We start from the raw sequence: 57,671 nt of genomic DNA, 5'->3' as shown, positions 1-57,671 counted from the left end.
TACTTCGCATTGCAGCAGCCGCCCAGCCCCGACCACTGGTTCGGCACCAACGCGCTGGGGCAGGATCTGTTCGCGCAGACGCTGCGGGGCATGCAGAAGTCGATGCTGATCGGCGTGTGCGTCGCGTTCATCTCGACCATCATCGCCGCGACGGTGGGCACGATCGCCGGCTACTTCGCCGACTGGCGGGACCCGGCCCTGATGTGGCTGGTCGACCTGATGCTGGTGGTGCCCAGTTTCCTGCTGATCTCGATCGTCGTGCAACGCACCAAGGGTGACATCGTCTGGATGATCCTGCTGCTGGCGGTGTTCAGCTGGATGATCAGCTCGCGGATCGTGCGCGGTATGACGATGAGCCTGCGTGACCGCGAATTCGTCGCGGCCGCACGCTATATGGGCGTCAGCGACTGGCGCATCATCGTCCGTCACATCCTCCCGAACGTCGCGTCGATCATCATCATCGACACGGCGCTCAACGTCGGCGTGGCGGTGCTGGCCGAAACCGGGCTGAGCTTCCTCGGCTTCGGCATTCAGCCGCCCGACGTATCGCTGGGCACGTTGATCGCCGACGGCACGAAATCCGCGACAACGTTCCCGTGGTTATTCCTGTTCCCGGGTGGCGTTCTGGTGCTGATCATCCTGTGCGCCAACCTGGTTGGTGACGGCTTGCGCGACGCGTTGGACCCGGGTGCACGTCAGCTCCGGAGACGCAAGCGATGAGCCTGCTCGAGGTCCGCGATCTCACAGTCGCGTTCCCGACGGATGCGGCGCCGGTGAAAGCGGTGCGCGGCATGAACTTCGACGTCGGCAAGGGTGAAGTCGTCGCGCTCGTCGGGGAATCCGGTGCGGGCAAATCGGCCAGCGCGATGGCCGTGGTCGGCCTGCTTCCCGACTACGCCGACGTCTCCGGTTCTATCCGGCTGAACGGCAACGAGCTGATCGGGCTGTCCGATCAGCGGATGTCGGCGATCCGCGGCAGGACCATCGGCACGGTGTTTCAGGACCCGATGTCGGCGCTCACCCCCGTCTACAGCGTCGGCGACCAGATCGCCGAGGCCATCGAGATCCATCAGCGCGGCATCGGTCGGCGGGCGGCCCGCAAGCGGGCGGTGGAACTGCTGGACTTGGTCGGCATCAACCAGCCCGACCGTCGCGCCAAGTCGTTCCCGCACGAACTGTCCGGAGGCGAGCGCCAGCGGGTTGTGATCGCGATCGCGATCGCCAACGATCCCGACCTGATCATCTGCGACGAGCCGACGACCGCCCTCGACGTCACCGTGCAGGCGCAGATCCTCGAGGTGCTCAAGACCGCGCGCGACGTGACCGGCGCGGGCGTCCTGATCATCACCCACGACCTCGGGGTGGTCGCGGAGTTCGCCGACCGCGCGCTGGTGATGTACGCGGGCCGGGCGGTCGAAGTGGCCGGCGTCGAGGAGCTGTACCGCGACCGGCGCATGCCCTACACCGTCGGGCTGCTGGGCTCGGTACCCCGCCTCGACGCGGCGCAGGGTTCGCGCCTGGTGCCGATACCGGGTGCCCCACCGTCGATGGCCGCGCTGCCGCCGGGCTGCCCGTTCGCGCCGCGGTGCCCGCTGGCCATCGACGACTGCCGCGCCGCCGAGCCCGAGCTGCTGCCCATGGACTCGTCGGCCGGCCATCGCGCCGCCTGCATCCGCACCGAGCACGTCGTCGGTCGCAGCGCCGCCGACATCTACGGCGTGTCGACAGCCCCGCCTGACACGCCGTCCGAGGCCGACGCGCTCGTGGTGGTACGCGTGAAGGATCTGGTGAAAACCTACAAGCTCACCAAGGGTGTGGTGTTTCGCCGCCAGGTCGGTGAGGTGCGTGCGGTCGACGGCGTCAGCTTCGAACTGCAACAGGGCCGCACGCTGGGCATCGTCGGGGAGTCCGGCTCGGGCAAGTCGACGACGCTGCACCAGATTCTGCAGTTGACCGCGCCCGAAGGCGGCTCCATCGAGGTGCTCGGTAAGGATGTGGCTTCGCTGGACCGGCAGGGGCGGCGGGCGTTGCGGGGCGATCTGCAGGTCGTGTTCCAGGACCCGGTGGCTTCGCTCGACCCGCGACTGCCAGTGTTTGATGTGCTGGCCGAACCGTTGCAGGCCAACGGTTTTGACAAGCGTCGCCGAGAGGAACGGGTCGGCGAGCTGCTCGGCATCGTCGGACTGCAGCGCGAAGACGCCGCCCGCTATCCGGCCGAGTTCTCGGGCGGGCAGAAGCAGCGCATCGGCATCGCGCGGGCGTTGGCGCTGCGGCCGAAGATCCTGGCCCTGGATGAGCCGGTGTCGGCGCTGGACGTCTCGATCCAGGCCGGCATCATCAACCTGCTGCTCGATCTTCAGCAGCGGTTCGGGCTGTCCTACCTGTTCGTCTCGCACGATCTCTCGGTGGTCCGCCACCTCGCCCACCGGGTGGTCGTGATGTACAAGGGCACAGTGGTCGAACAGGGCGACGGCGACCAGGTGTTCACCGACCCCGCGCACGACTACACCCGCCGGTTGCTCGCCGCGGTGCCGCAACCGCATGTGAATCGCAGCTAAAGTCGGTGCGCATGAGCACCCGAAGGCGAGCGCGAGTGAGGATCGCTGCGAAGCGACGACCGGCGGGAGCGGGAGCCGAGGCAAGAATCTTTCGACGCCTCGCTGCGGCAACCGCCATCACCGCACTGACCTTGACCGCATGCTCCGGCGGTTCCGAACAGCCCCCCTCGGCGGGCGGCGAGGCGACGGTCGGGACCACCAATGACATCAACCCGCAGGACGTGGCCAACCTCCAGCAGGGCGGCACCCTCCGACTCGCGCTCAACGACTTCTCGCCGAACTTCAACCCGTTGCACATCGACGGCAACACCGGCGACACCAACTCGGTGCTGAAGCCGACGATGCCGCGCGCGTTTCAGATCGGGCCCGACGGCTCGGCCACCGTCAACACCGACTACTTCACCAGCGTGGAACTGACGAGCACCGATCCGCAGGTCGTGACGTACACGATCAACCCGAAAGCAGTGTGGAGCGACGGCACACCGATCACCTGGGAGGACATCCAGTCCCAGATCAACGCCACCAGCGGCAAGGACGACCGGTACGCGATCGCCGCCACGAACGGCAGTGACCGGGTCGAGAAGGTCGAGCGCGGCGTCGACGACCGCCAAGCCGTCATCACCTTCGCCAAGCCCTGGTCCGACTGGCGCGGCATGTTCGCCGGCAGCACCGTGCTGCTGCCGAAGAGTTCGACGGAGAATCCCGAGGTCTTCAACAAGGGCCAACTGAACGGCCCCGGAGCGTCGGCCGGTCCGTTCATCGTCTCCAACCTGGATCGCGGCGCGAAGCGAATCACGTTGACCCGCAACCCCAAATGGTGGGGTGAAAAGCCGCTGCTGGACAGCATCACGTTTCTCGTCCTCGACGACGCCGCGCGCATCCCCGCGCTGCAGAACAACACCATCGACGCCACCGGACTGGCGACCCTCGATGAGATGCAGATCGCGCGGCGCACTCAGGGCGTGAGCGTCCGCCGCGCGCCCGGCCTGGCCTGGTACCACTTCACGTTCAACGGCTCCCCCGGTTCGATCCTGGCCGACCCTGCGCTGCGCCGCGCGATCGCCAGGGGCATCGACCGCAAGACCATCGCCGAGGTCACACAGCGCGGGCTCGCCGACAATCCGGTACCGCTGAACAACCACGTCTTCGTCGCGGGCCAGGAGGGCTACCAGGACAACAGCGGCGAGGTCGCCTTCGATCCGGAGAAGGCCAAGCAGGAACTCGATGCGCTGGGCTGGCGTCAGAACGGCCAGTTCCGCGAGAAGGACGGGCGCCAGCTGGTGATCCGTGACGTGCTGTTCGACTCGCTCAGCACCCGGCAGTACGGGCAGATCGCGCAGAACAACCTCGCCCAGATCGGGGTCAACCTCGAGCTGGACGTCCGGCCCGCGGCCGGCTTCTTCACCGATTACGTCACCGTGGGCAACTTCGACATCGCCCAATTCTCATGGAGCGGCGACGCTTTCCCGCTCGCCAGCCTGACCCAGATCTATCGGACCGGAGCCGAGAGTAACTTCGGCAAGATCAGCAGCCCGCAGATCGATGAGAAGATCGAGCAGACCGTCGGCGAGCTGGATCCCGGCAAGGCCCGGCAGCTGGCCAACGAGCTGGACAAGATGCTGTTCGACGAGGTGTTCAGCCTGCCGCTGACCCAATCGCCCGGAAACATCGCGGTGCGAAGCAATCTTGCGAACTACGGGGCGTTCGGCCTGGCCGACGCGGACTACACGAAGATCGGCTTCATGAAGCCGTAACGCCTCTGCGTCCCAGGACCTTCGTCGACACCTTCGGGGGCTTAGGTCCTTTCGTGAAAGCAGGGGCTTCATCCGGCTGATGTGCAGCCGTAGCGTCGATGCGGGAGCCGACGATGACTGCATTCATGCGCAATACCGACGCCTTCACCTGGGCGATGGAAACGGACCCGCGGTTGAGGTCGACCGTGGTGACGGTGATTCTGCTCGACGCAGTTCCGGACTGGACCCAGTTGCGCGGCCGGTTCGACCGGATGAGCCGCATGCTGCCGATGCTGCGGCAACGAGTCGTACCCTCGCCGCCGCCGGCGCCGCCGCGATGGGAGCCGGCCCCCGACTTCGACCTCGACTTTCACATGCGGCGGGTGACCGCTCCGGATCCCGGGACCGTGGACACCGTGCTGGAGATGGCCCGACTGGCGGAGATGGCCGACTTCGACAGGGCCCGTCCACTCTGGGAAGTCACGCTGATCGACGGTTTGACGAACGGTGCGGCGGCGGTGGTGTGCCGGTTCCACCACGCGTTGACCGACGGCGTCGGTGGCATCCAGATCGGCATGATCTTGTTCGACCTCGAACCGCACCCGGAAGACGACCCACCCTCGCCCGAAGTCCCGCCTCCGCCTCCCACCGACTCGTGGCTCGGCGCGTACCGTGATGCGCTGCGCTACAACGCAGGGATGGCCGGCTCGGCCGTGAGTACCGCGGTCAAGTCGGCTCCTAAGTGGCTCCAACGAGGGATTCGAAACCCCCTCGCGACGCTGGGTGCGGCAACGGCGACGGCCGTGTCGGTCTACCGCACGGTGCGCCCGGTGAACAGCACGGGGTCACCCTTGATCACCGAGCGGAGCCTCGTCCGCCGGCTCGGCGTGCACGAGGTCTCACTGCATCGCCTCCGCGAGGCGGCGCACCGGTGTGACTGCGCGCTCAACGATGCCTTCGTCACCGGAGTCACCGGCGGTTTGCGTCGCTACCACGAAGAGCACGGTGTCGTCATCGACGAGCTTCACCTGACCATGCCGATCAACCTGCGGACCGCGGGAGAGGAGATGGGCGGCAACCGGATAACGTTGATGCGGTTCGACGTCCCCGCCGGGCTTGCCGATCCCGCACAGCGGATGCGCGAAATCCACTCCCGGACAAGCGGAGTTCGTCACGAGCGTTCGATTCCTCACACTCAGACGATCGCCGCAGTGCTCAACATCATGCCTCGCTGGTACATCGGCTCGATCCTGCGCCACGTGGACTTCGTCGCGAGCGACGTCCCAGGCATCCCCGTGACGGTGTACCTCGGCGGTGCACGGGTCACCGCTCAGTACGCATTCGGCCCGACTATCGGCACGGCCGTCAACGTGACGTTGTTGACCTATGCCGACACCTGTCATCTCGGCCTGAACGTCGACACCGGCGCGATACCCGATTACGACCTCTTTCATCGGTGCTTGGTCAAAGGGTTCGACGAAGTCCTGGCGCTGGCGGTCTGAGCCCGTAGCGCCTTAGGCTCTCGGTGAGCCAAAGCAGTGTTCGCGGTGCGGGCCGTCGGTAGAACAAACGCCATGACAACGGCCGATCTCCCCACACGTGCACTTCCGGGAACACCGGAGTGGACGCAGCTGCTCGCCCGCATCGCCGAAGGCGCCAGCGACCGAGACCTCAACGACGAAAACCCCTTCGACGCGGTCGCCGCGTTGAAGAATGCCGGCTTCGGAACTCTGCGGCTGCCGGCCGACGCCGGTGGTGCGGGTTTCACCGTGCCACAGCTGTTTTCCGCCGTGATCGACGTCGCGCACGCCGACCCGATCGTCGCGCACATCTTCCGCACCCACTTCTGGTTCGTCGAGGAACGGCTGCGCACGGCCGATCTGCCGACATCGCAGGCGTGGCTGGAGAAGGTCGCCGCGGGCAAGGTCTTCGGCAATGCGTTCAGCGAGAAGGGCTCGCTGGCCGTCGGCAGCCTGGTGTTCAAGACCCGGCTACTGCCAGACCCCGCCAATCCGGGCGCGTATCGACTCGACGGCGAGAAGTTCTACAGCACAGGGACGTTGTTCTCCGACTACCTCACCGTGACGGCGACGACCGACCACGACTCCGTCGCCAACGTGGTGGTGCCCGCCGACCGCGAGGGTGTCCGCATCATCGACGACTGGGACGGCTTCGGCCAACGCCGCACCGGCACGGGTACGACCGTCTTCACCGATGTCGCGGTCGCGGCGGACGAGGTGCTCAGCGACACGCCCTACGACGCCGAGCCGGTGCCGACGGTCCAGTACGCCTCGCTGCAATTGTTCATCCACGCGGTGGTGGCCGGCATCCTCGAGTCCGTCGTGGACGACGGTGTCGCACTGCTGCGTTCCCGCGACCGCAGCTTCAGCCACGCGCTGACCGAGCGGCCCAGCGACGATCCGCTGTACCAGAAGCTGCTCGGCGAGTTGGCCAGTACAGCCTACATCGCCAGGGCAGCGGTGCTCGACGCGGCCACCGCGATCTGGGCCGCGACGGCGTCCGAGGTCGACGGCGTCCCGGATGCCGACCTCGCCGCCGAGGCGCAGTTGAAGGTCGCGAAGGTGAAGGTGCACCTGGACCAGGTGGCGCCCGAGGCCGCGACGCGCTTGCTCGAACTCGGCGGGGCCAGCGCCGCCAGCCGCAAGCGCAACCTGGACCGGCACTGGCGCAACATCCGCACGATCACGTTGCACAACCCGGTCGTCTACAAGGCCAGGGTGATCGGGCAGAACCTGCTGCACGACACCCCGATTCCGTCGAACGCGTACTTCTGACCCCCACCCACCCAAGCGATTTGTGCGTGATTTCGATCGCTCAGCGATCGTTTTCACGCACAAATCGGTTTTCGAGGAGTGCTCAATGTCGCGTCAACTACACCTGGGCGGTTTCCAGATCGCCTCACAGGTCACCCATTCGCATGCGGCGTGGCGTCATCCCGGAAGCGACACCGGGTTCACCACGCCGGAGTACTACCACCGCATCGGGCGCATTCTCGAGCGCGGCAAGTTCGACTTTGTGTTCTTCGCCGACCTGCTCGCCGCACCGATCCGCTTCGGTGACGACATCACCGAACCGTTGCGCCGCGGCACCCAGGCGACGGCGACGTTGGACCCGTCGATCGTCGCGGCCAGCATTGGTGCGGTGACGTCCAAGCTGGGTGTCGCGATCACCAAGTCCGCCACGTATTTTCACCCTTACGAGCTGGCGCGCATCTTCGCCAGCCTCGACCACATCACCCGCGGCCGGGTGGCGTGGAACATCGTCACGTCGCTGACACAGAGCGAGGCACAGAACTTCGGCCACGACGACCATCTCGACCACGAGTTCCGCTATGAGCGCGCCGACGAGTTCGTCCGCACCGCCCTCGAGTTGTGGTCGAGTTGGGAGTCCGACGCGCTGGTCCTCGACAAGAAGGACGGCATCTTCGCCGACCCGTCGCGGGTCCGCGCCGTCGAGCACGACGGCCGGTTCTTCAAGACGCGCGGCCCGCTGAACGTCCCACGCTCACCGCAGGGCCGGCCCGTGCTGATTCAGGCCGGCTCGTCGAACACCGGCAAGGATTTCGCCGCGCGGTGGGCGGAGGCCATCTTCGAGATCGACCCCACACCCGAGGGCAGGCGGGCTTACTACGACGACATCAAGTCGCGCGCTACCGATTTCGGCCGCGATCCGGACAAGGTGCTGATTTTCCCGGCGTTCATTCCGTTCATCGGCGAGACCGAGTCGATCGCCCGCGAGAAGCAGGCGTTCCACAACGAGTTGGCCGATCCGATCTCCGGGCTCATCACGCTGTCCGTGCACACCGACCACGACTTCTCGGTCTACGACCTAGACGCTCCGGTCGAGGACGTCCAGGTGACCGGGACACAGGGCCTGTTCGACACGGCGCGGCGGGTCGCCAATCGGGACAACCTGACCCTGCGCGACATCGGCAAGTGGTACGCCCAGGGTGTGCTCCTGCCCCAATTCGTCGGTACCGCAGAGCAAGTCGCCGACCAGATCGAGGAGTCGTTCACCGCCGGTGAGGCCGACGGATTCATGGTGTCGGCGGCGCAGACGCCGGGCACCTTCAACGACTTCGCCGACGCGGTCGTCCCCGAACTGCAGCGGCGTGGGCTGTTCCGCACCGAGTACACGGGTGACACGCTGCGCGAGCACCTCGGGCTCGGCGACGTCACGTTCGCACCGGCGCAGCGGTTGCAGTCGGTGAGCTAGTCGGCAGTCAGGCGCGGCCGCAGCCGCTCCGGCGCGATCGCCACCCCGGTCTCGAGGTCGTCGATCAATGTTTCGGCGTAGTCGGCGAGCCCTGTGACGTCGACGCCGTGCGTGGCCGGGCCGTAGTCGGCGAGGCCGGCGCGCGCCCGGCTCAGCACGCCGAGCGCCCCCTTCGCGTTTCCGCGTTGCACATGGGTGATGCCGACGGCCAGTTGGGCCAGGCTCTGCCAGAGCAGGCGTTCGTCCGGGGCGCCGTTCTTCCACGCAGCCTCGAACACTTCGTGCGCGTGAAACGCCATCCCCTTGTCGAGAAGCTCCTGCGCGTAGGCGACGGTCTCGGCCGGTGGTAGGTCGAGGTCGTCGGGGATCCGCGCGACACCCTCGCTGCCGTGGGGCAGCGGCCGCCCCAACCCGTCGCGGGGGCGGGTGTTGCGGGGACGCCCGGCTTCGTCGCGGTCGCGCTCGGCCATGGCCTCCATCTTGGCACCGCTCACGCGCGGAGCAGTTCGGCGGCCTTCTCCCCGATCAGCACGCTGGGTGCATGGGTATGCCCGCGGATGATCGTCGGCATCACCGAGGCGTCGGCGACGCGCAAGCCCTCGACGCCGCGCACGCGCAGTTGCGGGTCGACCACGCTGGCGTCGTCGCGCCCCATTCGGCACGTCCCCACCGGGTGATACAGCGTGTGCGAGAACGTGGCCAGCGCCCGTTCGAGCGTCTCGTCGTCGAGGGTCGCCGAGTCGAGCGGTCTCGCGATCTTGCCGATGACACCCTCGAGCGCGGGCGCCTGCGAGATCGTCGCGCAGATGCGCAGACCGGCCATTACGGCTGCCCGGTCGATGCCGCCGGGGTCGGTGAGATACCGCGGGTCGATGATCGGTTTGTCCCTCGGGTCGGCCGAACGCAGTTCGATGGTGCCGCTGCTCTCGGGTTTGAGCAGGATCGTTCCGAGCACGACGGCGTGGTTGTCGTAGGGGTCGCCGATGCCCTCCTCGAAGAACGGGGCAGGGGCGAAGATCAGCTCGAGATCGGGCAGTGCGAGATCCGGACGGCTCCGAACGAAACCGTAGGCCTCCCCCACGTTCGAGGTGAGCATTCCACGGCGCCGCAGCAGGTAGTTCAGCAGCTGAAGCGGCTTCTCGGCGGCGAAGAGGCTGTCGTTCGGAACATCGAAGCCGAGCGCCGCGATGAAGTGGTCGGCCAGGTTGGCGCCGACATCCGGGGCGTGGACCAGCGTCGAAATGCCGTGCTCGGCCAGCCGTTCGCCATCGCCGATGCCCGACAGCATCAGCAGCTGCGGGCTGTTGATGGCACCGCCGCACAACACCACCTCGCGCCGGGCCTTGACGACGCGACGGGTGCCGTTCTGCTCGATCTCGACGCCGACCGCGCGGCGGCCGTCGAACACCACCCTGGTCGCCAGCGCGTCCGTTTCGAGTGTCAGGTTTGCGCGCTTGAGGGCCGGTTTGAGATAGGCGTCGGCCGCGCTCCATCGCGCACCGCGGCGCTGGGTGACCAGTGTCTCGCAAAAGCCTTCGGGCGCAGCCTGGTTCGGCTTCTCGATACGGTAGCCACACTGCTCGGCAGCGGCCAGCCATTTGGCGGTGGAACTGCGCGGGCTGCGCTGCTTGCTGATGGACAGCGGCCCCGCTTCGATCTTGCGCAGGTATGGCTCGAGATGCGCATAGTCCCACTGGTCGCCGGCCGCCTCGCCCCACTCGTCGTAGTCCGCGGCGAATCCGCGCACCCACATCATCGCGTTCATCGACGACGAACCGCCGACCATTTTGCCCCGCGGCCAATAGATTTCGCGGCCGTCGAGCTCCTTCTGCGGTTCGGTCAGATAGTCCCAGTCCACCGGGCTGCGGAACAGCTTGACGAAGCCCGCGGGGATGCGGATGAACTTGTCCTTGTCGTGGGGACCCGCTTCCAGCGCGACGACCCGGACGGACGGATTCTCGCTCAGGCGGGCCGCCACCACCGACCCGGCGGAGCCCGTTCCCACGACGACGTAGTCGGCTTCCATCCGCCGGAGTCTAGGTTTTTCGGGGCGGACAAACGGGCGGTGTCGGAAATCCGTCCGAAACTCGTCAGCGTTCCCTAGGGCCGGCGCCGCCGCCACAGCCGGTTACGCCGTCAGCGCGATGTGTTCGGCGCCGTCGACGGCCGCGTACCTCTGGGGGCTGCACGTCAGCACGATCACCTGCCCGTCGCCGCCAACCGCGTTGAACACCGCACCCATCTTGACCAGGCGGTCGGGGTCGGTGAAGCCGAGCGCGTCGTCGATGACGACCGGCACGGTGTCCTCCTTGGCCACCAGCGCCGCCCCTGCCAGCCGTGCCACGATGCCCAGCTGCTCCTTGGCCCCACCCGAGAGTGAGTCGTATGGCACCGTGCGGCCGGACAGCGTGCGGGTGCAGATCCGCAGAGCACTGTCGACCTCCACCTCGAAGCTGTCGCCGAACACCATGCGTCCCAACCGCTCCACCTCACCGCGGAACGGGTCGACGTAGCGCGAGCGGGTGGATTCGCGGTGCCGTGCGATCACGGACCGCAACAGCTCGGCGGCCTTCGCGCGGCGCTGCACCCTCGAGTACTCGTCGAGCGCGTGCTCACGCTCGGTCGCGGCCTCGTCGAGCTTGCCCTTGCGGCCTTCGGTGCCGGACACCTTCAACCGCGCACCGACCTCGCGCAGCTCCTCGACCACGTCGTCGCGGCTGGCCGACAAGGCCTCGGCGCGGCGCGTGGCCTCCTGGAGCGTCGCGGCCACGGCGTCGGGTGCGGCGCGGCTCAGCTCCTCGCTCAGGTCGGCGACCAGTGCGGCGGCCCGCTGTGCCTCCTCGGCGTGGGCCTGCGCCCGCAGCGCCAACTCGTCGTCGCCGACGCTGGCCCGCTGACCCTCCAATCGTTCGCGGGCCAGCGCGAGCTCGGACCGGGCGCCGGCCAGCTTCTCGCGCAGCACTGTCGTACGAGTGTCGCTCTCTCCCAGGCGCTTAGCCGCCTCCTCGGCGACCTTGCGATGCTTCTCGCACTCGGCGATCGCCTGCTTCTGGGCGGCGGTCGCGGCGTCGAGCTCGGCGCGGGCCGCGTCGGAGTCGACCTCGAACAGCTCCGTGACCTGCGGCTGACGCGCGGTGAGGTCGGCAAGACGTTCCCTGAGCCGGTCCGCCGATCGGTCACCCGTCAGCGCCTCGACGGTCGCGCACAGCCGATCCCTGGTCGTCACCAGCTGTTGACGCCGCTGATCGAGGGCACGTGCCTCGGCGACGTCGGCGACGCCGCAGGACGTCAGCGCCGACGCCAGAACCTCCTGTGCGGCATCGAGTTTGGCTTGTGTCTCGGAGGCCGGTGCGCCGGGCAGCAGCCGAGCGGTCAGCAGGTCCGGCACTTCGAAAGCGGTTTCGGCGGTGACGCTGGCGGTCCACGTCTCCCCCGCACCGAGCGTGACCGTCTCGCCGGCTACGCGCACCTCGACGTCGGCGCTCGCGACCAACTCGATGTGCGCCGACGCCAACTCGACCTGTGCCGTCACGGCGTCGACGGTCGCCTTGGCCGACTCGATGGCGCGCATACCCTCGCCGGTCAACCGGATCTGCGCGAGGTCGCCCTGCACGCGCTCGAGTTCCCGTTCAGCGGTCTCGATCTTCGACAGTTGCGCGGCGATCCGGTCCGCCTCGTCGCGGTCGGCGAGCCGTTGCACGGTTCCTCGCGCCGCTTCGACGCGAGCCTGCGTGGCCTCCAATGCATTTCGCGCCTTTTCGGCGGCGGTCTCGGCGAGCTCAGCCACCTCGACCGCGGTCGTGTGATCGTCGCTGGCCTGGGTGGCGGCGGTCTCGAGCTCGGCCATCGCGGCGGCCCGCTGCTCGATGTCGGCACGCAACCGCCTGCGCTCGTCGACCGCGGTGCGCGACGTGTCGTGGTTGGCGTGAGCGGCCGCGGCGACCAGCTCCGCTTCCTTGAGCTGCCCCTTCAGCCCAGCGACCTCTTCGGCGGCCTTCTGCGCGTCGGCGACCTGTTCGGCCGCGGCCGCGCGTTGGGCCGTCAACCTGGCCAGCTCGTCGGTGAGGTTGGTGTGCCTGCGCACCGCCTCGTCGACCTCCGCGACGGACGCCGCCGCCTCGGCCAACGCGTCCTCGGCCGCTCGCAACCGGTTGGTGGCGGCCGCCCACTCCCCGGTGGGCCTTCCGGTGCGGGTGAAGTAGCGCAGGTATTCCTCTTCGACGCGGTCGACCAACAGCGGTTCGGCACCCGAGAGCGCCACCGCCTCACCGGCGGCCACGTCGAGTGCGCGGGACAGCGCGTCACATCCGGACAAATCCACGGCCGCGGTGGACCCCGACTGCAGCACCCGCTGCGCCTGCCACAGGCAGGTGTCGACGGTCTCGTCGAGCATGGCCCGCACCCGGTCGTGCGCCTCGTCACCGGTGAACTGCTGGCGCCGCGGCTCGAGGATCGTCAGCTCGGTCGAGAAGCGCTTGTGGAACCGCTTGCGGTACACGAATCGGTATGGGCCCGTGGAGATCTCGGCCTCCACCTCGGCGCCGACGTCGGCGTGTGTCGGCTTGACCTCTTTGACCTCTTTCTTCCCCGACCGGTCCTTGGCCTCGATCAACAGGTCGAGCGCCTCGATCATCGAGGACTTGCCGATCTCGTTGGCGCCGCTGACGATCACCACGCCGCGATCGGGAAACTCGATCTCGCGGTGCGTGATTCCGCGGTAGTTGGTCAGGACCAGGCGGTGCAGTTTCACGCCACACCCCGATCCGACAGCCGCAGAAGCAGCGCCAGGGCGGCACGCGCGTCCTCGGCCGCCTCACCGTCCGACCGTGCGGTGGCGACCAGTTCGTCGACGGCCGATGCGGCGAAGCCGCCGATACCGAGGTCGTCGAACTCGCCGTCGGCGGGGATGACCGCGATCTCGCTCTGTTTCTCGTCCACCCGCAGCGCGGCGAAGAGCCGGGCGTACTTGTCCAGGCACGCGTCGAGCGCGGCCTTGTCGGTGACCGTCAGTGATCCGGTCAACGCGAGACGCACGACGATACGTTCCTTGTCCGGCAACAGATCGAGATTGATGTCCAGGTCGGCGACGTCCCGGTCGTTGTCCACGCCGCGGCGCAGCGTGACGAACCGCCAGCGGCCCACCTTGCGCGGTTCGACGTTCACCGGATGCGCCGGATCGGTCTCGTCGATGTCGACGACCAGTACGTGTCCGGAGTCGACCTCGATGTCGTCGTAGTTCGTGACCTCCGGCGACCCGGAATACCAGATCCGTCCCGTGGCACCGACCTGCATCCGAGAGTGCTTGTCGCCCAGCGCCACATAGTGCACGGCGCCCCTGTTGACGGCCGCCTCCAGCGCCGCCAGGCGGATCAGGAAAGCGCGGTCCTTGTCGGGCACGAAGATGTCCACGCCGCCGTGGCCGACGACGATGCGTGTCGCCCCGTCGGCGGGCAGATCCTCGAGCACGCCGGCCACGGGGTCCGACGACGGTACCTTCGAGGTCCACGGCGCCGCCACCAGTTCCAGTCCGGGCCGTACCTCGTGCACACCGGCGCGGTCGAGGACGGACACGTTGTCGGGGCGCTCAGCGAGAAACAGCGGGCTGGTGTAGACCGAGGACGCGTCGAGCGGGTCGTGGTTGCCGGGCAGGAGGTACACGGGAACGCCGATGACGCGCATGACTTCCAGCGACTGGCTGACAACTCTGGGCGCGAGTTGGTTGTGCTCGAAAACGTCGCCGGCGACGACGACGAACTCCGCGCCGGCGTCGGCCGCCACCCGCCCCAACTCGACCACCGCATCGCGGCGCGCGGCCGAATAACGGGGCTGCGCCTCGCCATTGAGGAAGTACCGCGTCATGCCGAGTTGCCAGTCGGCGGTATGCACGAATCGCATCTCAGCGCGCTCCTTCCCCTCGTGTCTTTGCCGGGCATCGCGAGTGTAGGGCGGCACCCCGACAAGTCCCGGGAGGTGCGGCGGCATGCCTTACCGTTAGTCCGGTGACCGACCGGTTCCGCACGCTGCTGTTGCTCCGGCACGCCAAGTCGGATTATCCGGCGGGTGTCGGCGACCACGACCGTCCGCTGGCGCCGCGGGGTGTGCGTGAGGCGGGGCTGGCCGGCGACTGGTTACGTGCTCACGCCCCCGCCGTCGACGCCGTGCTGTGTTCGACCGCCACCCGCACCCGCGAGACGCTGGCACGCACCCGGATCGCCGCGCCCGTCCGCTACCTCGACCGCCTCTACGACGCGACGCCGGGCACCGTGATCGACGAGATCAACCGGGTGCCGTCGCACTTCGACTTCGAGGTCCAGACGCTGCTGGTCATCGGCCACGAGCCGGCGATGTCGGGGGTCGCACTCGGGCTGTCCACGGTGGACGGTAGCAACATCACTGCGGCCGAACAGATCTCGATGAAATTCCCGACGTCGTCGATCGCGGTGTTGCGCAGCGGCGATCCGTGGGAGGGGCTCGCGCTCGACGGCGCCTCGCTGGTCACCTTCCACGTACCGCGCTAGGCGGCGTCACGCACGGGTGGCGAGCGTCAGCTCCATCAGCTTCAGCGCCATCTTGCAGGCGTCGATCCCCGGCGACTGCGGATTGATCCACCATCCGACGACACCCGCGGCGTCACTGGCGACGCCGCAGGCACCGTTCGGGTCGTTCGGACGCATCACGATCGATTCGATGCCGGCCACCGAGCGGTTCTCGATCTGATAGTTGAGCTTTTGGGCCACCTCGCGCTCGTTGTCCAGGCTGCCCTGCTCGAACCAGAACCGGGTGATGTCGATCAGACCCTGTGGATTGGCCGCCTGCCAGCGACACACCGCCCCGACGAACGTGCTCTGGATGTCGAGGGGGTCGGCGCCCACGGTCTCGGCGAGGATGTCCTCGGTCAGCACCTCGCACTCTTTGAGCAGGTTCGGGTACTGCCGCTCGGAGTCCTGATTGCGCGGGCCGCCACCTCCCGAACCCGACTTGGCCGCGGTGCCCTCGACGGTCTGCGTGCAACCGGTGAGCAGCGACAGCACGGCCAGCACAGCGATGAGGCCGGCACCGAGCCGACGAGCGAAGGCGGTTGTCATTCGGAATTCACAATCGATTGACGGGTCAGTTCCTTGGCGACGTCACACGGTTCCGGAAACGGCTTGCTGGCGAAGCTGACCGACCACTCGATGAAGTCGTCGTCGAACTGAATGCCGATCTCGCACAGGTTCGTGCCCAGGAGCGGGTCGTCGCCGACGGCGATGAAGCCGTCGTGACCCTCGATGTTGATGTCCTCGACGCTCGTGCGCGACAGTTCCTCGGTCTTGCGCTCCCGGCCGATGGGGCTTCCGCGGAACCAGCTGAACGAGAAGTGCGGGCCGAGGATGCTGCCGCCGGCCAGCCACTGGCATCCGACCGAGTTCTTCGCGGTGGCCACCAGCCCCGGCACGCGGGTCAGCTTCATGACCTCCGCGTCGCCGATGCCCCCGCATTCGGGGAAGAACGGACCGTGCGACGCGTCCGCCGCGGGCGTCGGATTGTCGTCGGGCACCTGTGGGCCGGTGGGCTCGGAATCCGAGCATGCGGCGGACAGCGGGATGACCACGGCGGCCGCGACGGCCAGGCAGCGGGTCATGCGCGTGCTGTGAGTCACGCCATGCACTGTAGCGGCCGCTCTTGGGGTCAACCACCGACATGCCGGTTGACCAGCCCATATATCGGATGTGCGACAGTAGCGGGATGTTATGGGCGCTGCTGCGACAGTACGCGCGGCCATACCGGGCGCTGCTCGCCACCGTCGCCACGCTCCAGTTGGTCAGCACGCTCGCCTCGCTGTACCTGCCGACGGTCAACGCCGCGATCATCGACGACGGCGTCGCGTCCGGGAACCTGCGCAGGATCGTCGAATTGGGCGGCGTGATGCTCGCCGTCACCGCGCTGCAGGTGGTGTGCGCGGTCGGCGCGGTGTACTTCGGGTCTCGAGCGGGCATGGGGGTCGGCCGCGACCTGCGGGCGGCGGTGTTCAACCACGTGACCGGGTTCTCAGCCGAGGACACCGCGCGGTTCGGTGCGCCGTCGCTGCTCACCCGCACCACCAACGATGTGCAGCAGATCCAGTTGCTGGTGCAGCTGACGTGCACGATGCTGGTCACCGCGCCAATCATGTCGATAGGCGGCATCTTCATGGCTGTGCACCAGGACGCGGGGCTGTCCTGGCTGCTGTTGGTCAGCGTGCCGATCCTGGCCTTGTCCAACTACTGGATCACGCGCCACCTGCTGCCGATCTTCCGCCGCATGCAGCGCCTCGTCGACGGCTTCAACCGTGTGATGCGCGACCAACTCTCCGGCCTACGGGTGATCCGCGCATTCGCCAGGGAACCGTTCGAACGCCGCCGGTTCGCCGACGCCAATTACGCGCTGGCCGACACCGCACTGGAGGCTGGCCGGTGGCAGGCGCTGATGCTGCCCACCACGACGTTGGTCATCAATATGTCGAGCGTGGCGCTGATCTGGTTCGGGGGGCTGCGCATCGATGCCGGCCAGATGCAAGTCGGTTCGCTGATCGCGTTCCTGGCCTACTTCATGCAGATCCTGATGGCAGTCCTGCTGGCGACGTTCATCCTCGTCATCATCCCGCGAGCGTCGGTATGCGCCGAGCGCATCTCGGAGGTGCTGTCGACCACACCGCAGATCGTCAGCCCCGAACGGCCGGTGCGACCGTCGAAGATTCGCGGTGAGATCCAGCTGGACGCCGCGACATTCTGCTATCCGGGCGCTGAACGCCCCGTCCTGCAGGATGTTTCGCTGACCGCACTTCCCGGTACGACGACCGCGGTGGTCGGCTCCACGGGGTCGGGCAAGTCGACTCTGGTATCGCTGATCTGCCGGATGTATGACACGACGAGCGGTTCGGTGCGAGTCGACGGCGTCGACGTGCGCGACTACGACCCCGAGCAGCTGTGGTCCGTGCTCGGGTTGGTGCCGCAGCGCGGATACCTGTTCTCCGGCACGGTCGCCGACAACCTCCAGTTCGGTATGGCCCCTGGACAGGTGGCCACCGAGGAACAGATGTGGGAGGCCCTGCGGGTGGCCGCCGCCGACGATTTCGTGCGCGCGCATGCCGACGGCCTGGGCATGCGGGTTGCGCAGGGCGGCGCGAACTTCTCGGGCGGACAGCGACAGCGGTTGGCGATCGCCCGTGCGGTGATCCGCAGGCCCGCGGTCTATCTGTTCGACGACGCGTTCTCGGCACTCGACGTCCACACCGACGCGCGCGTTCGTGCCGCGCTGCGGGAAGTGTCAGCGGAGGCGACGGTTATCGTTGTCGCGCAGCGCATCTCGACCGTCATCCAGGCGGATCAGATCGTCGTCATCGATGACGGCCGCATCGTCGGGATCGGCACCCACGAAACCCTGTTGGCGGACTGCCCGGAGTACGCCGAGTTCGCGGACTCGCAGTCGCTCTCGAGGGTGGGTGACACGCGGTGAGTGCCCCGATGGCCCGGCCGATCCGCGGCGTGGTGCAGGCGCCCACCCAGCGCTCGCGCGACTTCACCGGATCGGCGATCCGCTTGGTCAAGCGGTTGACACCCCAGCGCGGTCTGACCGCTGCGGTGATCCTCCTGGGCGTCGGCGGTATCGCGATCAGCGTGATCGGCCCGCGAATCCTGGGGCACGCCACCGATCTTCTGTTCAACGGTGTAGTCGGCCGCCAGCTGCCCGCGGGGCTGACCAAGGAGCAGGCCATCGACGCCGCCCGCGCCCGTGGCGACAGCACGTTCGCCGATCTGTTGTCGGGAATGAACGTGGTGCCCGGCCGCGGCGTCGACTTCGGCGCCGTCGGTCGCACCCTGCTCCTCGCGCTGGGCCTGTATCTCGTTGCCGCGCTGCTGGTGTGGTTGCAAGCCAGGCTGCTCAACGTCGCGGTGCAACGCACCATGGCGACGCTGCGCTCCGACGTCGAGGACAAAGTTCACCGAATGCCGCTGTCGTACTTCGACTCCCGACAACGCGGCGAGGTGCTCAGCCGGGTGACCAACGACGTCGACAACGTCCAGCAGTCGCTGTCGATGACGATCAGCCAGCTGTTGACGTCGGTGCTGACGGTCCTTTCGGTGCTCGTGATGATGCTGACCATCTCACCGCTTCTGACGCTGCTGACCGTGGTGACCGTGCCTCTATCGTTGTGGGCGACGCGCTGGATCGCGCGTCGGTCGCAGCGCCTGTTCGTCGCGCAGTGGGCGAACACCGGCCGGCTCAACGCGCACATCGAGGAGACCTACAGCGGTTTCACCGTCGTCAAGACATTCGGTCACCGCGCTGCGGCCCAGGAGCGGTTCCGCGAATGCAACGACGCCGTCTACAACTCCGCCTTTGGCGCGCAGTTCTTCTCCGGCCTCGTCGGGCCCGCCACCACGTTCATCGGCAACCTCGGCTATGTCGCCGTGGCCGTCGTGGGCGGTTTGCAGGTGGCGACCGGTCAGATCACGCTCGGCAGCATCCAGGCGTTCATCCAGTACGTCCGCCAGTTCAACCAGCCGCTCACGCAGGTGGCGGGCATGTACAACACGTTGCAGTCCGGCGTGGCCAGCGCGGAGCGGGTTTTCGACCTGCTCGACGCGGACGAGGAGACACCCGATCCCCCGGCGCAGCTGCCGCTTCCCGTCGGGCAGGCGGGCCGGGTCGAGTTCGAGAACATCACGTTCGGCTACCACCCGGAGACCCCGGTGATCCGCGACCTCTCACTGGTCGCCGAACCCGGCAGCACGGTCGCGATCGTCGGGCCGACCGGAGCGGGCAAGACCACGCTGGTGAATCTTCTGATGCGGTTCTACGAGGTCGACTCCGGCCGAATTCTGGTTGACGGCGTGGACATCTCGACGGTCAGCCGCGATTCGCTGCGGTCCCGGATCGGGATGGTGCTGCAGGACACCTGGCTTTTCGGCGGCACCATCTTCGAGAACATCGCCTACGGCAGGCCCGACGCCTCCGAGGACGAGGTGATCGCGGCGGCCAAGGCCGCGTACGTCGACCGGTTCGTGCACATGCTGCCCGACGGCTACCAGACTCGCGTCAGCGACGACGGCGGCACCATCAGCGCCGGCGAGAAGCAGCTCATCACGATCGCGCGCGCGGTACTGGCCAAACCCGGCCTGCTGGTCCTCGACGAGGCGACCAGCTCGGTGGACACCCGAACCGAGTTGCTGATCCAGCAGGCGATGGCCGAGTTGCGCCGGGATCGAACGAGTTTCATCATCGCCCACCGGCTGTCAACCATCCGCGACGCCGACCTCATCGTGGTGATGGACCAAGGCCGGATCGTCGAACGCGGCACCCACAGCGAGCTTCTCGCTAAGCGTGGCGCTTATTGGTCCATGACGCAGGCCTGATCGCCGTACGCTCGAGACGATGAGCGAGACGGTCTATACGTTCTGCCGGATCTGCCTGGCCTCGTGCGGTCTGGAGGTGACGGTCGAGGACAACCACGTCACGAAGATCGCCGCCGACAAGCAGAATCCGCACAGCTGGCGGGACTTCTGCGCCAAGGGCCGCACCGCACATCACCTCGTCGAACACCCGCGCCGGATCCTCAACCCCATGCGCCGCATCGACGACACCTATGTCGAGGCCACCTGGGACGAGGCCATCGCCGACATCGCGACCAGGATGAACGCCGCGATTGAGGCGGGTGGGCCCGACGCCGTCGGTGTCTATTACGGCAATCCGGCGGGCTTCTCCTCCTCCAACGTCATCTTCATGAATGGCTGGCTGGACGCGATCGGAACCCAGAACCGCTATGCCGTGGGTTCGGTTGACCAGAATGCGATGCACGTCGTCGCGGACGCGATGTACGGCTCGATCCTGATGGCGCCGGTTTCGGACATCGACAACTGCGACTATTTCCTGCTCGTCGGCACCAATCCCGCCGTGAGCGCGTGGAATTGGCTCGAGACGGTGCCCGGCGGCTGGCGCCGCGCCCTGGCGCGCCAACAACAGGGCGCGACGATCGTGGTGGTCGACCCGCTGCGCACCGAATCCGCGGAGAAGGCCGACGTGCACCTCGCGGTGCGCCCCGGCCAGGACTGGGCGCTGCTGCTGGCGATGGTCAAGGTCATCCTCGACGAGGGCCTGGAACACCACGGGGACTGCACCGAACTGGCCAGCGGCGTGGACGACCTGCGTGCCCTGGTTGGGGCGGCCGATCTGGACGACCTCGCCGCCCGCTGCGACATCAGACGTGACCGGATCGAGCGGGTGGCCCGCGATTTCGCCGCGGCGCGCGGGGCCATGGTGGTGACCCGCACCGGCGTGTCGCTGCATCTGGCGGGCACGGTCGCCGAATGGCTGGGCCATGTGCTCAACGTGATCACCGGCCGCATGGACCGCCCCGGCGGCCGCCGTTTCGAGCCGGGCTACGTCGACGCCATCCGGATGTCGGCGATGGTCAAGGCCAAACCGCACTACAGCCGACTGCTGGGCCGTGAAATGGTCGCCGGCGCACACGCGCTCAGCGAATTGCCCGACGAGATCACGACGCCGGGCTGGGGCCAGATCCGCGCGATGCTGATCAACTGCGGTAACCCCGTCGTCTCCGGACCCGACGGTGACAAGCTGGACCGCGCGCTCGCCGACCTGGATCTGCTCGTTGCGATCGACTTCGTCCAGCGGGAGAGCCACCGTCATGCGCACTGGTTGCTGCCCGCCGCCCACTGGCTGGAGCGCAACGACCTGCTGGCGTTCACCAGCAACATGCACGACGAGCCGTACCTGCAGTACGGCGCCAAGGTCGTCGAGCCGCCACCGGGTGTGCGCGAGGAATGGCGGATCTTCACCGACCTCGCGCTCGCGATGCGTCGGCCGTTGTTCGGCGCCAAAGGCCTCAACGGATTCATCAAGGCGACGCGGACGGCGGCGCGCGCGACTCGCAGGCAGGGCCTCGAGTTCGGTCCCCACTGGATCGACCGTCTGGTCGTGGCGACATCGCGAAAGGTGAGTGGCCGCAAGATAAAATGGCGCGACGTCATATCGCATCCGCATGGCTGGGTGTTGGGTCCGCGGGAGTTCGGCCATTTCCGCGACGCGCTGAGAACCGACGACAAGAAGGTGCACGTTTCACCACCGGAGTTCGTCGCGCGCGCCCGCCAACTGCTCGCCGAATCGCGTCCCGCGGCGCCGGTCGGCTATCCGTACCAGCTGGCCAACCGCAGGCGGCGGCACTCGATGAACTCGTGGCTCAATGAGTTACCTGGTCTGCATCCGGCGGGTAAGGGCAACGACGTGGTCATCCACCCGAAGGACGCCGCCGACCTCGGGGTGAGCGACGGTGACGTCGTCAGGGTGTTCTCGCCGGTCGGCTCCATCGAATTGAAGGCGGTGGTGAACGACCGTCCGCGTGAAGGCGTGATCATCGTCGACCACGGCTGGGGTTCACGGGTTTTCGATCCGCGGGGTCACAGTGAGCCGGTCTCCTACGGCGTCAACCGCAACCTGCTGGTCGAGGGGGCAACGGTGGACCCGCTGTCGCAGACGTCGGCGCTGAGTTCGCAATATGTTGGGGTGGAACGGGTTTACTGCCCAGACGACTAGAGGTTCGGCCCTTCGGCGCGCAGTTCGTCGACGTTGCGCATTGCCTCGCGCAGCTTGCTCAGCCACTCGTCGGCATGCTCACCGACCAGACGCACAGACCACGCCAGGGCATCGGAGCGCGACCGCGCCACGCCCGCGTCGACGAGGGTATCGAGCACTCGACGCTCGGGCTGACGCAACCTGGTCATCACCGGAACGGCCATGTTGGTGAACATGATTCGCTCATAGTTGTCGGCGCCCGGTTCCCCGATCTCGATACCCCACGCGACCTTGCGGCCGTAACGCGCTTCGGCCTCGTCCGCGATGTGCATACGTTCGGACCTGGTCTCTTCACGGAACCGCGCGGCCCGTCCCGACGCGCGCGCCTCGCTTTCCCCGCCCTCGGCCTCCGGTAGCCGGCCGATCACGGTGATCTCCTCGCGGTCGACCACCACCGTCGGGTCCGCGGTGAACCAGCTCTCGGGAAGCCGGCCGGCGAACCACTCGGCGGCGTCGCCCGCGTCGGGCTGCTGTGCCTGTTGCCAGCCGCCCTGACGGCGCCGGCCATGGATGTTGTGTCGCATGATTACATCCTTACACCGTTACAGCCGCTCCGGGTGAGGCGTTCGCCGTGGGCGAACGGTCCAGGTCAGAACCGGGGTTCGGCGCCGGCTAGCCCCGCTTGCGCAGCAATACGAAGCCGCCGCCGACGAGCGCGCCGATCAGCAGCAGAACGGCTAGCGTCGGGCTGACCAACCACCACACCAAGGCGACCGCGATGAGCGCGGGCGAGGCGACGAAGAGCACCATGCCCGGGTGCTGCTTGATGACCGCCAAGGCGCTCTGCGCCCGTACCCGGTCGATTTCCTTTGCCATAGCCCAAGAATGCCAGCCGACGACGGATTAGGCGCCGGTGAACCAGTCCGGAAAGTCCCCCACCGCGCGACCGTCGCCCGGTTAGTTTGGAGCGCATGACAGCACCGAACAACGGAAGCTGGCGGCCCGATCCCGAGGGTCGCTATGAGTACCGCTGGTGGGACGGTCGGCAGTGGACGGACCAGGTTTCGCAACAGGGACAGGTGGGCCGAGCACCGCTGACGTCACTCGGCGGACCTCCGCAAGCACCCCAGGCTCCCCCGCAGCAGACGGCGCCTCCGCAGGCCATGGCGGTCGGCGACGGGTTCGGAGGGATCAGCGGCGATCTGGTCGACGGCCGGTTCAGCGAGAAAGAGGCCAAGGCGATCGCCAACCAGAACACGAAGATGTTGCGTGTACGCCTCGGCGAACCGTTCATGGCGCGGCAGGGGTCGATGGTGGCCTACCAGGGCAACGTCGATTTCGCGTTCGAAGGTGGCGGCGCCTCGAAGTTCATCAAGAAGGCGCTGACGGGTGAGGGGCTGCCCCTGATGCGGGTTCAGGGGCAAGGCGACGTCTTCCTCGCCGAGCGGGGGTACGACGTGCATCTGCTGTCTCTGAACAACTCCGGGCTGTCGATCAGCGGAAAGAACGTCCTGGCGTTCTCGGCGAGCCTGAACTGGAACATCGAGCGGGTGCGCGGCGGCAGCATCGCGACCGGCGGCCTGTTCAACACGACGCTGCGCGGATCCGGATGGGTGGCGCTGACGACCGACGGGCCGCCGGTGGTGCTCAACGCCAGTGAGGCGCCGACGTTCGCCGATACCAACGCGGTGGTTGCGTGGTCGGCGAATCTGCAGACTCAGCTCAAGACCAGCTTCAAGGCCGGCGCGCTGATCGGGCGTGGGTCCGGCGAGGCGATTCAGGTCGCGTTCCACGGGCAGGGTTTCGTGATCGTCCAGCCGTCCGAGGGTGTGCCGCACGTCGCGACCGCCTAGTCACAGCTCGAGCAGCACCGTCACCGGCCCGTCGTTGACGAGCTCGACCTGCATGTGAGCGCCGAAGACTCCGGTCTGGACCGTCGCGCCGAGATCGCGCAGCGCATCTGCGAAGGCGGTGACGAGCGGCTCGGCGGTCGCGCGCGGCGCGGCGGCGTTCCACGCCGGCCGCCTGCCCTTTGCGGTGTTCGCGTACAGAGTGAACTGGCTGACGACCAGGATCGGCGCCGAGACGTCCGATGCGGACTTCTCGTCATCGAGAATCCTCAGCTGCCACAGCTTTTCGGCCATCCGTCGGGCCTTGGCCGCGTCGTCGTCATGCGTCACGCCGACGAGCGCGAGCAGGCCCTGGCCTTCGGGCCGGATCTCCCCGACGACCTCGCCGTCCACCGTGACCGCGGCCGAGGTGACCCGTTGGGCAAGGACACGCATGTTCGCAGATGCTGCCATGGCCCGCCGATGGGTGCGGAGCGGCCCGCAGAACCCGACACCCCGAGTTGAATACCCCTAGGGGGTATTGGGTACTGTGGTGGACATGGCTACCACCACAGTCACAGTCACCGGTATGACCTGCGGACACTGCGCCGCGTCGGTGTGCGAGGAACTCGGCGAGATCCCCGGCGTACAGGCGGTTGACGTCGACGTCGCCAGCGGCGCCGTGACCATCGACAGTGTCGCACCCGTCGAAGCCGACGCGATCAGAAGTGCCGTGGAGGAGGCGGGCTACCGCCTGGCCGGCTGATGAGACCGGACGCTGCGGCCACCGACACGATCGAGTTGTCGATCGACGGTATGACCTGCGCGTCGTGCGCGAACCGGATCGAACGCAAGCTCAACAAACTCGACGGCGTGACGGCCACCGTCAACTTCGCGACCGAGAAGGCGCGGGTCGAGTACGGCGTCAACTTGACACCGCAGGCTCTGCTGACCACCGTCGAAGAAGCGGGATACCACGCGCACCTGCCTGCTGACGGCACGACAGACGACGAGGACCCGACCATCGCACTGCGGCACAGGCTGCTGGTGTGCCTGGCGTTGACCGTTCCGGTCATCGCGATGGCGATGGTCCGCGCGCTGCAGTTCCCGAACTGGCAATGGCTCTCGCTGGCGTTGACGACGCCGGTGGTGCTGTGGGGTGCCTGGCCGTTCCATCGTGCGGCATGGACGAACCTGCGCCATGGCAGTTCGACCATGGACACGTTGATCTCGATGGGCACGCTCGCCGCATTGGGATGGTCGACCTACGCGTTGTTCTGGGGCACCGCGGGCACGCCGGGGATGACGCACGGTTTCGAGCTGACGCTGTCGCGCGGCGACGGTTCGGGCAGCGTGTATTTCGAGGTCGCGGCCGGAGTCACGACGTTCATCCTCGCGGGGCGATATTTCGAAGCGAGATCGAAGCGGCGAGCGGGTGCTGCGTTGCGGGCGCTGCTGGAGCTCGAAGCCAAGAACGTCGTGGTCCGCAGAGACGATGGCGAACAACGCATTCCGATCGATCAGCTGGGCGTCGGAGACGAGTTCGTGGTGCGGCCGGGCGAGAAGATCGCCGCCGACGGGGTGGTGGTCGAGGGCGCCTCGGCGATCGACGCGTCCATGCTGACCGGCGAATCGGTGCCGGTGGACGTCGGCCCAGGCGACGAGGTGGTCGGCGCGACGGTCAACGTCGACGGTCGACTGGTGGTTCGGGCCAAGCGAATCGGTTCCGACACCCAACTCGCCCAGATGGCGCGGCTTGTCGAGGACGCACAGAACGGGAAGGCGCAGGCGCAGCGACTGGCCGACCGCATCTCGGGCGTATTCGTGCCGGTCGTGATCGCTTTGGCGCTCGCGACGCTCGGATTCTGGTTGGCCACCGGCGGTTCGGTCGCGGCGGCCTTCACCGCGGCGGTTGCGGTACTGATCATCGCATGTCCCTGCGCGTTGGGGCTCGCGACGCCGACCGCGCTGATGGTTGGCACGGGGCGCGGTGCGCAGCTCGGCATCCTGATCAAAGGGCCGGAGGTACTGGAGTCGACGCGGCGGATCAACACCATCGTGTTGGACAAGACCGGGACCGTCACCACGGGCAAGATGACGCTGATCGACGTCATCGCCGCCGATGGTGAACAGCCCGACGAGGTGCTGCGCATCGCCGGATCCGTCGAGGACGGCTCGGAGCACCCGATCGCGCGGGCGATCGCGAACGGCGCGCGGGACAAGCTCGGTGGCCTGCCTGCGGTCGAGGACTTCACCAACCTGCGTGGCCTTGGAGTACGCGGACGGGTCGACGGACGCGATGTGACTGTCGGACGACAGCGGCTGCTGACATCGCAGAACTTTCCCGAGTCACTGAAAGCGGCGGTGCGACAGGAGGAGTCGCGAGGTCGGACCGCGGTGGTCATCGGGTGGGGCGGGGCGGCACGCGGTGCGCTGGTGGTGGCCGATGCGGTCAAACCGACGTCCGCCGAAGCGATCTTACGGCTCCGCGCGCAGGGTTTGCAGCCGATTATGGTGACCGGCGACAACGAGGCCGCAGCCCGCACGATCGCCGCCCAGGTGGGCATCGATGACGTCGTCGCCGAGGTGCTGCCGCAGGACAAGGTCGAGGTGGTCAAGCGTCTTCAGGCCGACGGCAAGGTGGTCGCGATGGTGGGCGACGGAGTCAACGACGCGGCCGCGCTCGCTCAGGCCGACCTCGGGCTGGCGATGGGAAGCGGCACCGATGTCGCGATCGAGGCGAGTGATCTCACGCTGGTGCGCGATGACCTGAACGCTGTCGTCGACGCAATTCGCCTGTCGCGCAGGACGTTGGCGACGATCAAGGGCAATCTGTTCTGGGCGTTCGCCTACAACGTCGCAGCGTTGCCGCTGGCGGCGGCAGGCCTGCTGAATCCGATGATCGCCGGGGCGGCAATGGCATTCAGTTCGGTGTTCGTGGTGAGCAACAGTCTTCGGCTGCGCCGGTTCTCCGCTACAGCGTGAGGTTGATCGGTCCGAGTATCTGGCAGTTCGGCTCGAGCGCGTCCTCGAAGACCTTGCCGCAGCCTCGTCCGCTGGCGGTGTAGGTCGCGCCGGGCTGGTACGGCGCGAAAAACACCTGCGCGGCTGCCGGCCCTCGCGCCTGTGTGCACTGGCCCTGCGAGTTGGGCCCGGCGACGTGGACACAAGCGACGCTCCACGCTGGACGGAACGGAGCGCCGCAGGCCAGGAACGACACCGTCGCCGTCACCTTGCTCACGCCGTCGGTGTTGACGACCTGCGGCGGCGACAGCGTGTAACCGCACGCCGGCTGCGGTGGCTGCGCGTTCGCATAACCCAAACCCAGCAGCCCGGACGACGCGACGACCAGTGTGACCAGCACAGCTTTGACGACCCGGCTCATGCCTGGATCGTAATTCACCCACGCCAGTAGCCGTTTCGAAACGGAAGCGTCGGGTCCTACGGTCCTTCGCTGTTCTTGGGGTGGTTGTCGGGATCGGTCGGGGGGTCGTCGCGTTCGTCGGGGATGAGGTATTTCTCTGGGTGGTGGTAGTTGTTGACGCGGGTTTGGCCGGTGTCGAGCTCGGGTGGGGGTAGCCATTCGACGCGGCCGTCGGCTCGCATGCGGGTGCGCCAGCCGCCGTCGGTGACCAGCCGGTTGTGCGGGCCGCAGGCCAAGGTGAGCCCGTCGATGTCGGTGCTGCCGCCGTCGGCCCAGTCCCCGGCGGCGTGGTGGACCTGGGCCCAATACGCCGGGGCGGTGCACCCGGGTTTGGTGCAGCCACGATCGCGGGCGTGCAACACGATGCGCTGCCCCGCCGTGGCCAACTGTTTGGCCCGCCCCACATACATCGGCACCTCACGATGATCCTCATAGACCACCAGGTAGTGCTCGCTGGTGGCGGCCATCGCGATCAGATCCGCCATCGGCACCAACGTGCCCCCACCGGTGACCGCCCACCCCGCCAACGACCGCAGTTCAGTGAGCGTGGTGGACACCACGATCGTCGACGGTAACCCGTTGTGCTGGCCCAACTGTCCGCTCGCGAGCAGCGCGCGGCCCATCGCGATCAACGCGTCATGCTGGCGCTGTCCGGCGCAGCGGGCGTCGTGGACAACATTCTCCTGCGACGGTGACCCGTCCACGCACGGGTCGGGGTCGTCGGGATTGCACATCCCCGGCGCGGCCAACTTGGCCATCACCGCGTCGAGGGTGGCGCGCGCGTGCGGGGTGAGCAGCCCACGCACCCGGCTCATCCCATCAGCACCTTGCGGGCCGAACTCGAAGAAACGTTTGCGTTGCCGTTCACGTTCGGCCTCCTCGGGGGGTGCGCCGTCTTCGTCGAGCAGCGCCATCAACCGCTCGGCGACCTTGCGCAACTCCTCAGGACACAACCCCGCCCCGGTGCGGGCCAGATCCGCCTCGGCCAACTCACGAGCCTCATAGTTGACCTGCGCAGGCAACTGATCGAAGAACCTCTCGATGATGCCGACCTGCTCACCACCCAACTCCCCACGCGCCTGACCCGCCGCGGTCGCCTCCAGCACCGGCGCCAGCACTTCACCGGTCAACGCGCGCCGCGGACCCAGCACCGCGGCCGAAGCGATACGGCGCCTGGCCTCCTTACGCGAAACCTGCAACGCCGTCGCCAACGCCTCCGGCCACGACGACGCCCCCACCGCCCTCGGCTCCACCTCGGCCACCAGCCGGGAGATCACCGCATGATCGACCACCGGCAACCGCCGACCCACCCGCTCACACCGAAACAACACCTCGATCAAATCGCGTGTCTGGAGCCCGTCCACCGACAGATCAAGAAGCTCATCCAGAGCGAAGTCCAACGCATCAAGGGCCTTGACCACCCTCGCGCGATCAGTGACCCCACCCCCACTCATGTCAGCCCTGCGACCTGTCGTAGACCCCGCCTAGGGTCCGAGGTATGGAGCCGTCGTCAGCCATATTCGAACAATAGTTCGAACCACCGACAAGTTCAGTCTGCCCGCCGCACGCGGAACAACTTCACGTCGGACTTGATCCCTTTCAAGTGCCGGGACCCCGCGAACGAGAACGAGAACCGCTCGTCTTCGCCGATCGCCTCGTGCGTCGACTCCGAGACCAGGACCGAGCCGGGCCGCGCGGCACCCGTGACGCGGCTCGCGAGGTTGACCGCCCCGCCGAACCAGTCACCGGTTCGGCTCACGGCCATCCCCGTCGCGAGGCCGACGCGAAGCCGTGGGAAATCCTCGTCGTCGTTGGTCTTTTCGACGAGGGTCAGCGCCGCCTCCAGCAGCGGCACCGGTTCCGGGCTGACGAGCATGACCTCGTCGCCGATCGTCTTGACGAACCGCACAGGCGGGACGGACACCTCGTGCGCGAGATCGAAGAGCCGGTGTGCGAGGCGCTCGAGATCTTCGGGCGGCACGGCCTCACCGAGCCGGGTGAAGCCGACGAGGTCGGCGAACGCGATCGTCACGAGCCGCGCACCCGGCAGCCGTTGGCCCTTCGCGCGTTCGGAGGCGGTGATCGCCTCGGTCTCCATCAAATGCCGCAGCTGTAACCGCAACATGTCCTGAATCATGGGGCCCAGCAGCGGGTTTGCGGTCCGCACCAAGGCCTCGGCGTTTGTGGCGATGACGAGCTCCGAGGCGCCTGGGTCGAGCACCGAAGCGAGCCCGGCGTACCGCATCACCTCGGCGGCCTTCGACAACCCCTCGGCGAGCACCCGGGTGATCTGGATGATCTGGTCCGGCAGGATCCCGATCTCGATGAACCGCTGTGCGTACGCCGCGGCTTCGGCGTCTGCGCGCAGATGGACCTTCGCATCGGGATCGTCGACGGTGGGCAGCCCCATCGCGCGTTGGATGCGCTGTAGAAGGTCGAGATCGATACCCGTCTTCTCGCTGGTCTCCCGGGCGGAGACGTAGACGCCGTCGTCGCCGAGTGCCTGACGCGCGGCGAGCAGCATCGGCAGGTAGGCGTTGCGGATCACCTCGACGTCGATGCCTCTGCTCACCAACCACGAAACCAATTCGGCGCGTTCGGCGCGTTCGTCACCTTCGAGTCCGTCGAGCAGACCGGACCCTTCGACGTCGAAGTCATCGGCCACCGGCCCAACGTATACCCCGTGCGATAGTCGGAACATGGGTTCGCCGGTGCTGTACGGGTTCGCGCCGATCGTCGGCGAACGCCCCCACACGTTGATCCTCGGCAACATGCCCAGCGTCATGTCCCTGGCAGCGCACCAGTATTACGGCAACCCCCGCAATGCTTTCTGGCGCATCGCAGGCGACATCTACGGGTTCGCGGCGGACGCGCCGTACGAGCAGCGTTGCGCCGCGCTGAGGGCTCATGGTCTCGCGGTCTGGGATGTGCTGCGATCATGTCGGCGCGCGGGCAGTCTGGATTCCGCGGTGAGACCGGAAAGCATGGTGGCGAACGACTTTCAGCAATTCTTCGACACGCACCCCAATATCAGTTTGGTTTTGTTCAACGGCGCCGCAGCGGAGAAGAACTACACCCGACTCGTTTCCGTCGCAAATGAATTGAGCTACCGACGCCTGCCGTCGACCAGCCCGGCCCAGACCATGCCGTTCGTCGAGAAACTCGCGATCTGGCGCGAGGCCCTGTCCGCACGTCGATAACGTCCCCGGCGGCTCCGGCGACGCATATTCTCAGTGCGGACGTGGAGGTGTCGGATGACAACTGCACTGACATGTCGGGCATGCGGTGGCGAGCCTCGAGCGGGTGCCCGATTCTGTGATGCCTGTGGTGCGCCGCTGGAGGGGCCGCAACGGCCCGCCGAGTACAAACAGGTGACGGTGCTCTTCGCCGATGTCGTCCGGTCTATGGACCTCGCCGCGGCGGTCGGGCCCGAGCGGCTGCGCGAGATCATGGCCGAGTTACTCGACCACTGCACCACGATCGTCACCCACTACGGTGGAACCGTCGACAAGTTCACCGGCGACGGCATCATGGCGGTGTTCGGCGCTCCGATGGCGCTCGAGGACCACGCCCTGCGTGCGTGTATCGCCGCGCTCGACATCCAATCGGGGGCCGCTCGGCTCGCAACGATTGTGAAGAGCCACGACGGGGCCGACCTGTCGCTCCGAATCGGCCTGAACTCCGGTGAAGTGGTCGCCGGCGAAATCGGTTCTGTCACCGCGAGTTACACGACCATCGGTGAGCAGGTCGGGCTAGCGCAGCGGATGGAGGCGGTCGCCCCGCCCGGTGGGGTGATGCTCAGCGAGTCGACGGCCCACCTCGTCGAGGACGCGGTTGAGCTCGCCGACGCCGAAGCGGTGCCCGTCAAGGGAACCACCGCAGCGGTGCTCGCACGGCGATTGCTCGCCGTCGCCGAAAGCCGTCCCCGGCGCCGCAGCGACGCACCCTTGGTCGGTCGAACTTGGGAACTGAACACCATCACCGCTCTCCTCGACGAGGCGATGACCGGTGCGGGATGCGTGGTCAACATCGTCGGGCCGCCAGGGATCGGCAAGAGTCGGCTCGCGCGCGAGACCGCAGCGGTCGCCGCCACTCGCGGAATGTTGGTCTTCAGCACCCACTGCGAGTCACATGCGCGCGAGATCCCCTTCCATGTCCTGGCGCGACTCCTGCGGTCGGGCACGCAGACCGACGGCCTCGACGCCGAGGCCGCGCGCGCCCATATCCGTAGTCAATTCGCCGACGCCACAGCCGAAGACCGATTGTTGCTCGAAGACATCATGGGTATCAGGGAAGCGACCACCGAGATGCCGGAGGTTGCCCCGGAGGCCCGGCGGCGGCGACTGACCGCACTCATCAATTCCGCGTCCATCGATCGTCCCGAATCCGCGCTCTACATCATCGAGGATGTGCAATGGATCGACGACGCGAGCGAATCGCTGCTGGCCGACTTCTTGGCCGTCATTCCACACACGTCGTCGCTGACGCTCATCACCCACCGGTCCGAGTACCACGGCATCCTCGCCCGGCTGTCGGGATCTCAGACAATCGCCCTGCGGCCGTTGCGAAGTGCCGACGTGCGGACACTGACCGACGGTCTCCTGGGTTCGGACGCGTCCGTCGCGCCGTTGTCCACCACGATCGCCGAACGCGCCGCCGGAAATCCGTTCTTCGCCGAGGAGATGCTTCGCGACCTTGCCGAGCGTGGTGCGCTCGTCGGGCAGCCCGGCAATTACCGACTGGACAGTTCGGACGCCGAGGCGAACATCCCCGCGACACTGCAGGCGGCCATCGGAGCCCGCATCGACCGACTCGACACTACTGCGAAACAGACGCTTTACGCCGCGTCGGTGATCGCGACGGAGTTCGACTTGGAAACGCTTGCCGCCCTGACGGACACCCCTGACGTCATGCCATTGATCGAAACCGAACTCGTCGACCAGGTGAGGTTCTCTCCCGAACCCGTGTTCGCGTTTCGGCATCCGATGATCCGATCCGTCGCCTACGAGAGCCAGCTGAGGGCGCAGCGGGCGCAATTACACCGCAGGCTGGCCGCGATCATCGAACAGCGGGATCCTGCATCGGCCGACAAGAACGCCGCGCTCATTGCCGAGCACTACGAGAGCGCGGGCGATCTGCGCGCCGCGTTCGACTGGCACATGCGCGCAGCGACGTGGGCGAACAACCGCGACAACCTCGCCGCGGCGACCAGCTGGCAGCGGGCTCAGCGGGCCGCCGACCGCCTTCCGGCCGACGAACCGGGCCGACTCGCCATGCAGATCGCGCCCCGTACCCTGCTGTGCGGAACCGGCTTCCGGCTACTGGGCAGCGGGTTCGCCACGGGCTTCGACGAACTGCGTGAATTGTGCACTGCCGCCGGCGACCGGCGCTCGCTCGCAATCGCGCTGTCCGGCGCCATTATGGAGACGTTCTTCAATGCGCGTCGGCGAGAGGCGTCCGCGCTCGCCACCGAAGAGGTTCGCCTGCTGGAATCGATCGGTGATCCCGACCTGATCCTGGCGCTGGCCACTGTAATCCTCGCCGCGAAGCAGGAAACGGCCGAAATGCACGAAGTCCTGCGTCTGTCCGAGTACGCCATCGCGCTCGCCGGAGGTGATCCATCGCGCGGTGGCGACATCGCGACCAGTTCCCCGCTTGCGTTGACGACTGGCTTCCGTGCGCTCGCCCGGTGGAGCCTGGGAATCGAAGGCTGGCAGGAGGATATCGAAAGAGCGTGCGAGATGGCTTCGGGCGCCGAAACTGTCACGCGCGGCGGCGTCATCTACTACACGCACACGATGGCGGTTCTGAACGGTGCGATCCGGCCCAGGGTCGCGATGGAATCTGAGCTGAAGACCGTTCTCGCCTCGGCGGAGCTGACCGGTGAGGACGTTGCGGTCGGGCTGGCGAAAAGCAATCTCGCCTTCTGGCTGTTGAGGGGTGGTTCGGACTCCACGACCATGGCCATGCAGTTGCTTGCCGAGACTCGCGAGCTCACCAATCGGGACAGATATGCCAGGACCGCGATCCCGATGGTCGACATCTTCGTGGCGGAAGACAAGATGCGACGTGGAGATCTCGAGATGGCCATAGAGCTTGCCCGCGCATCCGTCGCCGCGGAGATCGAGGACGACGGAAAGCTGTTCCTCCCGATGATGACTGACGTACTTGTGCGCGCGTTGATTCGTCGGGGAGGGCCGGATGACCTACGCGAGGCCGAGTCTGCGATCGACCAGATGGCCGCGATTCCGCTCGAACCGGGCATCGTGCTCTACGACATCTGGCTGTTGCGTATGCGGGCCCTTCTCGCACAGGCGCGCAACGACCATGCCCGCTATCTCGACTTCCGCGATCGCTATCGGACGACGGCGCACGGCTTGGGCTTCGAAGGACACATCGCGTGGGCCGAGGCGATGGCCTAAGACGCTGGCGGACGGCGGTGCGCCCACGGCCGCGCACGCTCGATCTGACCGGCGAGCGAGAGCAGCGTCGCCTCATCGAAAGGCCTGCCCACCAACTGCACGGATGTCGGAATGCCGTTGCCGTCGAGACCCCACGGCACGGCCGCCGCCGGTTGACCCGTCACGTTGAACAGCGCCTGGAACGGCACTCGCGATGCGACCGACAGCAGCGTGGACAGCATGCCCCGGCGCTGATACGCGCCGATGCGCGATGGGCCCCTCGCGGTTCCCGGGGTGACCACCACGTCGACGTCGTCGTAGATGGACTGAATCCGTTCGGCGGTACGGCTTTCCGCTTCGCGGATCGCCCTCATCCGCCGATCGGAGATCATTCCGCCGACCCGCGCGAAGCTGCGTGTCCTGGCGTCGAGTCGCTCGGGATGGGGCAGCGCCTGGACATCGTCGTAGCAACCACGGAAATAACGCGGCAGCGCCTGATCGAACATCACCGACGCCGGATAGTCCGGATCGCGGACGACGACCTGGTGGCCGAGTTCGCGCAACAGCTCACCCGCCTCGGTCAACGCCGCACGCTGCGAGCGCCCCACTCTGCTCATCAACATTGGAGGAGTCCTGTCGCTCAACGCGATTCGTAGGCGTTGCGGTTCCTTCTCCGCCGCCGCGATGAATCCGGACTCCCCCGTCACCGCCTCCAGGAACAGGGCCGCGTCCTCGACCGTCCTCGCGAGCGGACCGTTCACGCTCAGGCCGTTCCAGGCGTCGTCGTGCGGGGCCATCGGTACCCGGTCCCGCTGCGGTTTGAGGCCGAAGAGACCACACCATGTCGCCGGGATCCGGATGGAGCCCATCCCGTCGGAGCCGAGCGCGACCGGCGCCAGGCCCGCGGCCACCGCCGCGCCGCTTCCGCCGCTGCTTCCACCGGGCGCGAAGTCGACGTTCCACGGATTGCGGGTCGCCCCGAACGTCACCGTCTCGGTGAACGGCCACAGCATCATCTCCGGCACTGAGGTCTTGCCGATGATCACCGCGCCCGCGTCGCGGAGGCGCCGGACCACCTCGGCGTCCCGGGTGCACGCGGGGCCGTGGGCCGCGCTACCGTACGTCGTCGTCTGGCCCTCGACGTCGACGTCGTCCTTGATCGCGATCGGCACACCCAGCAGCGGTGACCGCTCCCCCGCGTCCAACCGCTCCTGCGCCGCGTCGGCTTCGCGTCGCGCACTGTCGCGGAGCACCACGCGGTAGGACCGAAGCGTCGTGTCGAAGCGCGCGATGCGCTCGAGATAGTGACCCAGCAAGTCTGGCGCCGTGATCGCGCCCGAGGCGAGCAACCGCGCCTGCTCAGCGGCGCCCGCGAAGACAAGCTCGCTGGTGTCCACGGCGGCAGCGTAGCCGCTCAGACCCCGTGTCGGGCGGCGTATTCGCCGGGTGTGGCCCCCAGCATCGTCCGGAAGTCGTTGATGAAATGCGCCTGGTCGTACCACCCGAGACGCACGGCTAGGTCGGCGAAGTCGACGCCAGGATTTCGCTCGATCTCGAGTGCCGCCTGCTGCAGCCGGTACCGGCACAGCACCCATTTGACCGGCACTCCGACGTACCGGCGAAAGACGCGCTGTGTGGTGCGCGTGCTCCACGGCGACAGCTCCATCACCTGTTCCACCCGGTGCAACAGGTTGTCATCGCTCATCCGGTGGACCAGAGCACGCAGGGCCACGTAGGTCTCGTCGAGTTCACCACTGTGTGCCGCGATCAGCTCGTCGAGGCGCTCTGCAGCCGAAGTGACGTCGTCGTCGAGGTCGATCACCTCGCCGAAGAGGCCGTCGTCCACGGGTGTCACGCGGCCGGTCATGAGCGACGCGTCGCGGCCGAAGCGCGCGGTGAAGCCGCCTGGGTAAAACCGGGCACCCACCACTGCGCCGCGTCCGCCGATCGTGGTCTCGAATACGCGATCGACAACGCCGTGCACCAAGGTGTTCGGTAGCGCAAAGCCGTGGCGCGCTTCGTCATTGCCCCATTCACGGGTGATATGCATCGACGGGAAGGTGATCACCGTGCTGGTGAACGGCTCTCCGTCGGCGAGATCCCAGCGCACCGACCAGAAGTGCTCGACGAATGCGGCGGCTCGGTGCGACGGTGCCCACCGGTCGAGGTCGTATACGGACGCGCTGGCAACGCGACCGACGACACCACGCACGGGCTCCGTGTATGCCGACGTTCCGCCCTCGCCCATGGAATCGAGGCTACGAAACCCCAGGCGCACGCCGCGTTCGGACTGTCGCGAAATTCCAATCACCCGGGGATACGGGGCCCTCAGACTGGCAACCATGAGCGTTAACAAGATTCCGGAGGGCTACACCAGCCTGACCCCGTTCCTCTGCGTCGACGGCGCCTCGGCCGCGATCGACTTCTACACCTCGGTGTTCCGCGCCACCCTGGTCGAACGGATGGACGGCCCGAACGGCACCGTCGCGCACGCCGAACTCGACTTCGGCAACGGCCGCCTGCAGCTCGCCGATCCCGCCGAGGCGTACCAGATCGCCGCGCCCGACGTTGGCGCCCCCGCCACGCACTCGATCGCGCTGTACTGCGAGGACGTCGACGCGGTGGTGTCGCGGGCCGAGCAGGCCGGAGCGCTAGTGCGCGAGCCGGCGCAGACGTTCGTCACCGGAGACCGGTTCGCCTCGATCGTCGACCCGTTCGGCACGCGCTGGTCGGTGATGACGCGCGTCGAGGACATCTCCCCGGAGGAGCGAGATCAGCGGTTGGCCGAGTGGGCGAAGGAAAACGTCGCGGGCTGACGGCTACCGTGGCGGCATGTCCTGTGTGTTCTGCGCCATCGTCGCCGGCGAGGCCCCCGCCATCCGCATCTACGAAGACGACGATGTCGTGGGCATCCTCGACATCCGTCCGTTCAGCCGCGGCCACACGCTGGTGATCCCGAAGCGGCACACGGTGGACCTGACGGACACGCCACCGGAGACCGTCGCCACGTTGGCACGGGTGGGTCAGCGCATCGCGAGGGCGGCGCGCCGGTCCGGTTTGCACGTCGACGGCAACAACGTGGTGATCAACGACGGTAAAGCCGCTTTCCAGACCGTGTTCCACATCCATCTGCACGTACTGCCTCGGCAGAACGGAGACAAGCTCTCGTTCGCCAAGAACATGCTCCTTCGCCGTGACCCTGACCGGGAGGAGTCGGGACGGCTGCTGCGGGAGGCGCTGGCGGAACTCGACTCGGCTGCGCAAGACTGAGCCCATGAGCATGCCCTGGTACGAGAAGTACATCGGATATCCGATGCTGTTGCTGCACGACAAGATCTATAAGGGCACCAATGGCCGCATCGGCCATACGATCCCCGGTGCACCGCGGATGCTGATCCTGCACACGGTCGGCGCGAAAACCGGTTTGCAGCGGTCGAATTCGCTGGCCTACGCCCGCGACGGTGACGACTACCTGGTTGTCGCGTCCAAGGGCGGCGAACCGAAGGCGCCCGGCTGGTACCACAATCTGAAGGCCGATCCGAACGTCGAGATCAACGTCGGACCCAAGCGCATCAACGTGACCGCTACACCGGTCGCCCCCGGTGATCCCGACTTCCCTCGGCTGTGGCGGATCGTCAACGACATGCCAGGCAACAAGGACCGCTACACCGGCTACCAGAAGCGGACGTCACGGCCGATCCCGGTGATCAAGCTGACACCGGCCTAGAACAGTTCCTTCGCCAGCAATTCCAGCGTCTTGTCGCGGGCCGGCGCGGTGGCCGGATCGGTGCCGCGGCGGGCGGACGCCACCGGGTTGATCATGACCTCGTCGACCCCGAACTGGTCGGCCAACGCGCGCACCTGCTCGGCCGTCTCTGTCGGATCGCCGACGACCGCGCGCCCGAACGCCGCCTCCGCGATCCGCTGCGCCTGCGGTGCGAGTTCCTGCTGCTCGGCGTCCTCGACCAGGTCCAGCGGGCCCAGCGGCTGACCGGTTCGCAGCCGAGCCATCATCTGCAGGTTGGGCAGCGCCAAAGCCGTTGCCTCATCGTGTGTTTCGGCGACGACAGCGTTGACGGTGAGGAACGTCACAGGTTCGGGCGCCAACTCACTGGGCCGGAATTCCGAGCGATATGTGGCCAACGCCTCCGCGGTGCCCTGGCCCGAGAAGTGATGGGCGAACACGTACGGCAGACCCTTGGCGGCCGCCCGGTGCGCCGAGTACATCGACGATCCCAGCAGCCACAGCCTCGGTTCACTCGCCGCCGCGGGCGTCGCCTTGAGGACGTAACGCTGGTTCGGGATCGGGACGCGTATTCCCCGCGCACTCATCAAGGCGACGACGTCGTCGAGGTAATCGGGGAACGCCTCGATGTCACGGTCGTCGCGGCCGGCGGCGCCCCGCAGCGCCATCGACGTCACCGGATCCGAACCGGGCGCCCGGCCGATGCCGAGGTCGATGCGCCCCGGATGCGCCGCCTCGAGCAGTGCAAACTGCTCGGCCACGGCCAGGGGCGCGTGGTTGGGCAGCATCACACCGCCGGAACCGACTCGCACGTGTCGGGTGTGCGCGGCCAGGTGGGCGATGAGCACCGGCGGGCTGGTCGCCGCCACCGAAGGCATGTTGTGGTGCTCGGCGACCCACAGCCGGGTGTAGCCAAGGCGGTCGGCGGTCTGTGCAAGCTGCGTCGACGCGGCCACCGCGTCGGAGGTCGACTGGTCGGTGCGCACCGGCACGAGATCGAGGACTGATAAGCGCATGGCAGTCACAACGCATTCAACCGCAGAGACGTTCCCCGCACCGCGCCGACCAGCGATTCCGCGGCGCGACTATCCGACTGCCGCCAGCTCCTTGGCCGTGCGGAAGACGTCGTCGAACATCTGTGGGGTCAGCTTTCCGGTGAACGTGTTCTGCTGGCTGGGGTGGTAGCAGCCCACCAACGAGACGCCGCCCAGCTCCGCGGTGGCGCCGTGACCGAACTTCGGTGCGGGCACCGGCACCGGCACCCCACCCGTGCGCAGCATCTGCAGCGCCGCGCGCCACGCGAATCCGCCGAGCGCGACGACCACCCGCACGTGCGCCGCGGTCAGCCGCCATTCCGCGTCCAGCCACGGGGCGCACGTCGCCCGCTCGGCCGGAGTCGGTGCGTTGGCCGGCGGCGCGCAACGCACTGCCGCGGCCACCCGAGTTGCATTGAGCGCCAACCCGTCTGCGGCGTCCACGCACTGCGACTGGTTGGCCAAGCCCACCCGGTGCAGTGCCGCGAACAAGAAGTCGCCGGAGCGGTCGCCGGTGAAGATCCTGCCGGTGCGGTTGGCGCCGTGGGCCGCCGGAGCGAGCCCGACGACGAACACCCGCGGCTCGGATGAGCCCCATCCCGGTGCCGGACGGCCCCAGTACGGTTCGTCGGCAAACGACTTGCGCTTGACGACGGCTGCCTCCTCGCGCCACTCCACCAGCCTGGGGCAGGCCCGACACACCGACACCTCGGCGTCGAGCTCGTCGAGTGACCGCGCCGCCGCGGCCATCGACTCGACTTGCGCGGCCGCCGCCGCGACGGCGGTCTTCGGTGTCGCGGGGTCACCCGGCCAGCCCGAACCGGCAGGAACCGGCGACGCGAACCGCCCACCGGTCCGCGGGTGAGGCAACAGCTGCACAGCACCACTGTGCACGGTGCGAAATTCCGGTGCCGAGCGGCCCCGTGCGCTGTTAGATTCTGCCGCGATAACTCATGACGAATAGCAGGCGCGGCCCCCTACTACTGATTCTGTTCGCCGCGCTGACGGCCGGTGCCGGCAACGGCATATCGCTCGTCGCGTTCCCGTGGCTGGTGTTGCAGCGCAACGGATCTGCACTGGACGCGTCGATCGTGGCGATGGCGGGTTCGCTGCCCCTCCTGGTGGCGACTCTGATCGCGGGCGCCGCGGTGGATTATCTAGGGCGGCGGCGGGTTTCGATGATCTCCGACGCGCTGTCCGCCCTGTCGGTGGCCGCTGTACCCGTGCTGGCGCTGACGCTCGGCGTAGATGCGGTCAACGTCGCGGTCCTGGCCACGCTGGCCGCGCTGGGCGCCTTCTTCGATCCGGCGGGGATGACCGCCCGCGAGACGATGCTGCCGGAGGCGGCGAATCGTGCGGGGTGGACGCTGGACCGCGCCAACAGCGTCTACGAGGCGGTGTTCAACCTCGCCTACATCGTCGGCCCCGGCATCGGCGGAGTGCTGATCGCGACGCTCGGCGGCATCAACACGATGTGGGTGACGGCGGCGGCGTTCGGCTTCTCGATCGTGGCGATCGCGGTGCTGCAACTGGAAGGAGCCGGCATTCCGGACCGCACCTCGCTGCCCGAGGGGGTGTGGGAGGGCGTCGTCGAGGGGCTGAGGTTCGTCTGGCGCAACAAGGTGCTGCGCACTCTGGCATTCGTCGATCTGGTGGCGACCGGGCTCTACATGCCGATGGAGTCGGTCCTTTTTCCCAAGTACTTCACCGACCGCGACGAACCGGCGCAGCTCGGGTGGGTGTTGATGGCGTTGAGCATCGGCGGGCTCGTCGGTGCGCTCGGCTATGCGGTGTCGTCGCAGTACCTCAGCCGCCGGGCGACGATGTTGACCGCGGTCCTGACGCTCGGGCTGGCCATGACAGTGATCGCGTTCCTGCCGCCGCTGCCGCTGATCCTCGTGCTATCCGGGATTGTCGGCCTCGTCTACGGGCCGATCGCGCCGATCTACAACTACGTCATGCAGACCCGGGCGCCGCAGCACCTGCGAGGGCGGGTGGTCGGCGTGATGGGATCGCTGGCGTACGCGGCTGGTCCGCTGGGTCTGATCGTGGCCGGTCCGCTGGCCGATTCGGCCGGCCTTCACGTGACGTTCCTGGCGCTCGCGCTGCCGATGCTGCTGCTCGGAGTCATCGCGGTGTTCCTGCCCGCGCTACGTGAATTGGACCGCCCGTCGACGGTTTAGCAGTGCTACAGCCGGCCACCGAATTGTTCTCGCAGCGCAATCTTCAGCACTTTCCCAGACGCGTTGCGGGGCAACTCCGGTAGGTACTCCACCCGAGTGGGGCACTTGAAATGGGCCAGCCGGTCACGCGTGTAATCGATCAATTCCTCCCCGCCTGCGTGCGCGCCGTCCTCGAGGGCGACCACCGCGATCGGGGTTTCTCCCCACTTCGGGTCCGCGACCCCCACCACGGCGACTTCACGAACCGCCGGGTGGCGATACAGCACCTGCTCGACCTCGACCGGGTAGACGTTCTCCCCGCCGGTGATGATCATGTCGTTCTTGCGGTCGACGAGGGTGATGAAGCCGTCGGCATCCATGCGGCCCAGATCGCCGGTGTGGAACCACCCGCCGCGAACCGCTTCGGCGGTCGCCTCCGGCTTCTGCCAGTAGCCCGCGAACACAGCCGGGCCACGGACGACGACTTCGCCCACCGTGTCGGTCACCACGTCGCGGTCCTGCTCATCGACGATCCGGGTCTGCACATGGAAGAGAGGCCGACCAACCGACCCCGATTTCTCCTTGACATGGTCGGCGTCGAGAAGCGTGACGCCACCGGTTTCTGTCAGACCGAAGCTCTCCTGGAAGGGCACACCGCGATCCTGAAAGTACTCGAGCACCGGCAGTGGACACGGTGCGCCGGCGCTGACAGCCAATTCGAGCGCCGACAAGTCGTAGGACGCGAAACCCGGTACGGCCATCAGTGCCGCCCACATCGCCGGTACGAGGAACTGGACGGTGACGCGTCCTCGCGCCATCGCGGCGAGCGCTTCCTCCGGGCGGAAGCCGGGCAACAATACGTTTGTGCCACCGACGTATATCAGGGGTAGCGTGTGCACGCTCAGCCCGCCGATGTGGAACAACGGCGCCGCAGTGACGGTCCGATCCCCTTCGTGCAGCCCTCGGCCGGCGGCCACGACGTTAATCGTGTTCCAGAAGACATTGTCGTGGGTCAGCATCGCGCCTTTCGGGCGGCCCGTTGTTCCCGAAGTATAAGGCAGGCAACACAAGTCGCTGCCGACTATGTCGACATCCACGGGGCGATCCTCGCCGCTGCCGATCAACTGTTCGAAATCCGTTTCCCCGGAATGGGCTTCACCGCCGACCACCACTCGAATCTTGGCCTTTATCTCTTCGCCGGCACACGCCGCGCGCGCGACCGCCGAAAACTGTGCCGACCACAGGAAGGCGATCGCACCGGAATCACCCAGAATGTAAGCGACCTCGGGCGCGGCAAGCCGGAAACTGATCGGCACGAACACCGCCCCGAGCTTTCCGGCGGCGAACAACGTCTCCAGAAAGGCGGCGCTGTTGATCATCAGTGCGGCCACCCGGTCGCCTTTCCGGACGCCCGACGCGCGCAACGCCTGGGCCAGCCGATCGGTCCGGCTGTCGAACTCGGCGTAGGTGATCCGTCGGGCTCCGTCGATCAGGGCCGCCCGATCGCCACACAGAGACGCGCGGCGAGTCGCCCAGGAGCCGAATCCGGCCTCGCGGTAGTGGATCCCATCCATGAGCGGACCTTCCCGAAGAACGCCTTCAGCAATGATCGATCATCGGAATTCGATCCGCGGTCGATCCCCGATTTCAGCCGTCGGGAACCGGCCCCCGCCTGGCGATCGCGGCGAGTTCCTCACGTGAGTTCGCACCCACCCGTTGGCAGGCGCGATAGATGTGGCCTTCGACGCTGCGCACCGACATCACCAGCCGGTCGGCGATCTCGCGGTTGGACAGCCCGGCCACGACGAACTCGACGATCTCGCGCTGACGGCCGGTCAGCGGTTGGCTGGCGGGCACCCGCAGCGCCGGTGTGCACAGTCCGCCGCAGGCGTCGCTGAGTTCCTTGGCCACGGCGGCGGCGTACAGGCCGCGCTTGCGGTGCTGGGCGCGGGTGAACGCCACGGCTGCCTGCGCGGCGGCGTCGGCCGCGGCGGCCCGGTCGCCGATTGTGCGATAGGCATCAGCTGCGGCGAGCAGTCCCTCTCCGTCGTCGGCGGCCAACGCCTCGGCATGCCGCGCAACGGCATCGGCCAACGGCAGCGCGAGTTCGTCGGCGACTCGACGCGCGCACGTGCCACACGAGGTGTCACCCCACTGCGCCGCCGCTTGGTAGCAGGCCAGCTCATGCGTGGGCTGACGGCGCGCGCGGGCCTGCGACGCGGCTGTTCGCACGACCGCGATCGCGTCCGTGAAACACCCGTTGGCGACCAACGACCATCCTTCGGCGACGCTGAGGGTGGTCTGCATGAACGCGAAGTCGGGCGGCACGCTCTGGCGGGCCTCGGCGATCGCTGCCTCAGCCGCAGGCCCCTCACCGAGTTTCGCGTGCGCCTCCGCCAGGCCGAAGCAAGTGGACGGGCGTAAACCGCTTGCCACACCGTGCCTTTGGACACCGGCCAGCGCTTCGTGCAGAAGCCTCACCGCGTCGCGGACATTGCCACGCATGAGTTCGGCGTGCCCCAGCAGCGACGCCAGATTCGCGTAGGCCAGGCTGGGCACCTCGTCCGCCGATTCGGCCAATCGCCGCACCATCGCCGAGCACTCGTCGATACGCCCGGTCAACCGGCAGGCGCGAAGATAAACGCTGGCGAACCAGAACCGCATATGCGACGCCTGAAACGACGTCATCGCACGGTTCAGCGCCGACTCCGCGACCGCGGTCAGTTCGTCGGTCCGGCCGAGCGCCCCCAGCGCCATCGTCAACGCCACCGACGCCATCATCGCGTCGAAGTCCGTCAACAAGCCCGATTCCAGCGCCGCCGTGGCCTTTTCCAACGCCACCTCACAGCGTGCCGATACGGCGTCGACACACGCGTCGGCGGCCATGCGTGCGAACCGCTCGGCTGGTGACTCGGGCCCCTCGGCCAGCCGTGCCAACACCTCGATCGCGTCGTTGATGCGCCCGAGCATCCAGATCAGGTTCGCCACTCGTAGCAGAGACCACTGGTGTGGGCTCGTCGCACCGTCGACGGCCATCCGGCTCAGGACGTCCTCGGCCTCCGCGCCGCGGCCGAGCAGAAACAGATTCAACGCGCGAACCCCGGCGGCCTCAGCGCACCCGGCGTCCGCGGCGGCCGTCGCGAACCGGTCGGCGAGTTCGAGGTCGAGCAGCGTCATCGCACAGCGCGCCGCCTTCAGGTAGACGTCGGGATCCGGCGGCAGGTCCGACTCGAGCGCCAGCAGCGCCCGGCGCACCGTGGCCGCAACGTCGCACTCCCCATCTTCGATCAGCCGCCTGGCGAGCCTGCCGCGGATCCTTGAGAGGTACATCTCCCCGGCGGCGGCGCGGCGCAGTTCGCCGTACAGCGGGTGAGCCAGGCGGACGACCAGGTCCGCCCCGCTTCGCTCGACGGTCACCAACCGCATCCGTTCGGCGACCTCGAGCGCCTTCCGGTCCACGACGTCGCACAGTGTGCCGACTGTCAGCGGTTCGCACTGCGACAAGGTGTCGACCACCAGCGCCACCTCCGGAGTCAGCTCGCGCAGCTGTCGGCCGACCATGTCGCTAATGCTCTGCGAGACCGCGACGCCGCCGTCCCACATCCACACCCCCGCCGTCTGCCGCATCCGGCCGGCGTCGACCTGGTCTTTGACCAGCTGGCGCAGAAACAGCGCGTTGCCGCCCGTCAGCTTCCAGAACCGCTGAGCGCTACGGGCATCCACCACGCCGCGGAGGCTCTCCTCGATGAGGGCACGCGTCGCGTCTGCCGACAGCGGTGCGAGGTCGAGCCGGATGAGCAGGCCGTCCTTCCACAGCGCGGTGATCGCGTCTGGTTCGTCGGCACCCGAACGCATGGTGACGACCAGGCGGGCCGCCCGGCTCTGCGCGAGCTGGTGCACAACGTGTGCCGACAATCCGTCGAGTAGATGCGCATCGTCGACTCCGATCAGGGTTCGGCCGTGGCGCTGTTGCGCGACAAGGGAATTGATCAGCTGACGGACATTCGGCATCGGATCAGCGATGGCGTCGTTGATCACCGCCGTGAACGCACCGAGCGGCAGCGCTCGCGCGGACTCGGTGCCGACGACCCAATTCGTGCGCTCGCCCGCGCGTTCGGCGAGCCGCAGCACCTCGCGCGCGAGCCGTGTCTTGCCCACCCCCGCCGCGCCGACGATCACGACGCCTGCTTTGTCACTGCCCCCGCTGAGCGTGCGGCGAATGGTGGCCAGTTCGCCGTCACGCCCCGCCAGCGGATCCCCGCTGATCACGGCGGAACTATATCCCGCCGTTTTCGCACCTGGGCGCGTTTTAGGGCCCCCGCGACTCGACGGCGGACTAGCAACCCACGCCGGCTCGTACCATTGCGTCGTGGACTCCCCCCTTGCCGATCTGGTGGACGCGCTGCCCGAGGGTGCCGTCGTCACCGATCCGGACATTCTGGGGTCGTATCGGCAGGACCGGGCCTTCGACCCGGACGCGGGCATACCGCTGGCGGTGGTCCGGCCGCGCACCACCGAGGATGTGCAAGCGGTCCTGCGCTGGGCCACCGCCAACAGGACGGCGGTGGTGCCGCGCGGTATGGGCACCGGCCTGTCCGGTGGCGCGTCGGCCCTCGACGGCGCGCTCGTGCTGACGACGGAGAAGATGCGCGACATCACCGTGGATCGGGTGACCCGGACCGCCGTCGTCCAGCCCGGACTGCTCAACGCCGAGGTCAAGAGGGCGGTCGCGGAGTACGGGCTGTGGTACCCGCCGGATCCGTCGTCGTTCGAGATCTGCAGCATCGGAGGCAATGTCGCCACCAACGCGGGCGGCCTCTGCTGTGTGAAGTACGGCGTCACAACGGATTACGTGCTCGGCCTGCAGGTGGTGCTCGCCGACGGCACGGCGGTGCGACTCGGCGGTCCGAGACTCAAAGACGTTGCCGGTCTTCCGTTGACCAAGTTGTTCGTCGGCAGCGAGGGAACGCTCGGAGTGGTCACCGAGGTGACGCTGAAACTGCTGCCCGCGCAGTCGGCGGCGTGCACGGTGGTGGCGACCTTCGACTCGGTCGAGACGGCAGCCAGGGCCGTCGTTGCGATCACTGGGAAGATCCGGCCCTCGATGTTGGAATTCATGGACGCCACCTCCATCAACGCCGTCGAAGACAAGCTGAAGATGGGCCTCGATCGCCACGCTGCCGCGATGCTGGTGGCCGCCTCCGATGAAAGGGGGCCCGCGGGCCAATCCGACGCGCAGTTCATGGCCGAGGTCTTCACCGAACACGGCGCCAAGGAAGTTTTCTCGACGTCGGACCCCGACGAGGGCGAAGCATTCGTCGCCGCGCGGCGGTTCTGCATCCCCGCCGTCGAACTGAAGGGCTCCCTGCTGCTCGAGGACGTCGGGGTTCCGCTGCCCGCGCTGGCGGATCTTGTCAGCGGCGTGGAGAAGATCGCGGCCAACCACGAGCTGATGATCTCGGTGATCGCCCATGCCGGTGACGGCAACACACACCCATTGATCGTGTACGACCCCGCCGATCCCGCGATGACCGAACGCGCTCACCACGCGTTCGGCGAGATCATGGATTTGGCCGTCAGCCTCGGCGGCACGATCACCGGCGAGCACGGCGTCGGCAGGCTCAAGCGACCCTGGCTGGCGGGTCAGATCGGCCCCGAGGCGATGGAACTCAACCGGCGGATCAAACAGGCACTGGACCCGGACAACATCCTCAATCCCGGCGCCGCGATCTGAGGCTCCGCTTGATTCGCGAGCAGACGAAGAAGTGCCCTTTTTGGGCAATATGCGGCAGTTTTGCGCCTGCTCGCGGAACTGGGTCTTGACATGTTTCCGGGTTCTGTCGTACGAATGAGACGTGACGGCTACTCTGTCTCATGACACGCCGGCTCGATTCCAGCTCGCCGACGCCGACACGTGGGCCGATCCCTGGCCGATGTACCGCGCGCTGCGCGATCACGACCCGGTGCATCATGTGGTGCCGCGCGATCGGCCCGATCACGACTACTTCGTCATGTCGCGGCACGCCGACATCTGGGCCGCCGCACGCGACCACGAGACGTTCTCGTCGGCGCAGGGGCTGACGGTCAACTACGGCGAACTCGAGCTGATCGGGCTCGCCGACAACCCGCCGATGGTCATGCAGGACCCGCCGGTGCACACCGAGTTCCGCAAGCTGGTGTCGCGGGGGTTCACACCGCGGCAGGTCGAAGCGGTCGAACCCAAGGTGCGCGAATACGTCGTCGAACGGATCGAGCGCATCAAGCACAACGGCGGCGGCGACATCGTGGCCGAACTGTTCAAGCCGCTGCCGTCCATGGTGGTCGCGCACTACCTCGGCGTTCCGGAGGCCGACCGCGACAAGTTCGACGGTTGGACCGAAGCGATCGTCGCCGCCAACACCACCGAGGGCGGAATCGGCGGTGCGCTGGAGACGCTCGGCGACAACCTGGGCGAGATGATGGCGTACTTCACCGATCTCATCGAGCGACGCCGGGTGCAACCGGAGGACGACACCGTCTCGCATCTGGTGGCCGCGGGCGTCGGCGCTGACGGCGACATCGCCGGTGTGCTGTCGATCCTCGCGTTCACCTTCACCATGGTCACCGGTGGCAACGACACGACCACCGGCATGCTGGGCGGTTCGGTGCAGTTGCTTCACCAGCGACCCGACCAGCGCCGCCTGCTCACCGAAAATCTCGGTCTCATACCGGATTCCGTCGACGAGTTCCTGCGCATGACCTCCCCCGTGCAGGGGTTGGCCCGCACCGTCACCCGTGACGTGACAGTCGCCGACACCACGATCCCGGAGGGCCGGCGTGTGTTGTTCCTCTACGCGTCGGCCAACCGTGACGAGCGCCAGTTCGGCGAGGATGCATCCGAACTCGACGTGACTCGTAAGCCGCGCAACATCCTGACCTTCAGCCACGGCGCCCACCACTGCCTCGGTGCGGCCGCGGCACGTATGCAGTCGCGCGTCGCCCTCACCGAACTGCTGACCCGCATTCCGGAATTCGAGGTGGACGAGAGCGGGATCGTCTGGGCCGGCGGTAGTTACGTGCGCCGGCCGCTGTCCGTACCGTTCGAGGTGAGCGCCTGATGGCTGGCGACTGGCTGGCGGCGCGGCGCACCGAGGTGGCCGCCGACCGCATCCTCGACGCGGCGGGCGAACTGTTCGCCCAGAAAGAGGCCGCCACCGTCGGGATGAACGAAATCGCTTCGGCGGCAGGGTGTTCACGCGCCACGCTGTACCGCTACTTCGAAAACCGCGAGGCACTCTACACCGCGTATGTGCATCGTGAGAGCTACCGGCTGTACAGCAAGATGACCGAGCAGATCAATGCGCTGACCGATCCGCGCGAGCGCCTGATCGAGGGCATGATCGCCTCGTTGCGCAACGTTCGCGAAAGCCCGGCCCTGGCTTCGTGGTTCGCCACCACCCAGCGACCGATCGGCGCGGAGATGGCCGAGGAGTCCGAGGTGATCAAGGCGTTGACGGAGGCGTTCGTCATCTCGCTGGGTTCCGACGACCGTGAGCTGGTCGCGCATCGTGCGCGGTGGCTGGTGCGGGTGATGACGTCGCTGATGCTGTTCCCCGGTCACGACGAGGCCGACGAGCGGTCGATGCTCGAGGAGTTCGTCGTACCGATCGTCCTGCCGGGCGAGCGGGAGCGGACGATCTAGCCCAAGGCCGTCAGGCGACCCAATACGCCTGGGCCTTGATCGACTTCTTCGAGATCTTGTACTCCTCGCGGAAAACTTTGGCCACCGCGCGGGTGGTGCGGTTGTCGCAAGCGACCCACCCGAAGTGATCGGGCGCGTCGAACGCCGCCGCGGCGACGGCTTCGACAAGCGCCTCGCCGGCGTTCTTGCGGTCCACCCACATGACGTCCTTGTTGCGGGCGACCGGGAGCTGCCGGTCGTCGTCATGCCCCGCCTCGAGGAAAACCCGCGCGGGGGTGTCGCCGATCGCGGTCAGCAGCGAATTGATTGCGGGCAGCGATGCAGTGTCGCCGACGATCACGTATCCGGCCGGCGAGGGTTCGGGCAGCGTGAAATTGCTGCCGAGCACCGTCACCTCGATCGTGTCGCCTGGTTGCGCGTTTTCCGCCCAGTGCGAGGCGATGCCGTCGTGCAACGCGAATTCGATGTCGACGGTGTCGGCCGCCGGGTTCGGGTCGACCAGCGTGTAGCCGCGCTGATGCAGCTTGTCGCCGTCGGCGAACCACATCCGGATCCACATCGTCGGGTGCAGCGGCCGGTCGGCGAGCATGCCACCCGCATCGAAGCTCAGGCGCACATAATGCGGGCTGACCTCACGTTTTCCGGTGACGGTCAGCCTATAGTCGCCCGCCCGCAGCAGCTTGAGCACCGCACCCTGAAACCCGCGCGTTGGTTTCTTGTCCGACATAACCAGCCCTCCGTGTCGCCGTTCTGGTTAGGCTACCCTAACGATTCGGCGGGAGGCCCCGGCCCTTTGCGGGTTGATTGTCCGCACGTGTGTGGTGGGTGCGATCAACCCGTTCCTAGGTGGGCCGCACTCGGGTGAACCGGTGCAGCAGCCACGCCAGCGGGACGGTCATCACTAAGGTGACGAGAAAGAGCATCACGATCGAGCCGGTGTAGATCGGGTAGTGCAGGATCTCCACCATCGCGACCTCCATCGTGATCAGGTGGATCAGGAAGATCTCGTAGGAGATCTCACCGAGAAACACCATCGGCCGGCTCGACAGCAGCCGTGCGTAGATGCCTCGGTCGCCGAGCGCCAGCGGCGCGACCACCAAGGTGGCGATCACCGCGTAGAAGAACGCCTTCACCACGGCTTCGCGCAACTCGTTGGGCGACGTGGTGGGCTCGCCGGCGATCGGGGTGGACGCGATGAAATAGCAGGCCACCGCGACCGGGATGCAGGCCAGACCGTAGGCCCGCACCCCCAGGGGTTGCAGCGCGGCCAGCAGCATCCCGCCGATGAACCACGCGAGGTAGGACGGCAGCCACAGCCGCGCGCCGTCGGGCAGAAAGTCGGTGGTGTGCACCAGGATCAGCCACGCCGGGGTGACGAGGGCGAGTGCGGCCAGTCCGCCGATCAGCAGGCCGGGCCGCCACCGACGTCGGCACAGCACCACCAGCAGCAACCATGCGAGCAGCGGAAGCAACACGTAGAACGCGACCTCGACCGCGAGGCTCCACATCTGTGTAAGCCCCTGGTGCAGAAACGAATACAGGTAGTGGTCGGTGTAGATCTGCGTCAGGGTGAGGTTGCGGAACAGCCCCTCCCAGGTGTGCCCCGGGTTCGGACCTGCGGTCCGGAAGTGGTAGACGAGGTAGGCCACCAGCACGGTGACGACGTAGGCGGGCATGATGCGGCGGACGCGGTGCCAGGCGTACCGGCGCACCGAGGGGGCGTTTCGTTGCGCCGCTGACCCCGATTCGCGGCTCGCCGCGGCCGCTTTCACCCACGGCGCAAACAACAGAAAACCGCTGAGCACGAAGAAGATCGGCACACCGATCTCCGCGCGGGAGTACACCAGGCCTACGTATCCCTGCGGATACTTTCCCGTTGTGTACGCGGCGTGGGTCAGCATCACCAACAACGCCGCGACGGCGCGGATACCGGTGAGCGAGGCGACACGCTCGGCCCTGCTGACGGATTCCAGACCGCCCTGCGCGTCCAGCCCCCGCGACAGCGTCATCTCTGCTTGTGCCGGCCCTTGTCCGGCCGTCGGTCGGGCTGCAGGTTGATCTTCACCCCCGAGATACGGGTGTTCTCAAGCGCTTTGAGCGTCTTCTTGGGCAGATCGGCGGGCAGCTCCACCAACGAGTAATCCGGGCGGATGGTGATGTGGCCGAAGTCGCTGCGGTGCAGCCCGCCCTCGTTGGCGATGGCGCCGACGATGTGGCCGGGTCCGACCTTGTGACGCTTGCCCACCGAGATGCGGTAGCTGACCAGACCTTCGCGCGGTTTGCGGTCGGGTTTGTCGCGGCGGGGACGGTCCTCGCGCTCGCGGCGCTTCTCCGGCGGCGGTTCGACCATGAAGAACTCGTCGCCGCCCTGCGCCTGCGCGGCCAATGCCGCCGCGATATCGGCGATCGGCACGTCGTGCTCGCGTTCGTAGTCCTCGATGATGTTGCGGAAGACGTCGACGCCGGGGGCGTTGAGCGCTTCGGTGATCGAGTCGCGGAACTTGGCCACGCGCTGGGCGTTGACGTCCTCGACGGTGGGCAGTTCGGATTCGATGAGCTTGGAGCGGGTGGCCTTCTCGATGGCCTTGAGCAGGTGCCGCTCGCGTGGGGTGACGAAGAGCAGCGCCGATCCGGACCGCCCGGCGCGCCCGGTGCGCCCGATGCGGTGCACGTAGGACTCGGTGTCGTGCGGGATGTCGTAGTTGAGGACGTGGGAGATGCGTTCGACGTCGAGGCCGCGCGCGGCGACGTCGGTCGCGATCAAGACGTCGATCCTGCCGTCCTTCAACGCGGCGATGGTGCGCTCGCGCTGGGCCTGCGGGATGTCGCCGTTGATCGCCGCCGCGGCGAAGCCCCTGGCCTTGAGCCGTTCGGCGACCTCTTCGGTGGCCTGCTTGGTGCGGACGAACACGATCATCGCGTCGCCCTCTTCAACCTCGAGCACCCGTGTCAGCGCGTCCATCTTGCGGTGTCCCGAGACCTGGATGTAGCGCTGCGAAATGTTCTCGGCGGTCGCGGTTTTGGCCTTGACCGTGACCTCGACCGGGTCGTGCAGGTATTTCTTGGTGATCTTGCGGATCGCAGGCGGCATGGTCGCCGAGAACAGCGCGACCTGTTTGAACTCGGGGGTCTCGGCCAGGATGCGCTCCACGTCCTCGGCGAAACCCATCTGCAGCATCTCGTCGGCCTCGTCGAGCACCAGGTAGTCGAGGCGCGACAGGTCCAGGCGGCCCTTCTCGAGATGGTCGATCACCCGGCCCGGCGTGCCGACCACCACCTGGGCGCCGCGCTTGAGGCCCGCCAGCTGCGGGCCGTAGGACGATCCGCCGTAGATGGGCAGCACATTGACCTCGGGCAGGTGGGCGCCGTAGCGGCCGAACGCCTCGGCCACCTGCAGCGCCAGCTCCCGCGTCGGCGCCAGGACGAGCGCCTGCGTCGCACGGCTGCCGGTGTCGATCTTCGACAGGATCGGAATCGCGAATGCGGCGGTTTTACCGGTACCGGTCTGGGCGAGACCCACCACGTCGGAACCCGCCATCATCGCCGGAATCGTGGCCGCCTGGATGGCGGACGGGGTCTCGTAGCCGACGTCGGAGACGGCCCGCAGCACCGACGGGTGAATCTGCAGGTCGTTGAAGGTCAGGTCGCCGGTCGAGCCGTCCTGGCTCGCATCCGACTCGGCGGAGGTCATCGGCATCGAGTCTAGTGCCAGCAACCACCCGAATCCGCCACGCGGTGTGTCGGCGCGACCAGGTCGACGCGATTTGCAAGGGTGGCTCAGGTGATGTGCACGGTTCGGATCAACGGCTTCATCGCATCGATGGCGGCGTTCTCGGCGACGGTGGCGGTCCTCGCCGGATGCGGGGCGAGCGACTCCACCGTCTCCAAGACGCCCGACGCCCTGCCTCCCGCCACACCTCCCCCGGCCGCCGCACCGCCGGCGCCCGGTCCCGCCGCGGCGCCCGCCCCGGCGGCCGCCGACCCGTGCGCGGTCAACCTCGCCGCGCCGGAGATCACCAGGGCGGTGGCCGAGCTGCCCCACGATCCGCGCAGCAACCAGGGCTGGAACCCGGAACCGATCGCGGGCAACTACAACGAATGCGCGCAGCTGTCGGTCGTCATCGTCAAGGCCAACACCAACGCCAGCAACCCCAACACCCGGGCGGTGATGTTCCACCTCGGCAAGTTCATCCCGACCGGGGCGCCCGACACCTACGGCTTCAACGGCGTAGACACCCTTCAAAGCTCCGGTGACACCGTCGCGTTGCGCTACTCGAACGGCATGCCGGGTCTCGACAGCGTGGTCAGGTTCCGCTGGAACGGAAACGGCGTCGAACTGATCGGGAACACCGGCTGACCGGATTTCGCCCGAACGTGGATTACGCGCACGTCTTCGCAGGCTCGGGCGTGTGTTCAGCCCACGTTCGGCGGAGCGGTGAGATGTCGCCCGGGTCACATACAGTGGCAGCGTGTTCGTGGCCTCCGAGGGCGCCGAAACCCGCGTCATATACAGCGCATCCGATCTCGCAGCGGCAGCCCGCTGCGAGTACGCGCTACTGCGTGCATTCGACGCCAAACTCGGCCGGGGTCCGGCGGTCGCGGTCGAGGACGAGCTGCTGGCCCGCACGGCCCAACTCGGCGACGACCACGAACAGCGGCATCTCGAGCTGCTGCGCGACAGCGCCGACATCGCGATCATCGGCAGGCCGCCGTACACGGTCGAGGGGCTGACCGCCGCCGCCGACCAGACGCGACGTGCCGTCGACCGCCGCGCCGAGGTGATCTATCAGGCCGCGATGTTCGACGGCCGATTCGTCGGTTTCGCCGACTTCCTGATGCTCGAACAGGGCCCCGACGGCGAGCGGTATCGGTTGCGTGACACCAAACTCGCGCGGTCGGTGAAGGTGGAGGCGCTGCTGCAGTTGGCGGCCTACGCCGAAGTGCTCACGGCCGCGGGCGTACCGGTCGCCGACGAGGTCGAACTCGTTCTCGGCGACGGCGCCACCGCGACCTATCGCATCGACGAACTGCTCCCCGTGTATCGCCCGCGCCGCGCGGCCCTGCAGCGCTTGCTCGACGACCACTACGCGTCCGGAGCGCCGGTCGACTGGGCCGACGAGAGCGTGCGCGCGTGTTTCCGCTGTCCGGAATGCGCGACCCAGGTGAGGGCCAACGACGATCTGCTGCTCGTGGCGAACATGCGGGTGAGCCAGCGGGCCCGCCTGCTCGACGCGGGCATCACGACGGTCGCCGAACTCGCCGGCCACGAGGGTCCGGTGGCCGAGCTTCCGGCGCGGACGTTCACCGCGCTGCGGAACCAGGCGCGATTGCAGTTGGCCCCGCGGGTGGATGGCAAGCCGCCGTATCAGGTCGTCGACGCCCAGCCGTTGACGCTGCTGCCCGATCCCGACAAGGGCGATCTGTTTTTCGACTTCGAGGGCGACCCGCTGTGGACGGTGGACGGGCACGAGTGGGGCCTGGAGTACATGTGGGGCGTGCTCGAGGTGGGCGGCGGGTTCCGCCCGCTGTGGGCGCACGACCGCGCGAGCGAGCGGAAGGCCCTTGTGGACTTCCTCAAGCTGGTACGCCAGCGCCGCAAGAAGTATCCGAAGATGCACGTCTACCACTACGCGGCGTACGAGAAGAGCGCGCTGCTGCGGTTGGCCGGACGCTACGGCGTCGGCGAAGACGAGGTCGACGACCTGCTGCGCAGTGGTGTCCTGGTCGACCTGTATCCACTGGTGCGCAAGAGCATTCGCGTGGGCACGGAGAACTACAGCCTGAAGTCGTTGGAGCCGCTGTACATGGGTTCGGAGTTGCGCGATGGCGACGTCACCACCGCGACGGAGTCGATCACGATGTATGCGCGGTTCTGCGAGATGCGCGCCGCGGGCCGTCACGACGAAGCCGCCAACCTGCTCAAGAAGATCGAGGACTACAACCGCTACGACTGCCGCTCGACACATCGCCTGCGCGACTGGTTGATCAAGATCGCGATCGAGTCGAGCGTCCCACCTCTAGGGCCGCAACCCGTCACGCAGGGTGTCGCCGTCGAGGACGCCGACGCACTCGCCCACACGTTGATGGATTTCGCCGGAGACGGTGTGGCCGAACGGACTCCCGAACAGACGGCCGTGGCGTTGATGGCCGCCGCCCGGGGATATCACCGCCGCGAGGACAAACCGTTCTGGTGGGCGCATTTCGACCGGTTGAACAGCCCGGTCGACGAATGGGGCGACACCAGCGACGTGTTCCTGGTCGACACCGACCGAACGACCGTCGTCAAGGACTGGCATCTGCCGTCGACGCGCGCCCGCAAGAAGCAGCGGTGGCTCGCGCTGACCGGGACGCTGGAGGGCGGGAGCCTCAGCGGAGAGGTATTCGCGCTGTATGAACCGCCGTCGCCCGCGGGCATGGCAGACAACGCGGACCGGCGCGCCGCAGGCAACGCCGACGTCATCGAGATCGACGATCCGACCGTACTCACCCGGGTGGTGATCTGCGAACGCGAAACCCCTACCGGGACGTTCAACCAGACGCCGTTCGCGCTGACACCACGAAACATCGTGGGCACGAAGAAATTACGTGAGTCGATCGACACCGCGGCCACCGAGATCGCCGCGACGCTTCCGGACCTTCCGCCGACCGCTGTCGTCGATGTGCTCTTGCGCCGGCCTCCTCGTACGCGCAGTGGCGCACCCCTGCCCCACACCGGCGACGTCACCGCCGACATCACGGCCGCGGTGCTCGATCTGGACTCGTCGTATCTCGCGGTGCACGGCCCGCCGGGAACCGGCAAGACGTACACCGCGGCCCGCATCATCGCCCGCCTGGTCAACGGCCACCAGTGGCGCGTCGGCGTCGTCGCGCAGTCACATGCGGTGGTGGAGAACCTTTTTCGCGACCTCATCATCGCCGGGGTGGATCCCGCGCGCATCGCCAAGAAGGACTGTCCCGACGACGTCGGGTGTCAGGCGATCGACAAGGACGAGTACGCGGCGTTCATCGCCGATCACGCCGGGTGTGTCATCGGCGGCACCGCATGGGATTTCGCCAACGACACCCGCGTCGATGCCCGCAGCCTCGACCTGCTGGTGATCGAGGAGGCGGGACAGTTCTGCCTGGCCAACACGATCGCCGTGGCCAGGGCCGCCGACAATCTGATGCTGCTCGGCGATCCGCAGCAGCTACCCCAAGTCAGCCAGGGCCACCACCCCGAGCCGGTCGACGCATCGGCGTTGGGCTGGCTGGTACAGGAAAACCGCACACTGCCCGGGGAACTCGGCTACTTCCTCGACCGGTCCTACCGGATGCACCCCGCGGTGTGCGCACCGGTCTCCCGGCTGGCATACGAGGGCAAGCTGCGCCCGGCGAAGGACGGCCCCGGCGGCCGGCGCCTCGAGGGCCGGGACCCCGGTGTGCGTGTGGTGCCCGTCCCCCACGACGGCAACTCCACGAACAGCCCCGAGGAGGCGCGGGCGATCGTCGCGGCGACGCGGATGCTGCTCGGGAGCGCGTGGACCGACGAAACCGGCACCCGCCCGCTGGCGCAGAGCGACGTGCTCGTCGTCGCACCGTACAACGCTCAGGTGTTGCTGCTGCGCGAGTATTTCGAGGCGGCCGGACTGCCCGACGTCGCGGTCGGCACCGTGGACAAGTTCCAGGGCAGGCAGGCGCCGGTGGTGTTCGTGTCGATGACGGCGTCGTCCATCGACGATGTGCCGCGCGGAATATCGTTCCTGCTCAACCGGAATCGTCTCAACGTCGCGATCAGCCGCGCCAAGTATCTCAGCGTGATCGTCCGCTCGGAGGCGCTAACCGAGTATCTGCCCGGCACACCAGACCGCTTGATCGAGCTGGGCGCGTTCCTGTCGCTGGCCGCCCCCACGTCATGAACGTGATCGAACGGCTGGCCGAGATCGTCGGGAACGTCTATGTCAGCACCGATCCCGACGTGCTGGCGGCACGCGTCGTCGACCACACGGGGCGCTATCACGGCCGGGCCAGCGCCCTGGTGCGGCCGGGTTCTGCCGACGAGGTCGGCGCGGTGCTGCGGGCCTGCCGCGACGCCGGCGCTTACGTCACCGTGCAGGGCGGCCGGACATCGCTGGTGGCCGGCACGGTTCCCGAGCACGACGACGTGTTGTTGTCCACAGAGCGGTTACGGAACATCGGTGATGTCGACGTCGCCGAGCGCCGGATCTCGGTGGGCGCGGGCGTGACTCTGGCCGAGGTGCAACGGGCGGCCGATGAGGCGGGCCTCGTGTTCGGCGTCGATCTGGCCGCACGCGACACCGCGACCGTCGGCGGAATGGCCTCGACGAACGCGGGCGGACTGCGCACCGTCCGCTACGGCAACATGGGCGAGCAGGTGATCGGGTTGGACGTCGCATTGCCCGACGGGTCGGTGGTGCACCGGCAGAGCCAGGTGCGAATGGACAACACCGGCTACGACCTGGCGTCGCTGTTCGTCGGCGCCGAAGGCACTCTGGGCGTCATCACCGCGCTCGATTTGAGGCTGCACCCAACGCCCGCGCACCGCGTGACCGCGATCTGCGGGTTCGCCGACCTCGATTCGCTCGTGGCGGCCGGTCGCCTCTTCCGCGACCTGGACGGCATCGCCGCGCTGGAGTTGATCGACGCGCGGGCCAGCGCGTTGACCGCCGAGCACGCCGGCGTGCCCGCACCCGTCGACGGCGCCTGGCAGCTGCTCATCGAGCTGGCGGGCGACACCGACCAGACCGAGCGGCTGGCCGACGCGATCGAGGGAACGGATCTGTCCGGCGAGCCCGCTGTCGGCGTCGACGCGGCCGCACAGCAGAGGCTCTGGCAGGTGCGCGAGGCCGTCGCCGAGGTGCTCGGCGTATACGGTCCGCCACTGAAATTCGATGTTTCGCTTCCGCTTTCGGCCATCGCGCCGTTCGCCTCCGAAGCCGTCGCCGTCGCCTCCGCCCATGCACCCGCAGCGATCCCCGTGCTGTTCGGGCACGTCGGCGAGGGCAACCTGCACCTGAACCTCGTGCGTTGCACCCTCGAGAACGAGGCGGAACGCGCGCTGTACGAGTCGATGATGGACCTCATCGCGCGCATGGGCGGCAACGTCAGCTCCGAGCACGGCGTCGGCACCCGCAAGCGGGCCTACCTTCCGATGTCGCGCACCGACGCCGACATCGCAGCGATGCGGACCGTCAAGGCGGCGTTCGACCCCTCCGGCTACCTCAACCCCGCGGTGCTGTTCGACTAGCTGGCTGTAGGTCGAGTCAAGAGGGTGGGCGGCCGTAGTGGTTCGACACCCGTGGGTGGGGTGCTGGATTGGT

At 67.6% G+C, this 57,671-nt stretch carries 46 protein-coding genes (1 of these 46 running past the window's edge); 25 read left to right on the top strand and 21 right to left on the bottom strand.

Going from position 1 to position 57,671, the window contains the following annotated elements:
- From A5650_RS20500 to A5650_RS20475, 6 genes are all read left to right on the top strand, one after another.
- Positions 1 to 720, top strand: the 3' portion of a protein-coding gene (locus A5650_RS20500) for an ABC transporter permease (protein ID WP_067295880.1). The gene continues 204 nt to the left of window position 1, outside the view; 720 of the gene's 924 nt are visible here — the last part of the coding sequence; its start codon lies beyond the left edge, outside the window; it ends in the stop codon at positions 718 to 720.
- On the top strand, positions 717 to 2,558 hold the full coding sequence (locus A5650_RS20495) for a dipeptide ABC transporter ATP-binding protein (RefSeq protein ID WP_067295877.1): 1,842 nt from the start codon (positions 717 to 719) through the stop codon (positions 2,556 to 2,558). The genes A5650_RS20500 and A5650_RS20495 overlap by 4 nt, the downstream gene beginning before the upstream one ends.
- Positions 2,559 to 2,569: 11 nt before the next feature.
- Entirely contained in the window at positions 2,570 to 4,312 is a 1,743-nt protein-coding gene (locus A5650_RS20490) for an ABC transporter family substrate-binding protein (protein WP_082950857.1), read from the top strand.
- Positions 4,313 to 4,425: 113 nt separating this feature from the next.
- The gene (locus A5650_RS20485; protein WP_067295874.1) at positions 4,426 to 5,793 is read left to right on the top strand and encodes a wax ester/triacylglycerol synthase domain-containing protein; all 1,368 of its coding nucleotides are present in this window, start codon (positions 4,426 to 4,428) and stop codon (positions 5,791 to 5,793) included.
- 72 nt (positions 5,794 to 5,865) lie between these two features.
- On the top strand, positions 5,866 to 7,086 hold the full coding sequence (locus A5650_RS20480) for an acyl-CoA dehydrogenase family protein (RefSeq protein ID WP_067295870.1): 1,221 nt from the start codon (positions 5,866 to 5,868) through the stop codon (positions 7,084 to 7,086).
- A gap of 85 nt (positions 7,087 to 7,171) precedes the next feature.
- Entirely contained in the window at positions 7,172 to 8,527 is a 1,356-nt protein-coding gene (locus tag A5650_RS20475) for an LLM class flavin-dependent oxidoreductase (protein ID WP_067295943.1), read from the top strand.
- Here A5650_RS20475 and A5650_RS20470 read toward each other — a convergent pair.
- The 4 genes from A5650_RS20470 to A5650_RS20455 all read right to left on the bottom strand — a co-directional run bounded on the left by A5650_RS20470 (position 8,524) and on the right by A5650_RS20455 (position 14,422).
- Complete coding sequence (locus A5650_RS20470; protein ID WP_067295940.1) at positions 8,524 to 8,997, bottom strand: DUF309 domain-containing protein; 474 nt, start codon at positions 8,995 to 8,997, stop codon at positions 8,524 to 8,526. The genes A5650_RS20475 and A5650_RS20470 overlap by 4 nt on opposite strands.
- A 20-nt stretch (positions 8,998 to 9,017) precedes the next feature.
- The gene (locus A5650_RS20465) at positions 9,018 to 10,553 is read right to left on the bottom strand and encodes a GMC family oxidoreductase (RefSeq protein ID WP_067295867.1); all 1,536 of its coding nucleotides are present in this window, start codon (positions 10,551 to 10,553) and stop codon (positions 9,018 to 9,020) included.
- Between the two features lie 102 nt (positions 10,554 to 10,655).
- The gene (locus A5650_RS20460) at positions 10,656 to 13,277 is read right to left on the bottom strand and encodes an AAA family ATPase (RefSeq protein WP_067295863.1); all 2,622 of its coding nucleotides are present in this window, start codon (positions 13,275 to 13,277) and stop codon (positions 10,656 to 10,658) included.
- Positions 13,274 to 14,422: a metallophosphoesterase family protein gene (locus A5650_RS20455; protein ID WP_067295859.1), complete on the bottom strand. Its 1,149-nt coding sequence runs from the start codon at positions 14,420 to 14,422 to the stop codon at positions 13,274 to 13,276. The genes A5650_RS20460 and A5650_RS20455 overlap by 4 nt, the downstream gene beginning before the upstream one ends.
- 104 nt (positions 14,423 to 14,526) lie before the next feature.
- Between A5650_RS20455 and A5650_RS20450 the strand changes: the two genes are divergently transcribed.
- Complete coding sequence (locus A5650_RS20450) at positions 14,527 to 15,045, top strand: SixA phosphatase family protein (RefSeq protein ID WP_067295855.1); 519 nt, start codon at positions 14,527 to 14,529, stop codon at positions 15,043 to 15,045.
- A 6-nt stretch (positions 15,046 to 15,051) separates the two neighbouring features.
- Here A5650_RS20450 and A5650_RS20445 read toward each other — a convergent pair whose 3' ends face one another.
- Both A5650_RS20445 and A5650_RS20440 read right to left on the bottom strand, forming a co-directional pair.
- Positions 15,052 to 15,612 (bottom strand): DUF3558 domain-containing protein, encoded by a 561-nt coding sequence (locus A5650_RS20445; RefSeq protein WP_067295853.1) that lies wholly within the window; start codon positions 15,610 to 15,612, stop codon positions 15,052 to 15,054.
- On the bottom strand, positions 15,609 to 16,148 hold the full coding sequence (locus A5650_RS20440; RefSeq protein ID WP_156744225.1) for a DUF3558 domain-containing protein: 540 nt from the start codon (positions 16,146 to 16,148) through the stop codon (positions 15,609 to 15,611). Before A5650_RS20440 ends, A5650_RS20445 begins: the two co-directional genes overlap by 4 nt.
- Positions 16,149 to 16,252: 104 nt before the next feature.
- Between A5650_RS20440 and A5650_RS20435 the strand changes: the two genes are divergently transcribed.
- Genes A5650_RS20435 through A5650_RS20425 form a run of 3 tightly spaced genes read left to right on the top strand, consistent with a single transcriptional unit; the run spans position 16,253 to position 22,099 of the window.
- A complete protein-coding gene (locus A5650_RS20435) occupies positions 16,253 to 18,001 on the top strand; it encodes an ABC transporter ATP-binding protein (RefSeq protein ID WP_067295847.1) in 1,749 nt (582 codons plus the stop codon).
- Positions 18,002 to 18,009: 8 nt separating this feature from the next.
- Positions 18,010 to 19,902: an ABC transporter ATP-binding protein gene (locus A5650_RS20430; RefSeq protein ID WP_067295844.1), complete on the top strand. Its 1,893-nt coding sequence runs from the start codon at positions 18,010 to 18,012 to the stop codon at positions 19,900 to 19,902.
- Between the two features lie 19 nt (positions 19,903 to 19,921).
- The gene (locus A5650_RS20425; protein ID WP_067295840.1) at positions 19,922 to 22,099 is read left to right on the top strand and encodes a molybdopterin-containing oxidoreductase family protein; all 2,178 of its coding nucleotides are present in this window, start codon (positions 19,922 to 19,924) and stop codon (positions 22,097 to 22,099) included.
- Here A5650_RS20425 and abmR read toward each other — a convergent pair.
- Together abmR and A5650_RS20415 are read right to left on the bottom strand one after the other, a co-directional pair.
- Positions 22,096 to 22,662 carry an ATP-binding transcription factor AbmR gene (gene abmR, locus A5650_RS20420; protein ID WP_067295836.1) on the bottom strand — a complete coding sequence of 189 codons (567 nt, stop codon included), beginning with the start codon at positions 22,660 to 22,662 and terminating at the stop codon, positions 22,096 to 22,098. The genes A5650_RS20425 and abmR overlap by 4 nt on opposite strands.
- Before the next feature lie 88 nt (positions 22,663 to 22,750).
- Entirely contained in the window at positions 22,751 to 22,954 is a 204-nt protein-coding gene (locus A5650_RS20415; protein ID WP_067295833.1) for a hypothetical protein, read from the bottom strand.
- Between the two features lie 95 nt (positions 22,955 to 23,049).
- Here A5650_RS20415 and A5650_RS20410 point away from each other — a divergent pair, with 95 nt between their 5' ends.
- Positions 23,050 to 23,931: an AIM24 family protein gene (locus A5650_RS20410; protein WP_067295829.1), complete on the top strand. Its 882-nt coding sequence runs from the start codon at positions 23,050 to 23,052 to the stop codon at positions 23,929 to 23,931.
- Here A5650_RS20410 and dtd read toward each other — a convergent pair whose 3' ends face one another.
- On the bottom strand, positions 23,932 to 24,363 hold the full coding sequence (gene dtd / locus A5650_RS20405) for a D-aminoacyl-tRNA deacylase (RefSeq protein ID WP_067295826.1): 432 nt from the start codon (positions 24,361 to 24,363) through the stop codon (positions 23,932 to 23,934).
- 103 nt (positions 24,364 to 24,466) lie between these two features.
- Between dtd and A5650_RS20400 the strand changes: the two genes are divergently transcribed.
- Both A5650_RS20400 and A5650_RS20395 read left to right on the top strand, forming a co-directional pair.
- Positions 24,467 to 24,673: a heavy-metal-associated domain-containing protein gene (locus tag A5650_RS20400; RefSeq protein ID WP_067295938.1), complete on the top strand. Its 207-nt coding sequence runs from the start codon at positions 24,467 to 24,469 to the stop codon at positions 24,671 to 24,673.
- Positions 24,673 to 26,892: a heavy metal translocating P-type ATPase gene (locus A5650_RS20395; RefSeq protein WP_067295823.1), complete on the top strand. Its 2,220-nt coding sequence runs from the start codon at positions 24,673 to 24,675 to the stop codon at positions 26,890 to 26,892. The genes A5650_RS20400 and A5650_RS20395 overlap by 1 nt, the downstream gene beginning before the upstream one ends.
- Here A5650_RS20395 and A5650_RS20390 read toward each other — a convergent pair.
- The 3 genes from A5650_RS20390 to A5650_RS20380 form a co-directional block, all read right to left on the bottom strand.
- Complete coding sequence (locus tag A5650_RS20390; RefSeq protein ID WP_067295820.1) at positions 26,882 to 27,292, bottom strand: hypothetical protein; 411 nt, start codon at positions 27,290 to 27,292, stop codon at positions 26,882 to 26,884. The two genes, A5650_RS20395 and A5650_RS20390, sit on opposite strands and share 11 nt — an antisense overlap.
- Before the next feature lie 56 nt (positions 27,293 to 27,348).
- Positions 27,349 to 28,785, bottom strand: coding sequence for an HNH endonuclease signature motif containing protein (locus tag A5650_RS20385; RefSeq protein ID WP_067295815.1), 1,437 nt, complete (start codon positions 28,783 to 28,785; stop codon positions 27,349 to 27,351).
- 95 nt (positions 28,786 to 28,880) lie between these two features.
- Positions 28,881 to 29,996 (bottom strand): adenylate/guanylate cyclase domain-containing protein, encoded by a 1,116-nt coding sequence (locus tag A5650_RS20380; protein WP_231992683.1) that lies wholly within the window; start codon positions 29,994 to 29,996, stop codon positions 28,881 to 28,883.
- A gap of 34 nt (positions 29,997 to 30,030) precedes the next feature.
- On the opposite strand from A5650_RS20380, the gene A5650_RS20375 reads away from it, so the two are divergent.
- Both A5650_RS20375 and A5650_RS20370 read left to right on the top strand, forming a co-directional pair.
- Positions 30,031 to 30,531, top strand: coding sequence for a DNA-deoxyinosine glycosylase (locus A5650_RS20375; protein WP_067295811.1), 501 nt, complete (start codon positions 30,031 to 30,033; stop codon positions 30,529 to 30,531).
- Between the two features lie 54 nt (positions 30,532 to 30,585).
- The gene (locus tag A5650_RS20370; RefSeq protein ID WP_067295808.1) at positions 30,586 to 33,753 is read left to right on the top strand and encodes an ATP-binding protein; all 3,168 of its coding nucleotides are present in this window, start codon (positions 30,586 to 30,588) and stop codon (positions 33,751 to 33,753) included.
- Here A5650_RS20370 and A5650_RS20365 read toward each other — a convergent pair.
- Entirely contained in the window at positions 33,750 to 35,129 is a 1,380-nt protein-coding gene (locus A5650_RS20365; RefSeq protein WP_067295805.1) for an amidase, read from the bottom strand. The genes A5650_RS20370 and A5650_RS20365 overlap by 4 nt on opposite strands.
- 17 nt (positions 35,130 to 35,146) lie before the next feature.
- A complete protein-coding gene (locus A5650_RS20360; protein WP_067295801.1) occupies positions 35,147 to 35,980 on the bottom strand; it encodes an AraC family transcriptional regulator in 834 nt (277 codons plus the stop codon).
- Positions 35,981 to 36,074: 94 nt separating this feature from the next.
- Here A5650_RS20360 and A5650_RS20355 point away from each other — a divergent pair, with 94 nt between their 5' ends.
- Genes A5650_RS20355 through A5650_RS20345 form a run of 3 tightly spaced genes read left to right on the top strand, consistent with a single transcriptional unit; the run spans position 36,075 to position 37,459 of the window.
- Positions 36,075 to 36,548, top strand: coding sequence for a VOC family protein (locus A5650_RS20355; protein WP_067295796.1), 474 nt, complete (start codon positions 36,075 to 36,077; stop codon positions 36,546 to 36,548).
- A 16-nt stretch (positions 36,549 to 36,564) separates the two neighbouring features.
- Positions 36,565 to 37,002, top strand: a complete 438-nt coding sequence (locus A5650_RS20350) for an HIT family protein (protein ID WP_067295792.1) — start codon at positions 36,565 to 36,567, stop codon at positions 37,000 to 37,002.
- A 10-nt stretch (positions 37,003 to 37,012) separates the two neighbouring features.
- The gene (locus A5650_RS20345) at positions 37,013 to 37,459 is read left to right on the top strand and encodes a nitroreductase family deazaflavin-dependent oxidoreductase (RefSeq protein ID WP_067295932.1); all 447 of its coding nucleotides are present in this window, start codon (positions 37,013 to 37,015) and stop codon (positions 37,457 to 37,459) included.
- On the opposite strand, the gene A5650_RS20340 is transcribed toward A5650_RS20345, so the two are convergent.
- The gene (locus tag A5650_RS20340) at positions 37,456 to 38,493 is read right to left on the bottom strand and encodes an LLM class flavin-dependent oxidoreductase (RefSeq protein ID WP_067295788.1); all 1,038 of its coding nucleotides are present in this window, start codon (positions 38,491 to 38,493) and stop codon (positions 37,456 to 37,458) included. The two genes, A5650_RS20345 and A5650_RS20340, sit on opposite strands and share 4 nt — an antisense overlap.
- Positions 38,494 to 38,562: 69 nt before the next feature.
- Complete coding sequence (locus A5650_RS20335; protein WP_082950855.1) at positions 38,563 to 39,405, bottom strand: uracil-DNA glycosylase; 843 nt, start codon at positions 39,403 to 39,405, stop codon at positions 38,563 to 38,565.
- A 59-nt stretch (positions 39,406 to 39,464) separates the two neighbouring features.
- Here A5650_RS20335 and tap point away from each other — a divergent pair, with 59 nt between their 5' ends.
- Positions 39,465 to 40,694 carry a multidrug efflux MFS transporter Tap gene (tap, locus tag A5650_RS20330; RefSeq protein ID WP_067295784.1) on the top strand — a complete coding sequence of 410 codons (1,230 nt, stop codon included), beginning with the start codon at positions 39,465 to 39,467 and terminating at the stop codon, positions 40,692 to 40,694.
- A 5-nt stretch (positions 40,695 to 40,699) separates the two neighbouring features.
- Here tap and A5650_RS20325 read toward each other — a convergent pair whose 3' ends face one another.
- Positions 40,700 to 42,247: an acyl-CoA synthetase gene (locus tag A5650_RS20325; protein WP_067295781.1), complete on the bottom strand. Its 1,548-nt coding sequence runs from the start codon at positions 42,245 to 42,247 to the stop codon at positions 40,700 to 40,702.
- Between the two features lie 73 nt (positions 42,248 to 42,320).
- A complete protein-coding gene (locus tag A5650_RS20320) occupies positions 42,321 to 44,942 on the bottom strand; it encodes a LuxR C-terminal-related transcriptional regulator (protein WP_067295777.1) in 2,622 nt (873 codons plus the stop codon).
- 100 nt (positions 44,943 to 45,042) lie between these two features.
- On the opposite strand from A5650_RS20320, the gene A5650_RS20315 reads away from it, so the two are divergent.
- From A5650_RS20315 to A5650_RS20305, 3 genes are all read left to right on the top strand, one after another.
- Positions 45,043 to 46,407 carry an FAD-binding oxidoreductase gene (locus A5650_RS20315; protein ID WP_067295774.1) on the top strand — a complete coding sequence of 455 codons (1,365 nt, stop codon included), beginning with the start codon at positions 45,043 to 45,045 and terminating at the stop codon, positions 46,405 to 46,407.
- A gap of 199 nt (positions 46,408 to 46,606) precedes the next feature.
- Positions 46,607 to 47,770, top strand: coding sequence for a cytochrome P450 (locus tag A5650_RS20310; protein WP_502687085.1), 1,164 nt, complete (start codon positions 46,607 to 46,609; stop codon positions 47,768 to 47,770).
- A complete protein-coding gene (locus A5650_RS20305; protein WP_067295767.1) occupies positions 47,770 to 48,354 on the top strand; it encodes a TetR/AcrR family transcriptional regulator in 585 nt (194 codons plus the stop codon). Before A5650_RS20310 ends, A5650_RS20305 begins: the two co-directional genes overlap by 1 nt.
- A 10-nt stretch (positions 48,355 to 48,364) precedes the next feature.
- Here A5650_RS20305 and A5650_RS20300 read toward each other — a convergent pair whose 3' ends face one another.
- From A5650_RS20300 to A5650_RS20290, 3 genes are all read right to left on the bottom strand, one after another.
- A complete protein-coding gene (locus tag A5650_RS20300) occupies positions 48,365 to 49,081 on the bottom strand; it encodes a siderophore-interacting protein (RefSeq protein ID WP_067295764.1) in 717 nt (238 codons plus the stop codon).
- Positions 49,082 to 49,196: 115 nt separating this feature from the next.
- Positions 49,197 to 50,363, bottom strand: coding sequence for an acyltransferase family protein (locus A5650_RS20295; protein ID WP_067295760.1), 1,167 nt, complete (start codon positions 50,361 to 50,363; stop codon positions 49,197 to 49,199).
- Positions 50,360 to 52,045, bottom strand: coding sequence for a DEAD/DEAH box helicase (locus A5650_RS20290; RefSeq protein ID WP_067295757.1), 1,686 nt, complete (start codon positions 52,043 to 52,045; stop codon positions 50,360 to 50,362). The genes A5650_RS20295 and A5650_RS20290 overlap by 4 nt, the downstream gene beginning before the upstream one ends.
- 129 nt (positions 52,046 to 52,174) lie before the next feature.
- Here A5650_RS20290 and A5650_RS20285 point away from each other — a divergent pair, with 129 nt between their 5' ends.
- From A5650_RS20285 to A5650_RS20275, 3 genes are all read left to right on the top strand, one after another.
- Positions 52,175 to 52,711, top strand: coding sequence for an LppP/LprE family lipoprotein (locus A5650_RS20285; RefSeq protein WP_067295926.1), 537 nt, complete (start codon positions 52,175 to 52,177; stop codon positions 52,709 to 52,711).
- Positions 52,712 to 52,823: 112 nt separating this feature from the next.
- Entirely contained in the window at positions 52,824 to 56,249 is a 3,426-nt protein-coding gene (locus tag A5650_RS20280) for a TM0106 family RecB-like putative nuclease (protein WP_067295754.1), read from the top strand.
- Positions 56,246 to 57,598: an FAD-binding oxidoreductase gene (locus A5650_RS20275; RefSeq protein ID WP_067295750.1), complete on the top strand. Its 1,353-nt coding sequence runs from the start codon at positions 56,246 to 56,248 to the stop codon at positions 57,596 to 57,598. Before A5650_RS20280 ends, A5650_RS20275 begins: the two co-directional genes overlap by 4 nt.
- Positions 57,599 to 57,671 lie beyond the last annotated feature (73 nt).

This window comes from Mycobacterium sp. 1164985.4, assembly GCF_001668575.1.
Lineage (GTDB): Bacteria > Actinomycetota > Actinomycetes > Mycobacteriales > Mycobacteriaceae > Mycobacterium.
Note: the sequence above shows the minus strand (reverse complement) of the source record. Positions and strands in the feature narration are given on the sequence as shown.

What these genes read in the sequence shown, in the direction of transcription:
- A5650_RS20465 (WP_067295867.1), bottom strand. Translation starts at nt 10,553, where the DNA reads ATGGAAGCCGACTACGTCGTCGTGGGAACGGGCTCCGCCGGGTCGGTG.
- A5650_RS20370 (WP_067295808.1), top strand. Translation starts at nt 30,586, where the DNA reads ATGACAACTGCACTGACATGTCGGGCATGCGGTGGCGAGCCTCGAGCG.
- A5650_RS20470 (WP_067295940.1), bottom strand. Translation starts at nt 8,997, where the DNA reads ATGGCCGAGCGCGACCGCGACGAAGCCGGGCGTCCCCGCAACACCCGC.
- dtd (WP_067295826.1), bottom strand. Translation starts at nt 24,363, where the DNA reads ATGCGTGTCCTTGCCCAACGGGTCACCTCGGCCGCGGTCACGGTGGAC.
- A5650_RS20295 (WP_067295760.1), bottom strand. Translation starts at nt 50,363, where the DNA reads ATGACGCTGTCGCGGGGGCTGGACGCGCAGGGCGGTCTGGAATCCGTC.
- abmR (WP_067295836.1), bottom strand. Translation starts at nt 22,662, where the DNA reads ATGCGACACAACATCCATGGCCGGCGCCGTCAGGGCGGCTGGCAACAG.
- tap (WP_067295784.1), top strand. Translation starts at nt 39,465, where the DNA reads ATGACGAATAGCAGGCGCGGCCCCCTACTACTGATTCTGTTCGCCGCG.
- A5650_RS20410 (WP_067295829.1), top strand. Translation starts at nt 23,050, where the DNA reads ATGACAGCACCGAACAACGGAAGCTGGCGGCCCGATCCCGAGGGTCGC.
- A5650_RS20300 (WP_067295764.1), bottom strand. Translation starts at nt 49,081, where the DNA reads ATGTCGGACAAGAAACCAACGCGCGGGTTTCAGGGTGCGGTGCTCAAG.
- A5650_RS20375 (WP_067295811.1), top strand. Translation starts at nt 30,031, where the DNA reads ATGGGTTCGCCGGTGCTGTACGGGTTCGCGCCGATCGTCGGCGAACGC.
- A5650_RS20310 (WP_502687085.1), top strand. Translation starts at nt 46,607, where the DNA reads ATGTACCGCGCGCTGCGCGATCACGACCCGGTGCATCATGTGGTGCCG.
- A5650_RS20360 (WP_067295801.1), bottom strand. Translation starts at nt 35,980, where the DNA reads ATGGGCGAGGGCGGAACGTCGGCATACACGGAGCCCGTGCGTGGTGTC.
- A5650_RS20485 (WP_067295874.1), top strand. Translation starts at nt 4,426, where the DNA reads ATGACTGCATTCATGCGCAATACCGACGCCTTCACCTGGGCGATGGAA.
- A5650_RS20425 (WP_067295840.1), top strand. Translation starts at nt 19,922, where the DNA reads ATGAGCGAGACGGTCTATACGTTCTGCCGGATCTGCCTGGCCTCGTGC.
- A5650_RS20400 (WP_067295938.1), top strand. Translation starts at nt 24,467, where the DNA reads ATGGCTACCACCACAGTCACAGTCACCGGTATGACCTGCGGACACTGC.
- A5650_RS20290 (WP_067295757.1), bottom strand. Translation starts at nt 52,045, where the DNA reads ATGACCTCCGCCGAGTCGGATGCGAGCCAGGACGGCTCGACCGGCGAC.
- A5650_RS20475 (WP_067295943.1), top strand. Translation starts at nt 7,172, where the DNA reads ATGTCGCGTCAACTACACCTGGGCGGTTTCCAGATCGCCTCACAGGTC.
- A5650_RS20445 (WP_067295853.1), bottom strand. Translation starts at nt 15,612, where the DNA reads ATGACAACCGCCTTCGCTCGTCGGCTCGGTGCCGGCCTCATCGCTGTG.
- A5650_RS20325 (WP_067295781.1), bottom strand. Translation starts at nt 42,247, where the DNA reads ATGGATGGGATCCACTACCGCGAGGCCGGATTCGGCTCCTGGGCGACT.
- A5650_RS20340 (WP_067295788.1), bottom strand. Translation starts at nt 38,493, where the DNA reads ATGCGCTTATCAGTCCTCGATCTCGTGCCGGTGCGCACCGACCAGTCG.
- A5650_RS20440 (WP_156744225.1), bottom strand. Translation starts at nt 16,148, where the DNA reads ATGACCCGCTGCCTGGCCGTCGCGGCCGCCGTGGTCATCCCGCTGTCC.
- A5650_RS20395 (WP_067295823.1), top strand. Translation starts at nt 24,673, where the DNA reads ATGAGACCGGACGCTGCGGCCACCGACACGATCGAGTTGTCGATCGAC.
- A5650_RS20435 (WP_067295847.1), top strand. Translation starts at nt 16,253, where the DNA reads ATGTTATGGGCGCTGCTGCGACAGTACGCGCGGCCATACCGGGCGCTG.
- A5650_RS20415 (WP_067295833.1), bottom strand. Translation starts at nt 22,954, where the DNA reads ATGGCAAAGGAAATCGACCGGGTACGGGCGCAGAGCGCCTTGGCGGTC.
- A5650_RS20390 (WP_067295820.1), bottom strand. Translation starts at nt 27,292, where the DNA reads ATGAGCCGGGTCGTCAAAGCTGTGCTGGTCACACTGGTCGTCGCGTCG.
- A5650_RS20495 (WP_067295877.1), top strand. Translation starts at nt 717, where the DNA reads ATGAGCCTGCTCGAGGTCCGCGATCTCACAGTCGCGTTCCCGACGGAT.
- A5650_RS20490 (WP_082950857.1), top strand. Translation starts at nt 2,570, where the DNA reads ATGAGCACCCGAAGGCGAGCGCGAGTGAGGATCGCTGCGAAGCGACGA.
- A5650_RS20275 (WP_067295750.1), top strand. Translation starts at nt 56,246, where the DNA reads ATGAACGTGATCGAACGGCTGGCCGAGATCGTCGGGAACGTCTATGTC.
- A5650_RS20430 (WP_067295844.1), top strand. Translation starts at nt 18,010, where the DNA reads ATGGCCCGGCCGATCCGCGGCGTGGTGCAGGCGCCCACCCAGCGCTCG.
- A5650_RS20285 (WP_067295926.1), top strand. Translation starts at nt 52,175, where the DNA reads ATGGCGGCGTTCTCGGCGACGGTGGCGGTCCTCGCCGGATGCGGGGCG.
- A5650_RS20345 (WP_067295932.1), top strand. Translation starts at nt 37,013, where the DNA reads ATGCCCTGGTACGAGAAGTACATCGGATATCCGATGCTGTTGCTGCAC.
- A5650_RS20350 (WP_067295792.1), top strand. Translation starts at nt 36,565, where the DNA reads ATGTCCTGTGTGTTCTGCGCCATCGTCGCCGGCGAGGCCCCCGCCATC.
- A5650_RS20385 (WP_067295815.1), bottom strand. Translation starts at nt 28,785, where the DNA reads ATGAGTGGGGGTGGGGTCACTGATCGCGCGAGGGTGGTCAAGGCCCTT.
- A5650_RS20355 (WP_067295796.1), top strand. Translation starts at nt 36,075, where the DNA reads ATGAGCGTTAACAAGATTCCGGAGGGCTACACCAGCCTGACCCCGTTC.
- A5650_RS20455 (WP_067295859.1), bottom strand. Translation starts at nt 14,422, where the DNA reads ATGCGATTCGTGCATACCGCCGACTGGCAACTCGGCATGACGCGGTAC.
- A5650_RS20305 (WP_067295767.1), top strand. Translation starts at nt 47,770, where the DNA reads ATGGCTGGCGACTGGCTGGCGGCGCGGCGCACCGAGGTGGCCGCCGAC.
- A5650_RS20480 (WP_067295870.1), top strand. Translation starts at nt 5,866, where the DNA reads ATGACAACGGCCGATCTCCCCACACGTGCACTTCCGGGAACACCGGAG.